Source organism: Micromonospora sp. NPDC005215, from assembly GCF_040607915.1.
In the GTDB taxonomy this organism is placed as follows: Bacteria; Actinomycetota; Actinomycetes; order Mycobacteriales; family Micromonosporaceae; genus Micromonospora.
The window spans coordinates 54333-108802 of record NZ_JBEXHQ010000026.1 but is presented as its reverse complement, the minus strand read 5'-3'; the positions used below and the strand labels follow the sequence as shown (position 1 = coordinate 108802).

Below are 54470 nucleotides of genomic sequence, written 5' to 3'. Positions count from 1 at the left end.
CACTCGTGAGGGTGTGGGAGAGTAGGACGCCGCCGGACAATCTTTCCAGAAAGGGTCACCCGATGAGGGTGGCCCTTTCTGCGTTTCCGCACCGCATCCCGCGTCCGCGTCCGTCCCGGACCGGGGTCATCTTGCGGGTGCCGGATCGGATCAGTCGCGGGTCTGCATGTCCGCGCGAAGGTTCCGCAGCAGGCCGCCGGCGTCGGTGACCGACCGGCCCGGGAACATGGCCATCACCACGCTGCCGTGGTCGGCCCACCCGCACACCGCGAAGTCGCCACCCTCGCCGCTGGTGCTACCGCACTTCAGCACACCGCCCAGGTCGCCAGCGGGCATCTCGCGTAGGCCGGTCACCGCACCGGTCTCGTCGGACATGAGGCGGAACAGGCTCTCCAGGTCCCGCTCGGGCTGCCAGAGCAGGGTGGTGCCGCCGAAGATGAGCACCGAGCGCTTGTCGTCGGCCGGGTCGCGGTAGACCGTGCCGAAGCTGCGGTCCAGTTCGATGTCCGCCGCCAGGCCGCTGCGCAGGTAGTCGGCTGTGCTCTTCGCTCGTTCGCTGTCGTCCCGGGTCAGGCCGGCCACCTGCGGGGGCGAGGTGAGTTCGGTGTCCTTCTGCTGGGCCACCCGCCACCCGGCGGCACCCAGCACCCCGGCGCCCGCCAGGCCGACCACCAGCGCGACCGTCCAACCGATCTTGCGTCGTCTCGACCAGCCGCCCGAGTGTTCGTCGGGGTCGCCCCCGGAGTCCCGGGTGCTCAGCTGGATCGGCTCTTCGGTCAGCTCGACCGGCTCGCGACCGCCGTCGAGCGACCGCTCGGTGAGATGTGCGTCGGACATAGCCGACACCGTACGCGAACCACAGGTGGCGCACGTCAGGTCCGCGGAAGCCCTCCGTAGACTTGTCAGGTGACCGAGAGACTGGATGCCCGACGCCCCGACGCCCCGACCCTTGCCGGCCAGTACCAGCCCGGCGAGGTAGAGCAGCGACGGTACGAGCAGTGGGTAGCCGCCGGGCACTTCCGGGCCTCCGCCGACAGCGAGAAGCCCCCGTTCGCCATCGTCATCCCACCGCCGAACGTGACCGGCTCACTGCACATGGGCCACGCGTTCGAGCACACGCTGATGGACGCGTTGACCCGGCGCAAGCGGATGCAGGGCTTCGAGGCGCTGTGGCTGCCGGGCATGGACCACGCCGGCATCGCCACCCAGAACCTGGTGGAGCGTCAGCTCGCCGCCGAGGGCCTGTCCCGGCACGACCTCGGCCGGGAGAAGTTCGTCGAGCGGGTCTGGCAGTGGAAGGCCGAGTCCGGCGGGACGATCCTGGGGCAGATGCGGCGCCTCGGCGACTCCGTCGACTGGGACCGTGAGCGTTTCACAATGGACGAGGGGCTGACCCGCGCCGTCCAGACGATCTTCAAGAAGCTCTTCGACGAGGGCCTCATCTACCGGGCCAACCGGATCATCAACTGGTGCCCGCGTTGCCTGACCGCGCTCTCCGACATCGAGGTCGAGCACACCGACGACGACGGTGAGCTGATCTCCATCCGATACAGCGACGAGGTCGTGGTGGCCACCACCCGGGCCGAGACGATGCTCGGCGACACCGCGGTGGCGGTGCACCCGGACGACGAGCGCTACCAGCACCTGATCGGCACCGAGGTCGAGCTGCCGCTGACCGGCCGCCGCATTCCGATCGTCGCCGACGCGCACGTCGACCCGTCGTTCGGCACCGGCATGGTCAAGGTGACCCCGGCGCACGACCCGAACGACTTCGAGATCGGCCAGCGGCACGACCTGCCCGCGATCACCGTCATGGACGAGCGTGGCGTGATCACCGTGCCCGGTCCGTTCGAAGGGCTGGACCGGTTCGAGGCGCGGCCCGCGATCGTGGCGGCGTTGCGCGAGCAGGGTCGGATCGTCGCGGAGAAGCGGCCGTACGTGCACGCTGTCGGGCACTGCTCGCGGTGCAAGACGACAGTCGAGCCGCGGCTGTCGTTGCAGTGGTTCGTCAACACCGGACCGCTGGCCCAGGCCGCCGGCGACGCGGTGCGCGACGGTCGGGTCCGCATCGAACCGGCCGAGCTGGCCAAGCGCTACTTCGCCTGGGTCGACAACATGCACGACTGGTGCATCTCCCGACAGCTGTGGTGGGGGCACCGGATCCCGGTCTGGTACGGCCCGCAGGGCGAGATCGTCTGCGTCGGCCCGGACGAGCAGCCGCCGACCGGCGACGGCTGGCGGCAGGACGAGGACGTGCTCGACACCTGGTTCTCCAGCGCGCTCTGGCCGTTCTCCACGCTCGGCTGGCCGGAGCAGACCCCTGACCTGGCCAAGTTCTATCCGACAAGCGTCCTGGTCACCGGCTACGACATCCTGTTCTTCTGGGTCGCCCGGATGATGATGTTCGGCCTGTACGCGATGGACGGCAAGCAGCCGTTCGACGTCGTGGCCCTGCACGGCATGGTCCGCGACGAGCACGGCAAGAAGATGTCGAAGTCGTTCGGAAACGTCGTCGACCCGTTGGACTGGATCGAGCGGTTCGGTGCCGACGCCACCCGGTTCACCCTGGCCCGGGGCGCCAACCCCGGGCAGGACGTGCCGGTCAGCGAGGAGTGGTGCCAGGGCTCCCGCAACTTCTGCAACAAGCTGTGGAACGCCACCCGGTTCGCCCTGATGAACGGTGCGCACACCACTGGCGACCTGCCGCCCGCCGAGCGGCTCTCCACCGTTGACCGGTGGATCCTGTCCCGGCTGGCGCACGTCACCGCCGAGGTCGACGAGCAGTTCGAGGCGTACGAGTTCGCCAAGGTGTGTGACCTGCTCTACCACTTCGCCTGGGACGACGTCTGCGACTGGTACGTGGAGCTGAGCAAGCCGGTGCTCGCCGAGGGCGGTGAGCGGGCCGAGACCAGCCGCCGGGTGCTCGGGCACGTGCTGGACCAGTTGCTGCGGCTGCTGCACCCGGTCATCCCGTTCGTCACCGAGGAGCTGTGGCTCGCGCTGACCGGCGGCGAGACGGTGCAGACCGTCGCCTGGCCGGTGGCCGACCGGTCGCTTGTCGACGACGCCGCCGAGGCCGAGCTGGCCAGTGTGCAGCGCGTGGTCACCGAGATCCGGCGGTTCCGCTCGGATCAGGGGCTGCGCCCGACCCAGCGGGTGGCCGCCCGGTTGGACGGGCTGGCGGGGGCGGGCATCGACGCCCACGAGCCGCTGATCCGCTCCCTGGTCCGGCTCGACCCGGCCGGTGACGATTTCCAGGCCAGCGCCACGCTGGCCATGCCCGGCGCGGTCGGTGTCGCGTTGGACACCCGGGGGTCGATCGACGTGGCCGCCGAGCGGGCCCGGCTGACGAAGGACCGCGCGGCGGCCGAGAAGGAGGTCGCGCAGGCTCGGGCGAAGCTCGACAACCCGGCCTTCATCGGCAAGGCCCCCGAGCCGGTGGTCGCGAAGATTCGCGACCGGCTCGCCACCGCCGAGGCCGACCTGGTCCGGATCGACGCTGCTCTGGAGACGCTTCCCTCGTGACCGACCGTACCGAATTCGCCGCCGTCGAGGCCGAGCTGAACGCCCGTGGTTTCACCCGCATGGTCTTCGAGCTGGACCGGATCGAGTCGCTGCTCGACCTGCTCGGCAGTCCGCAGCGGGCGTACCCGGCCATCCACCTGACCGGCACCAACGGCAAGACCTCCACCGCGCGGATGATCGACTCGCTGCTGCGGGCGTTCGGGCTGCACACCGGCCGGTACACCAGCCCGCACCTGGAGACCGTCCGGGAGCGAATCAGCCTGGACGGGGAACCGGTAAGCGAGGAGCGGTTCGCGGCGGTGTACCGGGAGATCAAACCGCTGGCCGAGCTGGTCGACGCGCGGTCGGACGAGCCGCTGACGTACTTCGACATGACGACCGCGTTGGCGTTCGCCACGTTCGCCGACGCGCCTGTCGACATCGCGGTGGTCGAGGTGGGCCTCGGCGGCGCCGAGGACGCCACAAACGTCATCCAGGCCGGGGTCTGTGTGATCACCCCGATCGGGCTGGACCACACCGAGTGGCTGGGTGACACGCTCCAGGACATCGCGCTGGCCAAGGCCGGCATCATCCACCCGGGCGCCACGGTGATCGCCGCGGCGCAGGAGGAGGAGGCAGCCCGTCCCCTCCTCGATCGCAGCGCCGAGGTCGGGGCCACCATCGCCCGGGAGGGCGCCCAGTTCGGCGTACTGGGTCGGGCGGTCGCGGTCGGCGGTCAGGTGCTCAGCCTCCAGGGCCTGGGTGGCGTCTACGACGAGGTGTTCATTCCCCTGCACGGCGCCCACCAGGCGCAGAACGCCGCGCTGGCGCTCGCCGCCGTGGAAGCGTTCCTCGGCGCCGGGGCTCGACGCCAGCTGGACGTCGAGACGGTCCGGGAGGGCTTCTCCTCGGCCAGTTCCCCGGGTCGGCTGGAGCGGGTCCGCAACGCGCCGACGGTCCTGCTCGACGGCGCGCACAACCCGCACGGCATGAAGGCCACCGTCACGGCGCTCCAGGAGGAGTTCGCGTTCAGCAAGCTGGTGGCGGTGGTCGGCGTGCTCGCCGACAAGGACGCGGAGGCCATGTTGGAGCTGCTGGAGCCGGTGGTCGACCAGGTGGTGGTCACCCGCAACAGCTCGCCACGGGCGATGCCGACCGAGGAACTCGCCGCGCTCGCCGCCGAGATCTTCGGCGAGGAGCGGGTGGACTCGGCCGAGGAGATGCCGGACGCCATCGAGCTGGCGGTGGCGCTGGCCGAGGAGGACGTCCCCGGTGAGCTCAGCGGAGTCGGGGTGCTTGTCACCGGCTCGGTGGTGACGGTCGCCGACGCTCGCCGGCTGCTGAAGCGATGACCGACCCGGAGCGCGACCCGCGCGCCACCGGTGACCCGGCTGATCGGCCCGTGCCGGAGGAGCCCGTCGCCGGGCAGCCGCGACGCTCCGGGTTGCGCAACCCGGAGCGGGCGGTCCGCGGTCTGGGCGCTGGCACGCTCAGCCTGGAGGCGCTGGTGCTGCTGCTGGCGATCCAGCCGATCCGAGTGGTGGGCGGTGACCTGAGCGGTGCCGCCATCGGTGCCGTGGTGGCCCTGGCGGTGGCCGCCGTCGTGGTGGCCGGCATGATGCGCCGCCCCTGGGCGTGGCACGCCGGCACGGTGCTCCAGGGCCTGCTGATGCTGGGCGGCCTGCTGCACTGGTCCCTGCTCGGCCTGGGCATCATCTTCGCCCTGGTCTGGGCGTACGCGCTGCACGTACGTCGGGTCATCCTCGGCTGACGCCGGACCGGCCGGCGGCCCGGCGATGCGGGCCGGGGTCAGGCGTCGGCGCGTTCGCGCCACTGGGTGAGCGCGATGCCGTGGCCGTCCGGGTCGCGGAACGCCGCCGCCCAGACCTCCAGCTTCGAGCCCCGGTTGACCACCCGGGGCGCGTACGTGAATCGGACGCCCGACCCGCGCAACCGTTCGTACGCCGCTTCGATGTCGTTGACCTCGAGGTTGACGTGCACCAGCCGACGGCTGATGGGCTTGGCCCCGGTCACCTCGCGCAGGACGAGCCGGGTCGTGCCGGAGGCGAGGACGGCGTTGCCGGCGCCCTGGTCGACCTCGCTGAAGCCGAGCACGTCGCGGTAGAAGTCGAGCGACCGGGACAGGTCGGTCACCAGCAGGGTGAGACCCACCCCGCTGATCGGCTCGGCCAAATCCGCAGCCGCATCGCCGGCCAACCCGAAGATCGCCTCGTCCAGTTCCTCGTCGGTGACGGTCTCGCGCGCCGCCCCGACCGGTGCGGGGTCGTCCAACGGAAGATCCAGTGGGTCCAGCGGGTCGGTCGCGCCCGGACCGGACCGCTGCGCGGGTGGCGGGTCGGCGATCCGGTCGGCCGCCGGCACGTCGGCCCGGTCGGCCGCCGGCACGTCGGTCCGGTCGGCGGCGGGCTCGTCGGTCCGGTCGGCGGCGGGCTCGTCGAACCGCTCCTCGGCGGGCGGGCGCGGCGCAGGGGTGGCCCGCCGGGGCAGGCCGCCGGTGGCCTGCTGCTCGACGACGACGCCCTCCAACACCACGGGGCCGCCCGGACTCTGGTGCATCACCACGGGCTCGCGTTCCTCGGACCTGACGCCCGGGTCGCCCCGCACGGGATCGGGGCGGGCCGCGTCGGGACCGAGCGGGTCATGGAACCGGTCACCGAGCGGGTCCCCGAAGTCGTCCCGGAAGTCGTCGTCCGAGGTGCGATCGGCCCACGGCGGGGCATCCTGCTGGAGCAGCACCTCGTCCATGGCGTCGGCGTCGGCGAACTCCGGTGGGAGGTCGGCGACGGCCGCCGCGGTCTCGGCGTGGGTGGGCACCTCGTCCCAGAGAACCTTGACGTGCCGCTGGTCGTCCAACGCGACCCGGATCGGCAGGGTCTGGCCCAGCGACGGCCACTTGGAGACCGGCACCCTCGGCTCGATGATCTTCTTGGACCGGGGCGGCAGACCGGGCGCGTCGATCACCAGTTGCAGTTCGCAGCGGCCGAACGCGTACTGGGTGGGTGGTTCGGAGGCGCTGTGCACATGCCCGACACCGACCACCCAGGTACGCCCGCCACCGCGTACGGTCGCCAGCGCGATCGCCAGCACCAGCAGGGCGACCCCGAGAGCCACGATGGCCCAACTGGTCATGCCCAGCCCGAAGAGGACGACGAAGGTGGCCACGGTGCCCAGCACCGCGCCGACCAGCTTGCGTACCGGCGCGATGGGTCGGTTCCCGCCATTCGCCACAGTGGACCTCCCGGGGTCAGGGCCAGGCTAGGCCGGATCGGCCACCGGGCGGAAGACCGGCCGCCGCGCCGGCGCCGGGACCCGGTCGCTACGCTGACCGTACCGATCCCGAGCGTTCAGCGTGCACAGGAGGAACCCAGCGTGTCCAGCAACAGTCCGGATGAGCGCAGCCTCGTTCTGATCAAGCCCGACGCGGTCCGCCGTGGCCTGGTCGGCGAGGTCCTCTCCCGCTTCGAGCGCAAGGGGCTGCGGATCGACGCGATGGTGCACCGGACGATGGACGCCGCGCTCGCCGACGAGCACTACGCCGAGCACGTCGACAAGGCGTTCTACCCGCCGCTGAAGGACTTCATGACCAGCGGTCCACTTGTCGCGCTGGTGCTCTCCGGAGACCAGGTCATCGACGTGGTCCGTGGGCTGGTCGGGGCCACCGACGGGCGCCGGGCCGCCGCCGGCACCATCCGGGGCGACCTGTCGCTGTCCAACCGGGAGAACCTGGTGCACGCCTCCGACTCGACGGACAGCGCCAAGCGCGAGATCGCGCTCTGGTTCCCCGAGTTGGGCTGAGCTTTCCCGGGCTGGTCTGGGCCTTCCCCCGGCTGGTCTGGGCCGCACCGCCGGCGCTCAGCCGGTGGGCGGCAGCTTCTCCGGGTTGCCGACCACGTAGACACCGGTGATCCGGCCGTCGGCCGCGCTGACGGTCAGGGTGTACCGGTTGCCGTCGCCACTTGTCAGCAGGGCCGCCGGTTCCCCGTTCAGCTCCATGCGGCGCATCGTCCACTGGCGGTTCGGGCCGTAGATCCCGGCGTAGAACCGGGCGATGCGGTCCGCGCCGGTGACCGGGTTGCGGCCGGCCCGGACCCGACCACCGCCGTCGTTCCAGGCCGTGGCGTCCGCCGCGACAAGGCCGGTGAGCGTCGCCAGGTCACCCTCGCGGGCGGCGGCGAGGAACGCGTCGAGCAACCGTTCCCGTTCGGCCCGGGTGGCGGTGAAGCGACGCTGCTCCTGATGGATCCGGGTGGTCGCCCGGTGGTGAAGCTGGCGGCAGTCCTCCGGGGTCCGGTCCAGGATCTCGGCGATCTCGGTGTACGGCAGGTCGAAGGCGGTGTGCAGGACGTACACGGCCCGCTCCGGCGGGGTGAGCCGCTCCAGGACGTGCAACAACGCGGTGGACAGCGAGTCGCGCAACTCCGCGCGGTCCAACGGTCCGAACGGCGAGGGCGCGGTCGGGACCGGCTCGGGTAGCCAGGTGCCGACGTACGTCTCGCGGGCCGCCTGCCGGGACCGCAGCCGGTCCAGGGCCAGCCGGGTGACCACCCGGGACAGGTACCGGCGCGGTTCCTCCACCGCCGACCGGTCCACGCCGAGCCAGCGCAGGTACGCCTCCTGGAGCACGTCCTCCGCGTCGTGCCAGCTGCCGAGCAGGCGGTACGCGAGCCCGAGCAGCATCGGCCGGTGCGCCTGGAGCGCACCGGCCGCGTCTGCTGCCTCAGTGGTCATGCGTGGGCCGGAGGCTCCAACCGCATTGTCACTCCGATCCGATTCCACACGTTGATTGTGGCAATCGCGATGACGAGGTCGGCCAGTTCCTTCTCCGACCAGACCTTCGCGGCGGTGTCCCACACCTCATCGGGCACGCCGTGCTCGCCGAGCCGGGTGACCGCGTCGGTGAGGTCCAGCGCGGCCCGCTCCCGTTCGTCGAAGAACGTCGACTCCCGCCAGGTGGCCACCGCGAACAGCCGTCGGCTCGACTCACCAGTGGCGAGCGCGTCCTGGCTGTGCATGTCCACGCAGTACGCGCACCCGTTGATCATCGAAGCTCGTAGCTTCACCAGCTCAAGCACCGTGTGGTCGACGTTCGACTGGACGTACTTCTCCAGCCCCATGACCGCCTGGTAAGCCTTCGGCGCCACCGCGCCGGGATTCATTCGCTGCACGACTACCTCCCCTGATCGGTTGGACACCGACACGACGCTTGGGCCGGGGCGTGCCGTGACAGTCGGGGCTGTGACTCCGGTCATGCCGTCCGGACAACCCCTGTTCCGGCCCGCGTCACCCGCATCGCCGATCGCTGTCATCTCCGGCCGGTAGACCGACGGGGTCAACAAATGATCCGGAGGAAGCATGACCGAGCTTGATCGACGTACCCTGCTGCGGGCCGGCCTGGTGGTCGGTGCCGGAGTTGCCGGCGGCACCCTGCTGGGCGGTGCTGGCGCGAACGCCGCCCCGGCCTGGCGCCCGGCCGCCCGCCCGGTGCTCACCCACGGCGTGCAGAGCGGTGACGTGACAGCGGACTCCGCGCTGGTCTGGACCCGGGCCGACCGGCCGGGCCGGATGCTTGTCGAGGTGAGTCGCCGGCCGGACTTCCGGGGGGCGCGGAAGCTGCGCGGCCCGGTGCTCACCCCGAACGGCGACTTCACCGGCAAGGTCCGGCTGCGGGGGCTGCCGGACGCCGAGCGGCTGCACTACCGGGTCCGGGTGGAGAGCCTGGAGCGGCACGGGGTGGTCAGCGAGCCGCTGACCGGGACGTTGACCACCGCACCGGGCCGGCACCGGCGCAGCGACGTGACGTTCGTCTGGACCGGCGACATCGTCGGGCAGGGCTGGGGGATCGACCCGAACTTCGGTGGGATGTCGATCTTCCGGGCGATGCGGGAGGCCCGGCCCGACTTCTATCTGTGCAGCGGTGACACGGTGTACGCCGACGGCCCGCTTGTCGAGTCGGTGACCCTGCCCGACGGGCGGATCTGGCGCAACGTGGTGACGCCGGAGAAGAGCAAGGTCGCCGAGACGCTCACCGAGTACCGGGGGCAGTACGCGTACAACCTGATCGACGAGCACCTGCGGGCGTTCAACGCGGCGGTCCCGCAGATCAACCAGTGGGACGACCACGAGGTCCTCAACAACTGGTACCCGGGGGAGGTCCTGGACGACCCGCGCTACACCGAGCGGCGGGTGGACGTGCTCGCCGCCCGGGCCCGCCAGGCGTTCGGCGAGTGGCTGCCGGTGCCGGACGACGGGCCGCTGTACCGGCGGATCTCGCACGGGCCGCTGCTTGACGTGTTCGTGCTGGACATGCGGACCCACAAGGACCCGAACGACGGCAACACGTACGCCGACCCGAAGCGCGGTCTGCTCGGCCGTGAGCAGCGCGAGTGGCTGATCCGGGAGTTGAAGCGGTCCACGGCGACCTGGAAGGTGATCGCCAACGACCTGCCGATCGGGGTGGTGGTGCCGGACGGTCCGACCGCGCAGGAGGGTGTCGCGCAGGGTGACCCGGGCGCACCGGCCGGGCGTGAGCTGGAGTTCGCCGAGGTGCTGCGGGCCACCCACCGCGCCGGGGTGACCGGCATGGTCTTCCTCACCGCCGACGTGCACTACTCGGCCGCGCACCACTACGACCCGTCCCGGGCGGCGGTCGGCGACTTCACCCCGTTCTGGGAGTTCGTCTCCGGCCCGGCGCACGCCGGGGCGTTCGGCCCGAACGCGCTGGACGGCACGTTCGGGCCGCGGGCGGCCTTCGTGCACGCCCCGCCACGGGCGAACACGGGACCGGCGGAAGGCTTCCAGCACTTCGGCGAGGTCCAGATCGACGGCGAGTCCGAGGCCCTAACGGTCCACCTCCGCGACCGCGAAGGCGCCTCCCTCTGGACCACCACCCTCCCAGCCCCCTAACCCCCACCCCGCACCCCTCCCGCTCGTGTTGATCAAGAGGTTTGCGTCAGAAAATGCGCTCTCGATGACGCAAACCTCTTGATCACGGGGTCAAGGTGGGGATGGGGCCGGGGTGGTGGGCGGGTCGAGTATCGTTGGGCACCGTAAGGCGATGACCCGGCCATCACCGGTGAGCCTCCGGAAGAACAGCCGGGCAACCGGCCCAGTAGAACCGGACGGGTGCGGCCCGTCACAGCCGGTCAATGAGCGGGCGGTCGATTCTGACCGCCAAGCGGGGTGGTACCGCGGATCACCCGGGAGCGCCGTCGAGGCGTACCCCCGGAAGGTTCGTCCTCGCAGACCCACGTTGAGTGAGCTGCATGAGGAGAGCGACCCCCGATGGCCTATCCGTTGCACGACCCGACCGCCGCCGGAGTCCCGGCGAGCCCGGACCTGCCCGCGGTCGAGCGCCGGGTACTGGAGCACTGGACGGCCGACCGGACCTTCGAGGCGTCGGTCGAGGCCCGGCCCGCCGGCGACGACGGCAAGAACGAGTACGTCTTCTACGACGGCCCGCCGTTCGCCAACGGTCTGCCGCACTACGGTCACCTGTTCACCGGGTACGTCAAGGACGTGGTGCCGCGCTACCAGACAATGCGCGGGCGGCACGTCGAGCGGCGCTTCGGCTGGGACTGCCACGGCCTGCCCGCCGAGGTGGTGGCCGAGAAGCAGCTCGGCATCACCAGCAAGGCCGAGATCATCGATCTGGGCGTGGCCCGGTTCAACGAGGCCTGCCGCACCTCTGTGCTGGAGTTCACCCAGGACTGGGAGCGGTACATCAACAGGCAGGCCCGCTGGGTCGACTTCACAAACGACTACAAGACCCTCGACCTGGACTACATGGAAAGCGTCATGTGGGCCTTCAAGACCCTGCACGACAAGGGCCTGATCTACGAGGGCTTCCGGGTGCTGGCGTACTGCTGGCGCTGCGAGACGCCGCTGTCGAACACCGAGACCCGGATGGACGACGTCTACCGGGACCGGCACGACCCGACGTTGTCGGTGTGGTTCGGGCTGACCGCCGACGAGTCCGCGCCGGAACTGGTGCGCGGGCCCGTCAAGCTGGGCGTCTGGACCACCACGCCGTGGACCCTGCCGTCGAACCTGGCGCTCGCCGTCGGCCCCGACATCGAGTACGCGGTGCTGGAGCACCGGGGTTCCCCCGACAGTGAGCGCAGTGGGGACCGTTACGTCGTCGGCGCGGCGCGGCTGGCCGCGTACGGCAAGGAGCTGGACTCCTTCGAGCAGGTCGGCACGGTGTACGGCCGGGACCTGGTCGGACGCCGCTACACCCCGCTGTACGACTTCCTCGTCGAGCAGGCCGGCGACAACGCGTACCAGGTGCTCGGCGCGGAGTTCGTCACCACCGAGGACGGCACCGGGATCGTGCACCTCGCCCCGGCCTTCGGTGAGGACGACCAGAACGTCTGCAACGCCGCCGGCATCCCCACCATCGTCACTGTCGACGACCACACCCGCTTCACCGCGCTGGTCCCGCCGTACCAGGGTGAGCAGGTCTTCGACGTCAACAAGCCGGTGATCCGGGAGCTGAAGGAGCGGGGGGTGGTGCTCAGGCAGGACACCTACACCCACTCGTACCCGCACTGCTGGCGCTGCGACACCCCGCTTGTCTACAAGGCGGTGTCGTCGTGGTTCGTCGCGGTGACGCAGTTCCGGGACCGGATGGTCGAGCTGAACCAGGAGATCAACTGGACGCCCGGTCACATCAAGGACGGCTCGTTCGGCAAGTGGCTGGCCAACGCCCGGGACTGGTCGATCAGCCGGAACCGGTTCTGGGGCTCGCCGATCCCGGCGTGGAAGTCGGACGACCCGAACTACCCGCGCCTGGACGTCTACGGCTCGCTGGCCGACATCGAGCGGGACTTCGGCGTACGCCTGACCGACCTGCACCGGCCGGCGGTGGACGACCTGGTCCGCCCCAACCCGGACGACCCGACCGGTCAGTCGATGATGCGCCGGGTGCCGGAGGTGCTGGACTGCTGGTTCGAGTCCGGCTCGATGCCGTTCGCCCAGGTGCACTACCCGTTCGAGAACGCGGACTGGTTCGAGCACCACTACCCGGGTGACTTCATCGTCGAGTACATCGGGCAGACCCGCGGCTGGTTCTACACGATGCACGTGCTGGCCACCGCGCTGTTCGACCGCCCGGCGTTCCGCAACTGCCTGAGCCACGGCATCCTGCTCGGCTCGGACGGGCGCAAGATGTCCAAGAGCCTGCGCAACTACCCGGACGTCTACCACGTCTTCGACGCGTACGGCTCGGACGCGATGCGGTGGATGCTGATGTCCTCGCCGGTGCTGCGCGGCGGCGACATGGCGGTCACCGAGGCGGGTATCCGCGACGCCGTCCGGCAGGTGCTGCTGCCGTTGTGGAACGTCTGGTATTTCTTCACGCTCTACGCCAACGCCGACGGGCACCAGGCGCGCCGGCGCACCGACTCGGCGCACCTGCTCGACCGGTACGTGCTGGCGAAGACCAACGAGCTGGTGGCCACTGTCGGCGCGCAGATGGACGCGTACGACATCTCCGGCGCCTGCGCCACCGTCCGGTCCTTCCTGGACGCGCTGACCAACTGGTACGTGCGCCGTTCCCGGGACCGGTTCTGGTCCGGTGACGTCAACGCGTTCGACACGCTCTGGACGGTGTTGGAGACGCTCTGCCGGGTGGTGGCGCCGCTGGCGCCGTTGACCGCGGAGGAGATCTGGCGGGGCCTGACCGGTGCGCGGTCGGTGCACCTGACCGACTGGCCGGAGGCGACCGAGTTCCCTGCCGACCACGACCTGGTCGCCGCGATGGACGCCACCCGGGCGGTTGCCTCGGCGGCGCTGTCGCTGCGCAAGGCCAAGGGTCTGCGGGTGCGGCTGCCGCTGTCCAAGCTGACAGTGGCCTCGCCGGCGGCGGAGCAGTTGCGCCCGTTCGCCGACCTGGTCACCGACGAGGTCAACGTGAAGGCCGTCGAGTTCAGCGCGGAGCTGTCCGCGTACTGCGAGCAGGTGTTGACGGTGGTGCCCCGGGCGCTCGGTCCGCGGGTCGGCAAGCAGGTGCAGCAGGTGATCAAGGCGGTGAAGGCGGGCGACTGGGAGCTGGTCGACGGCGCCCCGGTGGCCGCCGGCGTGACCCTCGCCGAGGGTGAGTACGAGCTGCGGCTGGTCGCCGCCGACGCCGAGAACTCCGCGCCGCTGCCGGGCGGTGAGGGTGTGGTGGTGCTGGACACGGAGGTCACCCCCGAGCTGGCCGCCGAGGGGCTGGCCCGCGACGTGGTGCGGGTGGTGCAGCAGGCTCGCCGGGACGCCGACCTGGACGTGTCGGACCGGATCGTGGTGTCGGTGTCGGCCTCCGAGGAGGTACGCGCGGCGGTGGCCGGGTACCTCGACTTCGTGTCCGGGGAGGTGCTTGCCGACTCCGTGGACTTCGCCGAGGGCGTCGACGGCTTCGCCGGCGAGGTCGGCGACGGCGACCGGGTGACGGTCTCCGTCCGCCGGGTGTAGGGACCATCGTCGGGTAGCGGGCGTCGCGCCACCTCCGTCCGGAGGGTGTGCGGGCGTCCGCTACCGTGACACCGCCTGTTCGCACCTGATCTGCCGGAGGACCAGTGCCCCTGCTCTACACCATCGGCAAGCTCGCTGTGGGGCCCACGCTGCGGTTGGCGTTCCGCCCGACCGTCGAGGGGCTGGAAAACGTGCCGAAGAGCGGCGGGGCGATCTTCGCCGGCAATCACCTGTCGGTGGCCGACGAGCTGTTCCTCGGCACGGTCGTGCCCCGGCATCTGGCGTTCTGGGCGAAGTCGGAGTATTTCAAGGGCGCCGGTGTGAAGGGTGCGATCTCCAAGTTCGTGCTCACCGGCCTGGGCGCCATCCCGGTGGAGCGGGGTGGCGGTCGGGCCGCGCTGTCCGCGTTCGACGCGGCGATCCCGGTGCTGAAGAACGGTGACCTGGTGGTGGTCTACCCGGAAGGCACCCGTTCGCCGGACGGCCGGCTCTACCGGGGGCGGACCGGCACGGTTCGGCTGGCGACCACGACCGGAGTGCCGGTCATTCCGGTCGGCATGATCGGCACGGACAAGGCGCAGCCGATCGGCGCCCGGGTGCCCCGTCCCGGCGCTGCCAAGATCACCATTCGGTTCGGCAAGCCGATGGACCTGACCGGCCGGCCGACCGACCGCACCTCGTTGCGGCAGATGACCGACGAGATGATGAGCGAGATCCAGAAGCTCACCGGCCAGGAGTACGTCCCCCGCTACGCCCCGCCGCGCGCCCACCCGGACCAGATCCGCGAGGCCTGATCCCACCCGGTCGATCAGGAGGTCCACCGCCCTCGCGGGCGGGAGACCTCCTGATCAACGCTGGGTGGGTCGGCGTTCAGGACTTGGGTTGGATGATCTGAGCGCGCAGGGTGTTCAACAGGGCGGCACTGTCGGTGACGGAGAGCCGGGTGAACACCCCGGTGGCGATGCTGCCGTAATCGACAGAGGTGCAGACCACCACGTCACCGCCGTCCGACCGGCCGACCGCGCATCGCTCGTGCCGGCCCCGCACACCGGTGTCCACGCTTTCGGCGGCGTCCAGCGCGTACCGCTCGGTGAGCCGGCTGATCTCGGCCTCCGCGTCCGACTCCGGGCTGAACCGAAAACCCGTGTCCCCGAAGACCGTCACCTGTTTGCCACCCGAGGTGGAGTAGACGCCGGCGAAGGTGCTCTCGGCCAGCCAGTGCTCCCTCCGTACCTCGTTTTCGAACTGCCGGGCGGTCTCCGTGCTGCGGCTGTCCTGACGCAGCTTCAGATCGTCCACCTGGGCGGGGAGCGCGGCCTGCACCGGGTACTGGGTTGAGATCGGGAACCCGTAGTAGGCGGGGCAGCCGCAGCAGCAGGCCAGGGTGAGCAGCAGCAGCCAGGGCCAGCGGCGACGACGGCGGACCGGCACCGGCACGTACCCCTTGGGGGCCTGCCAGCCCGGTGGCGCCGCGGGTGGCGTGGCGGATCGCCCGCCCCGGCGCTGCTTCGGCGCCGTGGGCTGCGGCGCGGGCGGCGACGTCGGCCGGGTCGGCATCCTGGGCCCGGTGACCTGTGGTGGCCTCGGCACGGCCGCCGGAGACACCGGGTGCGACCCGACCGGGGGAGCGGGCGGACCGGACCACTGGCGGGTCGCCGGCGGCGTCGGGTGCGGCATCGTCGGCGGTAGTGGGGGCAGCGGCGGCAGTTCGGCGGAGGGCAGGTCCCAACCGCCGGTGTCCACGCCGGCCCACGGGTCGACCGGCGTCTGGTGCTCCGGCGGCCCCACGGGCAGGGGTGGCGGCGGGGTCGGCTCGGCCGACTCGCCCCAGACGGGTCGGCGCGGCAGCGGGGGCGGCACCGGCGCCGAGCCGCTCCACCTGGGCGCGGGGACCTCCGCGGTGGTGGCCGGCTCGGGCCGATCCGAGGGTGCCGGTTGATCCGGAGTCTCGGGCTGCGCCGGAGAGTCCGGTTGGTCCGACGGTTCCGGTTGGTCCGACGGTTCCGGTTGGTCTGACGGTGCAGGCTGGTCCGACGGTACGGGTGGGGAGGCCGGCTGATCGGCGGCCGCCGGATCCCGGTCCGGCTCCGCGCCCGGGGTGCTCCCGTCGGCCGGCCGTGCTCCCGGCTGGGGCTCGGGCATCGCGGCAATCTCCTCTCGCGCCGGTCCGAGGTTAGTACCGCGTCGCCACCGCCAGGCGGGCGCGTACCCTTGGGCATCATGAGTGCCCCGTCCACGACGCCGCGCGCGGCCGCGACCAACTCTCGCGACGACTCCAGCTCGGCGCCTCCGACGCCGAACCGTGACCTGGAGCCGTCCGTCTGGTCCCAGCTCGAGCCGCTGCTGCCCCAGGTTTCCAAGCCCATCCAGTACGTCGGGGGCGAGCTGGGCGCGGTGACCAAGGACTGGGCTGCCGCGACAGTGCGCTGGGCGCTGATGTATCCCGACGCGTACGAGGTGGGCCTGCCCAACCAGGGCGTGCAGATCCTCTACGAGGTGCTCAACGAGCTGCCCGACACCCTCGCCGAGCGGACGTACGCGGTCTGGCCGGACCTGGAGACGCTGATGCGCACGCACGGCGTGCCGCAGTTCACCGTCGACGCGCACCGGGCGGTGCGCGACTTCGACGTGTTCGGCATCTCCTTCTCCACCGAGCTGGGCTACACCAACATGCTCACAGCGATCGACCTGGCCGGCATTCCGATGCTGGCCGCCGACCGCACCGACGCCGACCCGGTGATCGTGGCCGGCGGGCACGCCGCGTTCAACCCGGAGCCGATCGCCGACTTCATCGACGCCGCCGTGCTCGGCGACGGCGAGGAAGCGGTCCTGGAGATCACCGCGATCGTCCGGGAGTGGAAGGCCGAGGGCTCCCCGGGGGGCCGCGACGAGCTGCTGCTGCGGCTGGCGCGCACCGAGAGCGTCTACGTGCCGCGCTTCTACGACGTCGACTACCTCCCCGACGGGCGCATCCAGCGGGTCGTTCCGAACCGGGCGGATGTGCCGTTCCGGGTGCACAAGCGCACGACGATGGACCTGGACGCCTGGCCGTACCCGAAGAAGCCCCTCGTCCCGCTGGCCGAGACGGTGCACGAGCGGTACGCGGTGGAGATCTTCCGGGGCTGCACCCGGGGCTGCCGGTTCTGCCAGGCCGGCATGATCACCCGTCCGGTGCGGGAGCGGTCGATCACGACGGTCGGGCAGATGGTCCGCGACGGCCTGGAGTTCTCCGGCTTCTCCGAGGTTGGTCTGCTGTCGCTCTCCTCGGCGGACCACTCCGAGATCGGCGACATGTGCTCGGGCCTCGCCCAGCAGTACGAGGGCACCAACGTCTCGCTGTCGCTGCCGTCGACCCGGGTCGACGCCTTCAACATCGACCTCGCGCAGGAGCTGTCCCGCAACGGGCGGCGGACCGGCCTGACCTTCGCCCCGGAGGGCGGTTCGGAGCGGATCCGCAAGGTCATCAACAAGATGGTGACGAAGGAAGACCTGATCCGCACCGTCGTCACCGCGTACACCAACGGCTGGCGGCAGGTGAAGCTCTACTTCATGTGTGGCCTGCCCACCGAGACCGACGAGGACGTCCTCGAGATCGCGGACATGGCGCACGAGGTGATCAGGGCCGGTCGGGCCGCCACCGGCTCCAAGGACATCCGCTGCACGGTCTCCATCGGTGGGTTCGTGCCGAAGCCGCACACCCCGTTCCAGTGGGCCGCGATGGAGCGTCCGGAGGTCATCGACCACCGCCTCAAGATCCTCAAGCAGGCGATCAACTCCGACCGCTCGCTGGGTCGGGCCATCGGCTACCGCTACCACGACGGCGAGCCGTCGCTTATCGAAGGGCTGCTCTCCCGGGGTGACCGCCGGGTCGGTTCGGTGATCCGCAAGGTCTGGGAGAACGGCGGCCGGTTCGACGGGTGGAGCGAGCACTTCTCCTACCAGCGCTGGGTGGACGCGGCGGCCGAGGCGCTGCCCGCGTTCGGGGTCGACCTCGACTGGTACACCACGCGGCAGCGCGAGGAGCTTGAGGTCCTGCCCTGGGACCACCTCGACTCGGGCCTGGACAAGGACTGGCTCTGGCAGGACTGGCAGGACTCGGTCAGCGAGTTCGAGCAGGACGACTGCCGGTGGACGCCCTGCTTCGACTGCGGCGTCTGCCCATCGATGGACACCGAGATCCAGATCGGCCCGACCGGCAAGAAGCTGCTGCCGCTCACCCCGCTGGGCGGCAACGGCATGAAGGTCCCGGCCGGCGACCACCCGGCCTGACCACCCGGCGCGGGGCAGCGCCCGGCGGCGGTGCCCACTACTCTCCACACTCGACACGTCACCCCGACGGGCCCGCGTTCTCGCGGGCCCGTCGGCGCTTGTCGGGTTCCACAGCGCGCCACCGCCAGGACCGCCCCGCCATCGACGAAGGCCGGCGCGACAGGGCGGCGACCGGGGCTGCCCCGACTTGGTCAGACTCGATACGCTGCGTCTGACATGGACCGACCCGGCGGGTCGGGAACGGGGGAGAAAGCTCATGGGGACCATCCCGCCGCCGAACACCGGCGATCTACACGTCAGCGTCGAGGACCTGGACGCCGCGGCGGCGTACGTCGATCGACTGAAGCAGTACGTCGACGACACCATCAGTTATGAGATGGAGCGCATCAAGGAGCGGATGAAGGGCGACAGCAACACCGCCCAGACCGTCCCGGGCGGCACTCCCTTCGGCGCGTACGAGGACGCCCGGATGCAGTGGCAGGCGCTGACCAAGTCCACCGGCAACATGGAGACGCACCTCCAGACGCTCTCCCAGAAACTCGCCGCGCTGAAGCAGGGCACCGAGGAGATCGCCAAGGCGTTCCGGGACACCGAGGCACGCAACGGCGCCAATGGCAAGGAGATCGAGCGGCTGCTCGAATCGGCGGCTCCGCCGCCCGCGGCCGGCGGCACGCCCACCTACCCGTACACGGCCTGAGGGGGACGTCATGGCTGGAGGAACCTGGGAGAGGTGCGTCCGCGAGGTGACGCTCTCCGCCGACCCGGAGACGGTCGGTTCGGTCGGAGCGGGCTGGAGCAACCTCTCCAGCGGCCTGCAACAGCTGCGGGACGCGCTCGTCGGCCGCTCGTTCGTCGGTCCGGTCGCGACCGGGCAGGAACGCCCGCACGTCGGCGGCCTGCCCGGGATGCTCGCCGGGTGGAAGGGCAGCGGTGGCGACGCCTACCGCGAGCACCTCGGCGAGATCGGCAAGCAGGTCGAGGAGCTGATCACCGACGCGACGAACGTCAGCGGCGCGTTGACGCGGATCGAGAAGGACATCCGCACGGCGGTCGCCTCGATCCCGGTCCCGCTGATGGACGACTTCGGCATCAACGAGTGGAGCCTGCCCAACGGCACCGAACTCGACGACGCCCGCGACGGTGAGAGCGCGTCGGGCTTCCTCGCCGCCCTGCGCAAGGACTACCAGAGCAACCCCGGGTCGTACGCCGATGGCGCGTTCCGCGACAAGGCCGACGACCTGGAGGCGACAATGAAGGTCGACGGCCAGGCGGGTGACCAGAAGCGGGGCGGGTGGTGGGACACCAAGTCCCACCTCGACAACTGGTACCGGGACAACCAGCAGGCGGCCACCACCGCGATGTCGCCGCTGCCCCAGGCGGTCTACACGGAGCGTCCCAAGCTCACCGTCGCCGGGCCGGATGAGCAGGACCTCCGGGACGACATTCGTCGCGACCCCCGGGTTCCGCCCAGCGGGCGGCCCGACATCGGTGGTGGCGAGCTCGGCGGGGGGCCCGGCATCGGCGGTGGCGGCCCCTCGATCGGCAGTAGGCCACCGAGTATCGGCGGCGGAGGCGGCCCCACGTCCACTGTCGACCCGTTCTCCCCGACCGGTTCCGGCGGTGGCCCGTCCTCCGGCGGCACCGGCGGGTTCACGCCCGGACCAACCGGGTCCGGTTACCCGGGCTACCCGGCCGGCGACGACAGCTACAGCAGTGGTCTGGCCGGTGCCAGCCCGAGCGGCGTCGGCGGCCTCGGTGGCGGCGGGGTCGGCAGCGCCGGTCTCGGCGGCGCCGGCGGTGGTTTCGGGGGTGGGGCCGGCGTCGGCTCGGCCGGCGGGATCGGCTCCGGCGGTGGCCTGGGTGCGGGCGGCGGCATCGGCGTGGGCGGCCTCCCCGGCATGGTGGGTGGCGGCAACGGAAAGGTGCCGCCGATGACGAGCGCGGCCAACGCGCTGCGGACCGCCGCGGGTGCTGGCGCGGGCGGCGCCGGGATGGCCGGTGGCGCGCGTGGTGGCGCGGGCATGGGCGGCGCCGGGATGGCGGGCGGCATGATGGGCGGCGCGGGCGGCGCCGGGCACGGTGCTGGCGGCGGCACCGGCTCCGAGCACTCGTCTTGGTTGACTGAGGATGACGATCCGTGGGGCCCTGGTGACGGGGCGTTGCCGGGTGTCCTGCGGTGAGGATGGGCGAATGAACGTGAATGTCGGAAGCCTCCGGCCGGTGATCGCCTGTCTGCTGGCGGGGTTCCTGGTCGTGGGGGCCGCCCAGCCGGCGGTCGCCGCGCCTCGGCGGGCCGAGCAGTGGTATTTGGACGAGCTCCGGATCGACCAGGTGCACAAGATCTCGACTGGGCGGGGCGTGGTCGTGGCCGTGCTCGACAGTGGTGTCGAGGCCAGCCACCCAGACCTGCGCGGTCAGGTGCTTCCCGGCGCTCGCAGCTACGGCGTCTCCGGAGACGGTCGGGCCGACGAGAACGGCCACGGCACGCACATGGCCGGCATCATCGCGGCGAGGAGCGGTGGCCGCGACGGAGTGGACGGCATCGCCCCCGGCGCGAAGATCCTGCCGATCAAGATGCGCAAGGGCACCGGGACCTACAGCGACGCGGCGATCGCCCTCGGCATCCGGATGGCCGTCGACGGTGGCGCCAAGGTGATCAACTTGTCCGTCGGTGGGCCGGGCGCTACCAGCTCGGAGGAGGAGAGCGCGATCACGTACGCGTTGGACCACGACGTCGTCGTGGTTGCCTCCGCTGGCAACACCGCCAAGGGCGATGTCGGCGTCGTGAATCCGGCCAACACCCCCGGGGTGATCGCGGTGACCGGGACGACCAAGGGCGGCTCGTTCTGGTCCGGCTCGGTCCAGGGGCCGGAGGCGGTGATCGCCGCTCCGGGCGATGGCATCTACAACGCCACCAACGAGGGGGGCTACGGCTGGGGCGACGGGACCTCCGACTCCACTGCGATCGTCTCCGCTCTGGCCGCGCTGATCTTGGAGAAATATCCGGACCTCAGCGGCCCGAACGTGATCAACCGGATCATCCGGACCGCGCGGGACGCCGGCCCGGCCGGCCGGGACCCGCAGTACGGCTTCGGGGTGATCGACCCGATGAAGGCGCTGACCGCGGACGTACCGCCGGTCACCGCCAGCCCGCTGCTCGGCCCGGCGGCGGCAACCGACCCGGCCCCGGTCCGCACCGAGGCCGCTGAGGAGTTCGACGTCACCCAGCACGGCGATCGTGGTGGTCCCACCGACCAACAGGTCATGGTCGTGGTCATCGGCATCGCCGTGGTGCTGGTGCTGCTGCTGGCGCTGGCGGTGTTCCTCATCTGGAACCGCCGACGGTACCGGCGAGAGGCGGCGCGGGCCGCCGACATCCCGGACGAGGCGCTGGACCAGGTGCTGCCCAGCGCCTACCCGGCACCGGGCGCGGGTTACGCCCCGCCGCCCGGCTACCCGCCGCCACCCGGGTACGCCCCGCCGTCCGGGTACGCCGCGCCTCCCGGTCAGGCCCCGCCGTCCGGGTATGCCCCGTCTCCCGGTTACGGCCCGCCTCCCGGGTACGGCCCGCCGGGTGGGGCGCCGCCCGTCCCGCCGCAGCAGCGGTAAGCGGTCTCGATCGTGGTGGCCGGCTGGTGACCTTCCGGGGTCACCGGCCGGCCATCAGGCTTCGCGGGCGGGTGGTCACGACCCATCCGGTCGGTTCGCACCCGTCTGTCGGGGCGATCCGGCCGCCCCGGCTGCGTACCGCCGCGGGCGCTGAGCCAGGATGGTCGGACACGCAGGTACACCCGAGGAGCCCACGATCGCCAAGAAGCCTCAACCCGAGGGCGGCCAGGCACCGGTCGTCCAGCGCGTCCGGATCAGGTATGCCAAGCGCGGACCGCTGCGGTTCACCTCGCACCGGGACTTCGCCCGGGCGTTCGAGCGCGCGCTGCGCCGGGCCGCTGTGCCGATCGCCTTCTCCCAGGGTTTCCACCCGCACCCGAAGATCTCCTACGCCAGCGCCGCGCCCACCGGGGTGGCGAGCGAGGCGGAGTACCTGGAGATCGCTCTCCAGGCAGCGGTCGACCCGGAGCAGCTGCGGGCCGCGTTGGACGCCGCGCTCTCGCCGGGGCTGGACGTCCTGGACGCCGTGATCGCCGAGGGGGGCAACCTCCCGGACCGGATCGAGGCGTCGTACTGGCACATCGAGTTGCCCGAGGTCGAGACCGCGGTGCTCCGCACGGCGGTGGACGCCTTCCTCGCGGCGGACGAGGTGCTGGTGGAGCGGATGACCAAGCAGGGTCGACGCACCTTCGACGCCCGCGCCGCAGTGATATCGGTCGATGTCCTCGCGCCAACGCCGACGCCTTCCGGGGCGCCGGCCGTACCGTGTGCGATACTCGAACTGGTCGTGCGGCAGGTCACCCCGTCCGTACGGCCCGATGACGTCCTTTCCGGCCTCCGCGTGGTGGCCGACCTGGAGCCGCCGGTTTCGCCGAGGGTGACCCGGCTGGCTCAGGGCACGTTGACCGCGCAGGGTGCGATCGTGGATCCGTTGGATGCGGACCGCGACGGGGCAGCCATCGTTGGGCACTGACCGACGGTTTGTGCTCTGGCAGGCAGACTTCGGCGGTCGCGCACCACGCGCGCCCGGCGGAAACACTTTTGCGGCGACCCTGCGTGGCAGCGCTCACCCGCGCCCGGGCTAGCCAGAACTGGAGAACGTCCATGCTCGAGAACGAGCCCGAGGGCGGCGAACGGACCGGTTCACAGCCGGCCGGGGAAACCGCCGACCAGAGCACCACGGCCGACGGCGCCACCGTCGCGTCCCCCACCACGGCAGTCGGTTCGGCTTCCATGGACCCCGGCGACGCGGAGAGCGCCGAGCCCACCGCGCCGGTACGGCGCACCCGGGCGACCCGGCGTCGCGCCGCCCCGCTCAGCCAGCCGGAGCAGACCGACGCGCCGGCCGAGGCGTCCACCAGCGAGGCCGCCAGTGCCGAGTCGCCGCAGGCGGAGGTCTTCGCCCCGATCTCCGGCGACCAGGACGTCGCGCCCAAAACCCCCCGACGCCGTCGCAAGGCCACCCCCGTCGAGACGACCGCCGAGGAGCCGCTCGTCGCGTCCGGCGCGGAGGCGGCCCCGGCCGACGTGGTCCCGCCGGTCAAGGTGACCCGTACCCGGCGCAAGAAGGCCACCCCGGCGGCCGTCGAGGAGCCGCCCGCGGTCGAGGAGCCGCCCGCCGACGAGCCGGTCGCCGTCGAGGAACCAGCGGCGTCCGACCTGCGCGAGGCCGAGGCCGAGCTGAACGACACCCCGAGCGCGACCGCCGCCGAGTTGCCCTGGGCCAGCGGCAGGCAGGAGCGCTCCGGCGAGGTGTCGCCCGGTGTCGCCGTTCCCGGTGTGACCGCTGAGCCGGCCGAGGTCGAGCCGGAGCAGCCGCGTACCCGTCGTCGGCGGGCCGCGCTCTCCGCGCCCACAGTGCTGTTCATGGCTCCCCAGCCGGACGCCGTGCCGGTGACCCGGCCGGTCGAGCCCGCTCCCGCCGCCGAGGAACCGGCGGTGGAGGAGGCCGCAGAGCCGTCCCGCCGTCGTCGGCGTGGTCGCCGCGAGGTCGAGCCGGTCGAGGCGATCGAGGCCGAGGAGGAGGAGCCGACCGACGAGGCCGACGAGGCCGCCGAGGCGGATGAGGACGACGAGGACAGCGCCGCCGCGCGCCGTCGCCGCCGGCGTGGTCGTCGGGGTCGGGGCCGGGGCAAGGGCGGGGCCGACGACGCCGAGGACGAGGACTCCGAGGAGACGGCGCAGGCCGACGAGGAAGAGGCCGTCGAGGTCGAGGCCGAGGGTGACGAGGACGAGGAGGCCGAGGGCGGGGATGGCTTGACCCGTCGCCGCCGGCGTCGTCGTCGCCGGGGCGCAGGCGACACGGAGGGTGCCGCCGACGACGGCGTACCGACCGTGGTCAAGATCCGCGAGCCGCGCCGGACCGTCGACGAGGTGCAGGGCGTGTCCGGTTCGACCCGGCTGGAGGCCAAGCGCCAGCGCCGCCGGGACGGCCGGGAGCAGCGGCGTACGCGACCGCCGATTCTCAGCGAGTCGGAGTTCCTGGCGCGCCGGGAGGCGGTCGATCGCGTGATGGCGGTCCGCCAGCGCGGTGACCGTACCCAGATCGCCGTCCTGGAGGACGGGGTGCTGGTCGAGCACTACGTCACCCGCAACTCCTCCGGCACCATGGCCGGCAACGTGTACCTGGGCAAGGTGCAGAACGTGCTGCCGAGCATGGAGGCGGCGTTCGTCGACGTCGGCCGGGGTCGCAACGCGGTGCTGTACGCCGGCGAGGTCAACTGGGACACCTCCGGCCTGGAAGGGCGGGCCCGCTCGATCGAGCAGGCGCTGCGCTCCGGCGACTCGGTTCTGGTCCAGGTCACCAAGGACCCGATCGGGCACAAGGGCGCTCGGCTGACCAGCCATATCGCGCTCTCCGGCCGGCACCTGGTCTACGTGCCCAACGGCAACGCCTCCGGGATCAGCCGCAAGCTGCCGGACAACGAGCGCAAGCGTCTGCGCGACGTGCTCAAGAAGCTGGTCCCGGACGGCGCGGGCGTGATCGTCCGGACGGCTGCCGAGGGCGCCACCGAGGACGAGCTGGCCCGCGACGTCAAGCGGCTCCAGGCGCAGTGGGAGGACATCCAGGCCAAGGCCGCCGAGGGTGGCGCTCCGGCGCTGCTCTACGGGGAGCCCGACCTGGTCATCCGGGTGGTCCGGGACCTGTTCAACGAGGACTTCCGCGAGCTGGTGATCGAGGGCGAGCAGTCGTACGACGTGGTCGAGTCGTACCTGTCGCACGTCTCCCCGGATCTGGTCGACCGGGTACGCCGGCACGTGGGCACGAGCGACGTCTTCGCCGAGTACCGGATCGACGAGCAGATCATCAAGGGCCTGGACCGCAAGGTCTTCCTGCCCTCCGGCGGCTCGCTGGTGATCGACCGCACCGAGGCGATGACGGTGGTGGACGTCAACACCGGCAAGTACACGGGCTCCGGGGGCAACCTGGAGGAGACCGTCACCCGTAACAACCTGGAGGCGGCGGAGGAGATCGTCCGCCAGCTCCGGCTGCGGGACATCGGCGGCATCGTGGTGATCGACTTCATCGACATGGTGCTCGAGTCGAACCGTGAGCTGGTGCTGCGCCGACTCACCGAGTGCCTGGGCCGGGATCGCACCAAGCACCAGGTCACCGAGATCACCTCGCTCGGCCTGGTGCAGATGACCCGTAAGCGGATCGGCGCGGGCCTGCTGGAGGCGTTCACCGAGACCTGCGAGTGCTGCAAGGGTCGGGGCGTCATCATGCACACCGAGCCGGTGCCGGAGAAGGCGCGCGCTGCTGGTGCCGGGGAGAAGGTCAAGGCGGTCGCCTCGTCGGTGGCCGCCGCTCCGGCCGCCGAGCAGGGCACCGCGTCGGCCCGTCGCCGGGCGCGCAAGAACGCCCCGGCCGAGCGGGCCGTGGTCGAGGTCGTCGACATCGACACCAGCGCCGAGCCGGACGTCGACTACCAGGACACCATGGGCTACGACCTGTCTCGCTACGAGTCGGAAACCGCCGCCGCGCCGGCGGTCTCCGACAGTCAGCAGGGGGAGTCGGCTCGGCTGGCCGCGGCGGACGACCCGGACGCGCTCGCCGACGGTGAGGGCGACGAGGACAGCGCCGAGGGTGGTGCCGGCCGCCGCCGTTCACGCCGGGGTGGCGCCCGCCGGCGGACGCGCCCCTGACCGCCTGACCGGCCAAGTGTTTGGCGAGGTCCCTTCCCCGGCAAAGTGACGGGGGAGGGACCTCGCCGTTGCGGCTGCTCCGGCCCAGGATCGGCCGTCCCTGGTCAGGAGAAGAAGATGCGTCGTCTGCTCGCCGTCACCGCGCTGGTCACCGTGCTCCTCGACGTGGCTGGCTGCTCCGCCGACCGGCCGGGGGGCGTGGAGTCCGGCCCGGTCGGCGTGACCACCGGTGTCCCGGCCTCCGGGCCGAGCGGTCCTCCGGCCAGTGGTGCTGCGGCGGGGGACGCCACGCAGGTCTGTGCCGCCGCCCAGCAGGCCAGCACCACCGCCGTCCGGACGTACGTGGCGGAGCTGGGCCGGATGGTCGCGGCGGTGGGCGCCGGGGACAGCAGCACGGCCGAGGCCGCCCGGGGGCGGGCCGAGGCGGCGCTGGACGGCTGGCGCACCGAGCTGCGGGAGCAGTCGGAGCGGGCTACCGATCCGCAGCTCAAGACTCTGCTCACCGACCTCGGCACCGAGGTGGCAGCGCTCGGCGCCGACGTCGAGTCCATCGACGAGACCGAACTCGACAGGCTCCAGCAGCGCCTCGACCAGCTCTGCGCGCGCTGACCAGGGCGGGCCGGTTTGGGGTCCGGGCCGGCAATGGCGTACTCTTGCCTGCGGCCCACCTTTGGTGTGCCGAGTTCCCGTGTGCCCGCGCCGCCGTGCACTGCTACCCGGCGAGCCGCCGCGGGGACGACCGCCAGCAGCCTCAACGACAGGGAGTCCGCCTCCGATGTACGCGATCGTCAAGACCGGCGGCAAGCAGTACAAGGTCGCCGAGGGCGACGTGATCGAGGTCGAGAAGCTCACCGGTGCCCCCGGTGACGCGGTGAAGCTCACCGCGGTGCTCCTCGTCGACGGTGACGACCTGGTGACCGACGCGGCGAAGCTTGCCGAGGTCGCGGTGTCCGGCGAAATCGCCGCGCACACCAAGGGCCCGAAGATCCGGATCCACAAGTTCAAGAACAAGACCGGCTACCACAAGCGCCAGGGTCACCGCCAGCCGTTGACCCAGGTCAAGGTGACCGGCATCTCCAGCGGGAAGTAGGTCGTCCTCCAATGGCTCATAAAAAGGGTGCGTCCAGCTCGCGTAACGGTCGTGACTCCGCGGCCCAGCGACTCGGCGTGAAGCGCTTCGGTGGTCAGGTCGTCAGCGCCGGTGAGATCATCATCCGGCAGCGTGGCACCAAGTTCCACCCCGGTGACCTGGTCGGCCGTGGCGGCGACGACACGCTGTTCGCGCTGTCCGCCGGTGCGGTCCTGTTCGGCACCAAGCGCGGTCGTAAGACCGTCAGCATCGTTCCGCAGCAGTAGTTCTCCGGCTAAGCGGGCCGCGGACCTCCGGGTCCCGGCCCGTTTGGCTTTTTTCGAAGTGCGGGGTCGGACCTCGCTGGAAGGATTGACGCCGTGGCAACGTTCGTTGACCGGGTCGTTCTGCATCTGCAGGCCGGCGATGGCGGGCACGGCTGTGCCTCGATCCACCGCGAGAAGTTCAAGCCCTTCGGCGGGCCGGACGGCGGTAACGGCGGGCACGGCGGCAGCGTGTCCCTGGTCGTCGACCCGCAGGTCACCACCCTGCTTGACTTCCACTTCCACCCGCACGTCAAGGCCGACAACGGCAAGGGCGGCGCCGGGTCGAACCGGGACGGGGCCAACGGCCGCACCCTGGTGCTGAAGGTGCCAAACGGCACCGTGGTGCAGACCACCGACGGCACCGTGCTGGCCGACATGGTCGGCACCGGCACCACCTTCGAGGTGGCTCGGGGCGGGCGCGGCGGGCGGGGCAACGCGTCGCTGGCCAACGCCAAGCGCAAGGCGCCGGGCTTCGCCGAGCTGGGGGAGCCCGGTGACCAGCTGGACATCGTGCTGGAGCTGAAGAGCGTCGCCGACGTGGGCCTGGTGGGCTTCCCGTCGGCCGGCAAGTCGTCGCTGATCTCGGTGATCTCCGCCGCGAAGCCGAAGATCGCCGACTACCCGTTCACCACCCTCGTGCCCAACCTCGGCGTGGTCCGGATGGACAACCACACCTTCACCGTCGCCGACGTGCCGGGCCTGATCCCCGGCGCGGCCACCGGCAAGGGGCTGGGCCTGGAGTTCCTGCGGCACATCGAGCGCTGCGCCGTGCTGGTGCACGTCATCGACTCGGCGACGCTGGAGCCCGGCCGTGACCCGGTCGCCGACATCGACGCCATCGAGGCCGAGCTGAGCCAGTACGGCGGGCTTACCGACCGCCCACGGTTGGTCGCCGTGAACAAGGTCGACGTGCCGGACGGCCGGGACCTCGCCGAGATCGTGCGCCCCGACCTGGAGGAGCGCGGCTACCGGGTGTTCGAGGTCTCGGCGGCCACCCGGGAGGGGCTCAAGGAGCTCACCTACGCGATGGCCGAGCTGGTCGAGGCGGAGCGCAAGGCCGCGCCGCCCGCCGAGCCGACCCGGATCGTGATCCGCCCGATCGCTGTGGACGACGACGGCTTCACCATCACCGCCGAGGCGGACGACTCGTTCACCGTTCGCGGTGTCCGACCGGAGCGCTGGGTCAAGCAGACCAACTTCGACAACGACGAGGCGGTCGGCTACCTCGCTGACCGGCTCGCCCGGCTCGGGGTGGAGGACAAGCTGGCCAAGGCCGGCGCGGAGCCCGGTGACCTGGTCCGGATCGGTGAGCGCGAGTTCGACTGGAAACCGACGCTCTACGCGGGCGTGGACTTCGTACCCGGCAACCGGGGCACCGACGTCCGCCTGGAGGAGAAGTCGAACCGGCTCTCCGCGGCCGACCGGCTCGCTGCCCGCAAGGCCCGCCGGGTGCGATCGGCGGACGAGGTGGGCGCGGACTCGTCCGACGATCTCGACGACGACACCGATGAGGACGACGCCGAGTAGTCCGTTGCGCTCCGTGATTGGGTTGATTTCCGGAAACCTTCGCGAAATCCACCCGTCCTAGCGTGGGGTGATGCTGATCGAGTCTCGGCCCGTCATCGATCCGGAGATCGCCGCCCTGGTCATCGCGCAGCAGCGTGAGCTGAGTGCGGCTGATGGTGGGTTGGATGAGCAGGTCTTCGTCCCCCACGACGACGTCCGCTACCTGGCGGCGGTGGTGCACGGGCGGGCGGTGGCCTGTGGCGGGCTCCAGTCGATCGACGCCGAAACCGGCGAGATCAAGCGGATGTACGTCCGGCCCGCCTACCGGGGGCGGGGCATCGCCCGTCAACTGCTTGCCGCACTGGAGGAGTGTGCGTTCCGGCAGGGACAGTCGGTGGTCTGCCTGGAGACGGGCACCTACCTGCCGGCCGCGATCGCGCTGTACACCTCGTGTGGTTATCACCAGATCCCGGTCTACGGCGAGTACGTGGGCAACCCGTACAGCGTCTGTTTCGCCAAGCGACTGCCGGTCGCGGCCTGACGGCCGCGCCGCCGCTCGCGCGCCGGTGCTGGCGTGCGCGACGGCCAGGGCGTTGTCGCGCAGCCAACGAGGCATGTCGTACCTCCTTCGCCTGTCGGTTACCCCGGTGGGCGCGACCGGGAAATCGCAAAGCTCCAGGTCAGTGCCGTTCGGCCGGGTTGTCCAGGCGCCCGCCGGTGCCCGCCTTGTTCGACAGCAGCAGCCCGAGCGCGAGCATCCCGAAGCCGAGTGCGAGGTGCAGCCAGTTGTCGGCGTCGTTCACCGGCAGGATGTTCGCCCCGCTCTCGGCGTCGACCGCCTCGATGCCCAGGCCGTACAGCCAGAGCGCGAGATAGGTCGCCCCGCCGGCGGCGAGGAACACGCGGGCGCCGGCGACGCTGCGGGCCAGCACCAGACCTGCCAGCCCGAAGAGCAGGTGCACCGCGTTGTGCAGGATCGACACCTGGAACAGCCCGAGCAGTCGCGCGTCCGAGTGGTGTCCGGCGAACCTCAGCTCGCCGTAGTCGGTGGTGATGCCGGGGACGAAGCCGAGAACGCCGATCAGCAGGAAGACCCCGGCCACGACCAGCGCGGCCACCTGGACCCGGGGTCGGGGGCCCGCCCGTCGGCCACCTCGCACGTCTCGTGCCATCGCTGCCCCCTCCGTGGCTCTGCCAGCCCTCGCGAACCGCACTGTCCGCAGCGGCGACATGACGCAGCCCGACGATCCTCCATTTTGAAGTCGATCCAGCCAGCTGCGCAGAGAAATGCACGAAGAAGTATGGAAGCCGAAACCGAGGGTAGGTGAATGGTCAGCGGTCGCGGCAACGCACCGCGTCCCCCCAGTACAACCGCTACGACTTTCTGAGCGGAAGGGAAATCATGTCTTACGATCTTTCACCTACGTCTTCCACGTACGGGCAGGAGTCGACGAACGGCGGTGGCGTTCGCGACCAGGTGCGCCAGGTCGGTTCCGAGGCCGCGCAGGCTGGCGGCGCGGTCGCCCAGACCGCCAAGGAGCAGGGCACCGAGGTCGGCCGCGAGGCGGCCCGGCAGGCCCGCAACCTGTACGGCGAGACCCGCACCCAACTCGCCAGCCAGGCCGGTGAGCAGCAGCGCCGGGCCGCCGGTGGACTGCGTTCGCTGGCCGACGAGATGCACTCGATGGCCGAGCAGGGTGGTCAGGCCGGCCCGGTGACCGAGCTGGCCCGTCAGGCCGCCGACCGGGTGCACGGCGTCGCCGGCTGGCTTGAGCAGCGCGAGCCCGGCGACCTGATCACCGAGGTACGCGACTACGCGCGGCGCCACCCCGGCACCTTCCTGGTCGGCGCGGCGGTCCTCGGTGTGTTGGCCGGCCGGCTGACCCGCGGCGTCTCCGCCGCTGGCCACGACTCCGGCAACGGGTCCTCGACCTACCGGGGCGCGGGGGCGTACGACCCGGAGCAGACCGCCGTGATCCCGACGCCGCCACCGGCGCCCCGCACGACGCCGGACGCTGTCCCGCCGGGCGGCTACCTCGACCCGACCCCCGGCACGTACACCGAGCCGGCCTCCGGCGGGTACACCGAGCCGACCGGCACCGGGCAGCCGCTGCCGCCGGTGAACCAGACCGACCCGCTGCCGGGCGTTCCGTCCAGCGGCACCCCCCGCCCGTGAGCCGCCGAGTCATCCGAAGGGAGACGACGGCATGACCATGCCGACGCAGGGGCCCGGACTGGGCTCCGGCTACCACCCCGACGCGGGTGCCCCGCACAGCGCCGACGAGGTGAAGAGCAGTTCGTTGGGTGACCTGATGCGCCAGGTCACCACCGACCTGTCGACGCTGATGCGTCAGGAGGTCGAGCTGGCCAAGGCCGAGATCCGCCAGGAGGGCAGGAAGGCCGGCAAGGCCGCCGGGCTCTTCGGCGGCGCCGGCTTCGGCGGCTACATGGTGGCGCTCTTCGTGTCCATCGCCGTGTGGCAGTTCCTGGACAACGTCATGGACTCCGGCCTGGCCGCACTGATCGTGGCCGTCATCTGGGCCGCGGTCGCCGCTGTCCTCTACTCCATGGCCAAGAAGAACGCCCAGCACGTACGCGGGCTCAAGCAGACAAACGACAGCGTGCAGCGGATCCCCGACGCGCTCAAGCCGCACCCGGAGGGAGTCACCCGATGAGCACCGATCCCGATCAGATCCGCCGCGAGATCGAAGCCACCCGTAACAGCCTCAGCTCCGATGTGGACGCGCTGGCGTACAAGGTCAGCCCCAGCCGCATCGTCGACGACCGCAAGCAGCGGGCCCGTTCCGCTCTGCAGAATGTGAGGGACAAGGTCATGGGAACCGCGTCTGACCTCGGCCACGGCACCGGCGAGGCGGCCCACTCGGTGGGCGACCGTGCCTCGTCGGCGGCCTCCAGCGTCGGCGACGCCGCGCACTCGGCGGCGACCACCGTCAGCGACGCCGCGCACAGCGCGCCACGGGTGATCCGGCAGAAGTCCCAGGGCAACCCGCTCGCCGCCGGTCTGATCGCGTTCGGGGTCGGCTGGCTGGCGTCGTCGCTGATCCCGGCCTCCCGCCGCGAGCAGCAGGCCGCGACCCAGCTCAAGGAGCGGGTCGGCGAGCACAGCGGCGCGGTGAAGGAGAAGCTGGGACAGGTGGCCAGCGAGCTCAAGGAGGAGCTGCGCGAGCCCGCCCAGCAGGCCGCCGAGTCGGTGAAGTCCACCGCCCAGGACGCCGTGCACGCGGTCAAGGACGACAGCCGGTCGGCCGCGCACGACGTCAAGGACCAGGCCCAGCAGGCTCGGCACCAGGTCAGCCCCTGACCTCACCGCCGCCCCACCACCGACAGCTCACGGGCACTCCGGTGCCCGTGAGCTGTCGCGTATACCGCTCGTCAGCGCACTGCGCTCGGCGCTCGGAGGGCCCGGGTGGGGCGGGAGGCGTGGCGGATGCGGGTGTCGCCGTATCGGACACCGCCGAGCAGGAGGCGTCGGGCGACCGCCAGCCAGCTGCACACGCCACGTTCCAGCAGCCAGAGTGGGGCTGCCAGCGCGGTGCTCGGCGGAAAGACCCTACCGCCGCCGGCGCGACGACGACCCGCCTCGGCCAGGGCGACCACCCCGGCCGCCGCGCCGAGCAGCAGCCGGGGCCGGCGTGACGCGACCGCCGCCGCCAGCCCCGGCAGGACCGCCAGCGCGGTCAGCAGGCGAGCCGGCTGGGCCAGATCGTCGTACGCCTGCCGGACCCGTTGGCCCCGGAAGTGCGCGGCGTCCGGCGGCAGCCGGCGGACGTACAGCCAGGCCGGCTTGGCCTCGACACCGCCGAACCCGCGCACGGTACGGATCAGCTCCAGGTTCTCGAAGAGCACATTCGGGTCGTACCCGCCCATGGCGAGGAAGGTGCTGCGCCGCACCGCGAGGGTGCCCGGGTAGTCGTCCCCGAGCGACCGGTTGAGCAGCGTCCGGCCGGTGTCCCACCAGGCGTGCCAGGGCAGCGGGTCGAAGTAGTTCTGCGGTCGCACCAGATCGACCCGGCCCAGCAGCCGGTGCACGGCGGTCAGCCCGGTCTCGTCGTACCGGACGTCGTCGTCGGCGATCACCACGTGCTCGTGGCCCGCCACGCGTACACCGGTGCGTACGCCGAGCACCTTGCCGTTGAGCCCGGGAGCGGTGACGTCGGGCGGGAGGTGCCGGACCAGCCCTCGCCAGGCGTCGGCGTGCCGCGCGAACACATCCGGTGCGGATCCGTCGACCACTATCACCTCGACCCGGTCGGCCAGCCACCGCAGGTAACCGGTCAACTCGGCCAGGCCCGTGTCGTCGTGCCAGCGCAGCGGCAGCACGTACGTCATCGGCAGGTGGACCGGCGACGCGCCGGCGCGGTCGTGGTCGACGCCCCACCGGCGCGCGGCGCGCCGGGCGTCACCAGGTGGGCTGAACAAGGACATCGACGTGCCTCCTCGCCAGGACGGCGGTGAACCGGTGGTTGAGCAGCACCTGCCCGCATTCCCGCCGATCAAACGGACATGTTGTTTCGACCGCCTGACGCCGGGTAGCGCTGCCGGAGAGAGCTGTCCATCCCCGGATGTCCGGATGGAGGAGACGAGATGACAAGCAACGGAACGAGATGGGCGGTGCTCGGCGTCACCGCGGTGACGGCGGTCGGTGTGGGGCGGGCGGTTGCTCGCCGCCGGCACCGACATCAGCCGGAGCGGCAGGACGGCTGGTACGTGGTACGTCGCGGGGTGACCGTGGACCGGTCCCGGGACGGGGTGATCGGCTTCTGGACCGACCGGGAACGGCTGGACCGCGCGCTGGCCGGGTGGGCCACCCTGGAGCAGCTCGACGACCGGCGCTGGCGGTGCGTGGCCCGCGACCGGGCCGGCGGCGACACGGAGTGGCGCGCGGAGATCACCGTCGACGGGCCGGGCACGCTGCGGTGGCGGGTCGAGGACGGGCCGGTGCCGCAGGAGGGGCGGATCGAGCTGGCCGACGCCCCCCAGGGGCGGGGCACCGAGATCCGGGCCGAGCTGCGGTACCGCTCGGGTCCGGTGCGCCGGGTGTTCGGCCTGATCGGTGGGAACGACCCCGATCTGGCGCTGCGGGACACCCTGCGGCGGGTGAAGTCGCTGATCGAGTGCGGCCAGGTGATCGACACCCGGGACGACCCGTCCGGCCGTAGCCCCAGGCAGGAGAAGGCGACCGACAAGGTCCGGGAGAAGTTGATGACGGGAGGACGGGCGTGAGGGCACTCTGCTGGGAAGGCGTCGGAAAGCTGGCGGTCCGGGACGTGCCGGAGCCCCGGATCCGCGCCGAGGGGGACCTCATCGTCCGGGTCCGGGCCAGCAGTGTCTGTGGCTCCGACCTGCACCTGATCAACGGGTACCTGCCGGCGATGCGGGAGGGCGACATCCTCGGCCACGAGTTCATGGGCGAGGTGGTGGAGACCGGGCCCGGCGTACGCCGGCACAAGGTCGGTGACCGGGTGGTGGTCGGCTCGGTGGTCGCCTGCGGTGGTTGCTGGTACTGCCGGACCGAGCAGTACTCGCTCTGCGACAACTCCAACCCCCAGCCGGTGTTAACCGAGAAGCTGTGGGGGCACTCACCGGCCGGCATCCTCGGCTACTCGCACGCCGCCGGCGGCTACTCCGGATCGCACGCCGAGTACATCCGGGTGCCGTTCGGCGACGTCGGCGCGTTCGGGGTGCCCGACGGGGTGCCGGACGACACGGTGGTGTTCGCCTCCGACGCGATGCCCACCGGGTGGATGGCGGCGGACTTCTGCGGGCTCACCGGTGGCGAGGTGGTCGCCGTCTGGGGCGCCGGCGGCGTCGGTCAGATGGCGGCCCGGTCGGCGCAACTCCTCGGCGCCGAGCGGGTCATCATGATCGACCGGTTCCCGGACCGGCTCGCCACCGCCGCCGAGCGGGTCGGCGTCGAGACGATCAACTACGCCGAGAACGACGTGCTGGAGGCGCTGCGGGAGTTGACCGCCGGGCGCGGGCCGGACGCCTGCATCGAGGCCGTCGGCATGGAGTCGCACGACGTCGGGCCGACCTACGCGTACGACCGGGTGAAGCAGGCGGCGCGGTTGCAGACCGACCGCCCGACCTCGGTCCGCCAAGCGATCATGGCCTGCCGCAAGGGTGGCACGGTGAGCATCGTCGGCGTGTACGCCGGCCTGGTCGACAAGTTCCCGCTCGGCGCGGCCATGAACAAGGCCCTGGTGCTGCGGATGGGGCAGATGCACGCGCAGCGCTACATCCCGATGCTGCTCGACCGGCTCGCCGCCGGCGAGATGGACCCCGGCTACCTGGCCACCCACCCGATCTCCCTGGAGCAGGGCGCCCACGGCTACGAGCTGTTCGAGAAGAAGCAGGACGGCTGTCTCCGCAGCGTCCTGCACCCCTGACCCGCCGAGCGCGCCGCCTCGCCGGTCAGCGGGTTGATCGGCGAGGCGGAGGTCAGGCGGTGCGGCGGATGTTGCCGAGGGTCAGGCCGAGGGGCGGCAGTGCCGGCATTCGGTGCAGGTCCAGGGCCAGGTTCTGGACGGGAACGTCGTAGCGCATGGTGGTGGTCAGGTTGGCGACCGCCCGTTTCATCAGGTCGATGGTGATCCACTCGCCCGCGCACCGGTGTCCGGCCCAGTGGTCACCGCCGCCCTGCGGGATCAGCTCGAACGGGTCCACGCGTCGGCCGGCGAATCGTTCCGGGCGGAACAGCTCCGGTTCCGGCCAGAGGGTCGGGTGGTGGTTGGTGCCGTACAGGTCGAGCAGCACCCGTCGGCCCCGGGGAAAGTGGTGGCCCTGCCAGTCGAAGGAGTGCCGGACCCGGGCCGCCGCGATCGGGAAGAACGGGTAGTAGCGGCGTACCTCCTGGACGAAGTTCCCGGTGGCCTCGCCGTCGCCGCGAACCCGCTCCCGCCAGCCCGGATGGTCGTGCAGGGCGAGCGCGGCGAACGCGATGTACTGGTCCACGGCGACCACCGGCCGCAGCACGTTGAGCAACTCCACCGCCGCGACCCGCCGGGGGAGGAGCCGGTCCTCCCGGTCCCGGTGCTCGGCGATCACGGCCAGGGCGCTCCCGGACGGCGCCCGTTGGAGACCGACCCGGGTCCGTTCGATGAGGTCGGCGAGCCAGCGTTCGGCGCGGCGCCGGGCGAGCCGGCCCCGCCAGTGCCGGAGGCCGACCACCGCCGGCGCTTCGATCATCGCGTGCAGTTCGACGGCGCGCCGCTCGACCTGCGACGTGGGCAGCGGTACCCCGGCCCAGGCGCAGACCACCTGGGTCAGCACGCGGCCCAGCTCTTCGTAGAGCGACAGCGGCCCGGCGGCCTCCCAGGCGGGGACCCGGGCCCGCCACTCGTCGTCGAAGAGCTGGCCGAGATGCTGGATGGCGGTCGGCGTCATGATCGACATGAACATGGCCTTGCGATCGGCGTGTTCGGGCCCGTCCAACCCCTGCACGCCCCGCCGACCGGTGAGGGTCCGCTGCGCCCGCAGCGGCATGGCGGTCGCGCGTTGGAAGCGTTCGTTGTCGTAGAACAACACCGCCGCCGGCCGACCGCGCAGGCAGATGGTCGGTGCGAGCAGGATCCGGGTCTGGAAGACGTCGCTGCCGTACCGCTCGCAGCGTGCCCCGATGAACCGGTAGCCGGTGCGGAGCAACGCGAGGGTGCTGTCCGGGCTGCGGTCGGCCGGCATTGTCGCCATCGGGTCTCCTCACGCGCGGGTGCGGCCGGTCACCACCGGGCCGGTTGCGGGTACCCCCGTCGCCGCCGCTGAATCCCCGCGCCGACCGCACGCCGGCTGGCCCCTCCCAGGAGCGGCGGAACCTGGTTTGCTGCTGGTGGGGCAATTATGGGGAGGGCGGATGCGCGACAACACATCGCCGCAGTGGCGGCAGCGGCGAACGGTCGGGGCACTGGGCGGAGGCCGTGACGCGCGGTCACTGATCGGCCCGCCTCGACGGCCCGTCCGGCCGCACCGGTTCTTCACAGTGCACCTGGGCTTCACCGCGCCCACCGTGGTCGAGGCCCGCGAGCTGGCCGTGGCGTACGCGGAGGCGTTGAACCTGCTCCGCCCGGAGGTGGCGCTCGGCGCGGCGGCCCTGTCGCCGGCCGACGCCTGGCAGCGGGCCGAGCGGCTGTTCTGCGGTGCGGTCGGCCCGGACGGCGAACGCTGCGTCGACGTGGCCGATCATCCGGGCTTCCACCACGCCCCGGGCCCCGGCGGTCTGGGTTGGGGTGACGGCGACGGCCCGGCCCGTGGCTGACCGCCAACCCGGGGTCGCCGATCCCGGGTTGGCGGCCACCGCACACCGGCGGGCGCGATCAGTCCAGGTCAAACTCGCCGTCCTGCGCGCCGGCCACGAACGCGTCCCACTCGGCCTGCGTGAAGACCAGCACCGGCCCCTCGGGCTCGGCCGAGTTGCGCATCCCGATCAGGTCGTCGACGAAGGCGACCTCGACGGCGCTGTCGGAGGTGTCCCCTTCGGCCCGCTGCCAGACCGCCCGAGAGAGGTCGAAGTCGCCCTTGGGGTGCTGCGCCATTGTTCTTTCCTCCAGTGCCGAGGGTCGTGTGGTGACCGAGTGTCGATCCCCATCGGGCAGGATAAGCGGATGCCGAGCCTGACCCGTGTAGAGGCGACCGCGCGTGGCGCGGCGATTACTGTCGAGTCCTATCAGGTGGACCTCGACCTGACCGCTGGCGCGGAGCTGTTCGGCTCCCGCGTCGAGATCCGGTTCCGGGCCACCCCCGGCACCGCGACCTTCGCCGAGGTCAAGCCCGCCAAACTGCTCGCGGTACGCCTCAACGACCGCGACCTCGACACCGACCTGTTGACCGACAACCGGCTGCCGCTCACCGACCTGGCCGCGGAGAACACGCTTGTTGTCGAGGCCGAGATGACGTACTCCAACGCGGGCGAGGGGATGCACCGTTTCGTCGACCCGGCCGACGGCGAGACGTACCTCTACGCGGTGAGCTTCCTCGACAACGTGCAACGCATCTTCGCCGCGTTCGACCAGCCCGACCTCAAGGCACCCGTCGTCCTCTCGGTGACCGCTCCGCCGGAGTGGACGGTCTCCAGCAACGCCGAGGTGGCCGCCAGACCGGCACCCGGTCGCTGGGAGTTCGCCCCCAGCGCGCCGCTGGCCACGTACTTCTTCTCGCTGATCGCCGGGCCGTACCACGTGCGGCGGGCCGAGCACGACGGCGTGCCGCTGGGCATCTACTGCCGCGGGTCGCTGGCCGAGCACCTGGATGCCGACGCCGAGGAGATCTTCACCATCACCGGGCAGTGCCTGGACCGGTTCCACCAGCTCTTCACCGAGCGCTACCCGTTCGGCAAGTACGACCAGGCGTTCGTGCCGGAGTTCAACGCCGGCGCCATGGAAAACCCGGGCATCGTCACCTTCCGGGACGACTACGTGTTCCGCTCGGCGGTCACCGACACGCAGCGCGAGCAGCGGGCCACCACCATCGCCCACGAGATGGCGCACATGTGGTTCGGTGACCTGGTCACCATGCGCTGGTGGGACGACCTGTGGTTGAACGAGTCCTTCGCGGAGTACCTGGGCACCCGGGTCACCGCCGAGGCGACCCGCTTCGAGCAGGCATGGACGACCTTCGCCCTGCGTCGCAAGGCCTGGGGGTACGCGGCCGACCAACGGCCCTCCACCCACCCGGTCGCGCCGGATGAGGTGGCCGACGCCGACGAGGGTCTGCTCAACTTCGACGGCATCTCGTACGCCAAGGGCGCCAGCGTGCTGCGGCAACTGGTCGCGTGGCTCGGCGACGAGGCGTTCCTCGCCGGCCTGAACGCTCACTTCGCCGAGCACCGCTTCGGCAACGCCACGCTCGCCGACCTGCTGGCCAGCCTCTCCACCGCCAGCGGCCGGGACCTGTCCGGTTGGGCCGAGGTGTGGTTGCGCCGGCCGCAGGTCAACACCCTGCGCGCCGAGGTCGCCGTCGACGCCGACGGCCGCTACACCGACGTGGCAGTGGTGCAGACCGCACCGGATTCCCACCCGGTGCTGCGCCCGCACCGGATCGGCGTGGGCCGCTACTCGGTGGACGGCGCCGTGCAGCGCGACGACATCGACATCGACCCCGCTGTCGACGGCGGCCGGACCGTGTTGGGGGCGCTGGTCGGCACGCCGGCGGCCCGGCTCCTGCTGCCCAACGACGGCGACCTCACCTTCGCCAAGGTGCGCCTCGACCCGGCGTCGGCGGACGCGGTTGCGCTGCTGCTGCCCAGCATGGGTGACCCGCTGACCCGGGCGATCCTCTGGGCCGAGGCGTTGGACGCGGCGACCGACGGGGAGCGACCGGTCCTCGGCCTGGTCGACCTGATGGCCGCCGCGCTGCCCACCGAGACCGAGGTGATCATCGCGGAGGACGTGCTCACGCTCAGCCGGTCGCTTGTGGACCGCTACCTCGACCCGCTGACCCGGTCCGCGGCGCTGGCCCGGGTCGCCGGGGCCTGCCAGCGGCTGCTCGACGGCGCGCCGGCGGGGGAGTCGTTGCAGCTGGCCGCGGCGCGGGGGTGGATCGCCGCGACCACCGACGCGGACCTGCTCGTCGGCTGGCTCGCCGGCCGGGACGTGCCGGCCGGTCTGCGGGTCGACGCGGAGCTGCGCTGGGCGGTGCTTCGCCGGTTGGTGGTGCTGGGTGCCGCCGGAGAGGCGGAGATCGCCGTCGAGGCGGCCGCCGACAACAGCTCCACTGGCGCGGAACGTGCCGCCCGCTGCCGGGCCGCCCTGCCCGACCCGGTCGCGAAGAAGGCGGCCTGGGACATCATCGTGCGGGACACCGAGCTGTCCAACCGACTGCTGGAGGCGACCGCCGAGGGGTTCTGGCAACCCGAGCAGGCCGAGCTGACCGCCGCGTACGTCGAGCGGTACTTCACGGACATGCCGTCGGCCGCGCGTCGGCGTACCCCGTGGACGGCCGACCAGGTGGCGAAGCTGGCGTTTCCCCGCTACGCCGTGGCGCAGCCGACCCGGGAGGCGGCCGCGGCGCTGCTGGCCCGCGACGACCTGACCCCCGGCCTGCGCCGGGTGGTCGCCGACGCCGACGACGACCTGCGCCGCGCGCTGGTCGCCCGCACGGCGGTGGCCGCCGCGGCGGCCTGACAGCGGCCCGGCGCGGGGGTGGCCAGCCGGCCGCCCCCGCGCCCAGCGCTCAACGCAGCGCGAGCTCCGTCGTGATCGGGGCGTCCCAGTCGATGACGTAGCGCTGCTCGTGGGCGATGGTCTTCTCCGGGTCCAGCACCGTGCGCACCATCAGCGGCATCAGCAGCGGCATCAGCGTCCGGGCGACCGGCCCCGGCGCCTTGGCATGATTGATCCGGGCCGCGCGGGCGGCGATCTTCTCCACCCTGGCCCGGCGCAGCCGCACGTACGCGGCGAACGCCGCCTCCACGTCCGGCAGGTCACGAAGGCAGCGGGCGAGCTGCACCGCACTCTCGATGGCCAGCGACGCACCCTGCCCGGAGCTGTTCGACGGCGCGTGCACCGCGTCGCCGACAAGCACCATCCGGCCCCGGTGCCAGTGCGGCACGGGCGGCATGATCTGCAACGAGCCGGCCACCTGGAGTGCGTCGGCGTCGCTGGTCGCCATCAGCTCGCGGCCCGGGTCGTCGTCGCCGTAGCTGGTCAGCAACGTTTCCAACCACTGTCGCGCCGGCACCGCACGGGCCTCGACGAGGCTCATCGGCCGCTGCTGCGGCAGGTTGGCGCCCCACCGGGTGCCGCCGCCGGGCTCCGGCCAGTACAGGTAGTAGCCCCGTTGCCCGAACGCGAACGTCATAGTGCCCGGCTCGACGCCCACCTCATGCCGGGCGACCGCCTCGAAACTGAGCAGGCCGGTGAACCGGGGACCGGGCGCGGCCGGGTCGATGAGCCCGCGGACCGTGGACCGGATGCCGTCCGCGCCGACGAGGATGTCGGCGGTGGCGCTGCTGCCGTCCTCGAACCGGGCCGTCACGCCGCTGTCGGTCTGCTCGGCGTCGACGAGCCGTTTGCCGTACGCGAACGGGAGGCCCTCGGCGACCGCCCGGTCGTGCAGCACCCGGTGCAGCTCGGCCCGGTGCACCACCCGCAGCGGCGGCACTCCGGCCAGCGTGGGCAGGTCGATGCGGCGACGGCCCACGGCCATCGCGCTGCGCTCGATCGGGGTGGCGACCGCCGTCACCGCCTCGTCCGCGCCGACCATGCGCAGGGCCGCCACGCCGTTGGGCGCGAGGGCGAGGGTGCCGCCGATGCCGTCGACCCCGCTGGCGGTGGCGGGGTACGCCTCGTAGACGGTGGCGGTGATGCCGGCTCGGCGCAGCGCGAGCGCCGTCACCGGTCCGGCGATGCCGCCGCCGATGACGATCGCGGTTCGTACCGTGGTCATTGGTCTCTCCCTGGGTGCTGTCGGTTCGTGCGCGTGCGAACCGACCTGGGAGGGCGCCCGGCTATCCTCTGGTTGCCGCTTCGGGCCGGGTGCCTTTCCAGGTGTCGGTTCGAGGTAAGGGCTCCGGCGGGGTGTTGGCGCACCCCGCCGGAGCCGTTTGTCAGTCGGTGGTCTCCGCGGTCGGGGTGCTGGTCCTCTCGGCCAGCCCGGTCAGCTCGGCCGGTATCTCGCCGGTCTCGTGGAAGGCCCGCCAGGTGTCCAGCCCCGGATAGCTGCCCGAGGTCAGCTCGGCGAGCAGGGCACGCAGCCAGGTTGCCTCCGCGGCCCGTAGGGCCAGGTCGTACTCCGACTCGACCAGGAACAGCCGCGGGATCTCCCGCAGGTGGGCGTCGAGCGTCTCGCGGTCCCGTCGGAGCGCGTCGTCCAGCAGGTCGAGCCGCTGACGGAGCAGGTCGGTGGCCTCGTCGGGGTGCAGCGCGGCGAGGACGGACAACCCGGCCCGGAAGCGGGGATGCTCCGGCATCGGGGTGGACACCAGCTCACGGGCCCAGTCGACAAGCTCGGCGCGCCCCGCGTCGGTGATCCGGTAGACGGTGCGTTCCGGGCGTCGGCCCTCCCGAACGCTCTCCACCGCGTCGATCAGGTGGTGTTTGTCCAGGTTGCGGATGACCGTGTAGAAGGAGCCCCACTTGAACTGCATGTCCTGGTCCTTGCCCCAGGCGCGCAGTGCGGTGGCGATCTCGTACGGGTGCATCGGCCGCTGGACCAGGGCGGACAGCACGGCCAACGCAAGCAGGTTGCTGACCTTCCGCCGCTTCGGCACAACGCCCTCCAAGCTCGCTCGCGAACAACTACTCGTCTACGAGTATATGCCCGCGAGCGCTCCCACCGCGACCCCCGCGCGCCGCGACCCGGCGCGGTGATCGACCCCGGTGTCCCGGCGGGACGTGGCGCGGCCCGCACCCGGGCCGGGGTCGTCGGTCCCGACGGTCGGCCTACGATCATCGGGTGGAGGAAGATATCCGGCGGATCGGGATCATGGGTGGCACCTTCGACCCGATCCACCACGGCCACCTCGTCGCGGCCAGTGAGGTGGCGGACCGTTTCGGCCTGGACGAGGTCGTCTTCGTCCCGACCGGGCAGCCGTGGCAGAAGGCCGACGAACCGGTCAGCCCGGCCGAGGACCGGTACCTGATGACGGTCATCGCCACCGCCTCCAACCCCCGCTTTCAGGTCAGTCGGGTCGACATCGACCGCAGTGGGCCGACCTACACTGTCGACACGCTGCGCGACCTTCAGGCCGAGTACGGCCCCAAGGTGCAGCTGTTCTTCATCACCGGCGCGGACGCCCTGCAGCGCATCCTGTCCTGGAAGGATCTGGACGAGATCTTCGAGTTGGCCCACTTCGTCGGGGTGACGCGGCCCGGCTTCCCGCTGACCGACAAGCACCTGCCGGCGGACACCGTCAGCCTGATCCAGGTGCCCGCGATGTCCATCTCGTCGACCGACTGCCGCGCCCGGGTGGCCCGAGGCGAGCCGGTCTGGTATCTGGTGCCCGACGGTGTGGTGCAGTACATCGCCAAGCGGAGCCTCTATCAACGCTGACCACGCCGGATTCCGACCAGTTTGTGCAGTTAACCGACCAGAACTGCACGGTCGCGGCGTCGCCGGGTATGAGACGCTTGGAGGATCGCACGCTTGATCGAAGGAGAACGGTGACAGTTTCCGAACGCGCCTACGAGCTGGCAATGGCGGCCGCCCAGGCCGCCGCCGACAAGAAGGCGCAGGACATCGCGATCATCGACGTCGGCGACCAGCTCGCCATCACCGACGCGTTCGTGCTCGCCGCTGCCCCCAACGAGCGTCAGGTGCTGGCCATCGTGGACGCCATCGAGGAGAGCCTGCTGGAGCTGCCGGACAAGGCCAAGCCGGTGCGGCGCGAGGGCGAGCGTGGTGGCCGTTGGGTGCTGCTCGACTACGTCGACATCGTGGTGCACGTCCAGCACACGGAGGAGCGCGAGTTCTACGGGCTCGACCGCCTCTGGAAGGACTGCCCCACCATCCCGTTCGTCGATCGCGACCTGGTCGAGGCCGACGCCAGCGGGTCCGCCGCCGCCGAATGACCCGACTGATCATCTGGCGGCACGGCAACACCGACTGGAACGCCGCCAACCGCGTCCAGGGGCAGACCGACGTACCCCTCAACGAGCTGGGTCGCGACCAGGCCCGCGCCGCCGCGCCGCTGCTCGCGGCGCTGCGGCCCGACGCCATCGTGGCCAGCGACCTGAGCCGCGCCGTGGAGACCGCCGCCGCGCTCGCCGCGTTGACGGGGCTTCCGGTTCGCACCGACGCCCGGCTACGCGAGCGGCACTTCGGCCAGTGGCAGGGCCTGCACCTCACCGAGGTCGCCGAACGCTTCGGAGAGGAGTACACCCGCTGGCGGGCCGGCGACCCCGATCCGGGCGCGGATCTGGAGCCCCTGCACGACCTCGGCGAGCGGGTCGGCACCGCGTTGCGGGAAGCAGCCGACGCCACACCGGGCGGCACTGTGGTGATCGCCACCCACGGTGGCGGCTCCCGGCAGGGCATCGGTCACCTGCTCGGCTGGGACACCGGCGTGCTGCGCACCATCGGCTCCCTGGCCAACTGCCACTGGAGCGAGCTACGGCACGACGACCGCGCGCCGACGATCGGGCGTGCGCAGGACGTCAGTGGCTGGCAGTTGCGGGCGCACAACGTCGGCCTGGTCACCGCTCCGGTCGCCGTCGACGCGATCTGAGCGCTCGCGCCTCGGCGTTGGGGGCTTCGATCGGCTAGCGTGCCGGGCATGCCCGTCGCGGTCGTCATCGACTCCACCGCCTATCTTCCGCCCGAGCTGTTGCAGGCGCACCGGCTGACAGTGGTCCCGTTGACCGTCGTGCTCAACGGCGCGGAGGGGCTGGAGGGGGTGGAAACCCAGCCGGCCGATGCCACAGTGGCGCTGAGCGCCCGGCGGGTACGGGCCACCACCTCCCGCCCGGCGCCGGACCAGTTCGCCCGGACGTACCGTCAACTGCTCGACGCCGGCGCGGACGGGATCGTCTCGGTGCACCTCTCCGCCGCGCTGTCCGGCACGGTGGAGGCCGCCCGCCTGGCCGCGGCCGACCTGGACGGCCGGGTCGAGGTCGTGGACAGCCGCTCCGCCGGCATGGGGCTGGGCTTCCCGGCCATCGCGGCCGCCACCGCCGCCGAGGTCGGCGTCGACCTCGCCGGGGTACGCGACGCGGCGCTCGCCGCAGTCGCCCGCACCACCGTCTTCTTCTACGTCGACACGCTGGAGTTTCTCCGCCGAGGCGGCCGGATCAACGCGGCCGAGGCGCTGTTCGGCACCGCCCTGTCCGTCAAGCCGATCATGCACATGCCGGACGGTGCGATCGTGCTGCGCGAGAAGGTCCGCACCGCCAGCCGGGGGGTGGCCCGGCTCGTGGACCTGGCCGTCGAGGTGGCCGGGGACGACGACGTGGACCTCGGGGTGCATCACCTGGCCGCGCCGCAACGGGCCGAGGCGCTGCGGACCGCGCTGACCGAACGCCTCGGTGACCGGCTGCACGACACGTACGTCTCCGAGGCGGGCGCGGTCGTCGGCGCGCATGCCGGCCCCGGGCTGGCCTGCGTGGTCGTCCACCGCCGACCGGAGCGCTGAGCGGTGCCCACGTCGTGTGTCGTGACCGGCGGTGGTCGCGGTGTCGGCCGGGCCGTCGTGGAACGCCTGGTGGCGACCGGCGCCACAGTCGTCGTGTTGGAGCGCGACGCCGACGCGGCCGACTGGCTGACCGGGCACCCGGCCGCCGACCGACTCGTCGCGGTGTTCGGGGACGCCGCCGACGAGCGGGTGGCCGAGCACGCCGCCGACCTGGCCGAACGCGCGGCGCCCCTGACCGGCTGGGTGAACAACGCGGCGGTGTTCCGCGACGCCGCGCTGCACTCCGCGTCGGCCGACACGGTCCTGGACCTGATCGGGCTGAACCTGCGCCCGGCCGTGGTGGGCGCGGCGGTGGCCGTCCGCCGGTTCCTGGCCCGCGCCGCCGGCGGCGCGATCGTCAACGTCTCGTCGCACCAGGCCCGCCGGCCCGTGTCAGGTGCCCTGCCGTACGCGACGGCGAAGGCCGCCGTGGAGGGGCTGACCCGGGCGCTGGCCGTCGAGTACGGCAAGCACGGCATCCGCGCCAACGCGGTAGCGCTCGGCTCGATCGCCACCGAGCGGCACACCGAATTCCTGGCCGCGCAGGAGCCCACCCAGGCCCAGTGGATCGACGCCGAGCTGAATCGGCTGCACCCGGTGGGCCGCATCGGGCGGGTCGACGAGGTGGCCGAGGCCGTCGCGTACCTGCTGTCACCTGCGGCGAGCTTCGTCAACGGGGTGATCCTGCCGGTGGACGGGGGACGAGCCGTGCTCGGCCTCGACCCGGAGGCCCGCTGACGGCGGACCGTTCGGATTTTTACCTGTCGGCGACGAAGACGCCCTGCCCCTGCTGACCGTAGACCAGGTTCCGCTCGTGCAACTCCTTGACGGCTCGGTAGGCCGTGGAGCGTGCCACGTTGTAGAGCTCACCGATCTCGGACACCGATGGCAGTTGTTGGCCCGGCGAGTATCCGCCCGAGCGGATCTTCTGCTCGACGTCGTCCGCCACGCGGCGGTAGTGCGGTGGTCTCGTTGGCATGATCGATTCTCCTGGACTTCAGCGGAGATCGGTGAATGATCCGGCCCACGCCGTTCGTGTTAGCCTCCGTGCGCGCCCCAGATGGGCCTACCCCCCGGAGGTTCTGGCTACTTCAGCCACCACGCCGAGATCGACGCGATGTGCGCGTCTCTCGTGCGGGGTCCGGGGGCGTCGGTGCCCTCGGGGCTTCGTCATCGCTGTGGCTGCGGAGGGCTCTGGGCCTCCGGTCGGGTCTTCGGATCGACCGAGAGACGGTACGCATGACAGTCACGTTCAACCACACCATCATCGCCACCAAGGACAAGAACGCCTCGGCGGCGTTCTACCGGGAGCTGTTCGAGTTGCCGGATACGCCGTCGTGGGGGCCGTTCGTCAACGTCCAGCTGGACGAGGGTGTGTTGCTCCAGTTCGCCGAGCCGCCGGTGGACATCCAGATGCAGCACTACGCGTTTCTGGTCGACGACGAGCTGTTCGCCCGATGCCTGGCGTTTGTCGAGGGGCGCGGCATCACCTACTGGGCCGACCCGCAGCTGAAGCGGGAGGGCGAGACCAACACCGAGCACGGTGGACGGGGTTTCTACTTCATGGACCCGGCGGGTCACGCGATCGAGATCATCACTCGGCCGTACCTGTAGTGAGCGGGGAGGGCGGCGGCACCACCCGTCCCGACGGCCGGAACCCTGGTTGAGTAAGTCCCAACTCAGGACGGGCTGCGGACGCAGGGAGGGTGCTCGCCATCCGTTGTGGCTGCCCGCCATCTCGATGTGCTGATGAGCGGTATACCTCAGAGGTATGAATATGACTCTGAGGTATACCGCCCACTACTGCAACCGCCCCCGCCGAGGTGACCGCCAGGCCGCCGGCCACAGCCCGAGCCAGGGTGAGGAATTACTCGTCTAGAACGCTTCGTCGGCCACCCCGCTGTAGCCGCGTAGTCCGTGCTGCCGAGCCAGCTCGTAAATGCCATCGAGATGGCCGAGCATCCCTACCGGAAGGGTGAGCAGCACGTACTTCGCTTGACCAGCCAGTCACGCGGGCCAGCCGGGACATCTCACTCGGGGACGCGTTCGACCCGGACACCGACCGGCGACGGCTCCTGAGCCTGGCGGCGAGCCACGCAGCGGCAATGCCCGACTGAGACGGCGTAGCCCGCGCGTCGGCGCCCTCGAGGCTTTGTGTCGCAGCCCGCCGGCCGTCAGCCTCGCTGCTGAGCCTCGTAGGCGCGGGTCACCTGCGCCGTGGGGTCCGCGCTCTCGGCCGTGCGCACGGGGTCAGCCAGCAGGAAACCCGGCAGCGAGAACCGGGCACCATGTTCGCGCTCGGACAGCACGAACGTTCCGCCTCGCCGCTCTGGCTGCCAACCGTTCTCCAGCGCATAGCTGATGACTGCCCGCACGTCGACGGCCGTGGGATAGCTGTCGTCTGTCGCACACGCCTCCCACCGCGATGGCCCGGTGATCGACAGCAGATCCACCTCGAGTTTCTGGCTGGTCTTGCCGGCGCCCCAGGCGCGAACGCGGATGCCCCGGTGGCAGTCGCCGCCGCCCGGCACGCAGTGAATCACCGCGCGCCACACGAAGGTGCACCCGTCGATCCGTATCCGCCGTAGTCGAGTCCGCACGAGGCCCCCCTTCGCCGTCGGATCTTTGCCGACCCACCGGCCCTACGCCAGCGTTTTCTGTGCCTGGTGTGGTGGCGGCGCAGCGCCGCCGGGGCACCACCTCCGGTCTTGTTACCCATGCCCCGGGTGCCGCTGAGACCGTTAGCAGATCTGTGCTTGATCAGGGCGTTGTCCACAGTGGCATCGGTTATCCACAGGGCGCCGCCGCCACACCCCACCGCCTCCGCCGTCGCCATAGCGTCGCCCTGTGTCGCACGACGAGGAGACCGAGGTACGCCAGCGCCTGCGCCGGCTGACGGACGCGCCGCTGGACGTGTCATCACCGCCGGCAGGGGTGCCGCTCGTGGGCGTACCTCTGGCCGGGGTGCTGCCATCCCGGGCCGGGGCGCCGTTGGCGGAGCCGGACGCGGGCGTACCCCTTGCCGTGGAAGGCTCGGCGGCCCCGCGGCTGTCCGGCCCTGGCGCGTTCGACCCAGGGCGACGCGGTGTGCGGGCGCTGGCTGTCGTCGCGGCGGTGGTGGTGCTGGCCGCCGCCGGATGGGCCTGGTGGTCCCGGCCGCACGCCGAGCCGGTCGCACCACTGGGCAGCGAGGCCACCGCGACCACTCCGGCAAGCGACCGCAGCGCGTCCGGCTCCGGGGAGCTGGTGGTGGCGGTCGCGGGCAAGGTCCGCAAGCCCGGGTTGGTGCGGTTGCCGGCCGGGTCCCGGCTCGCCGACGCGGTGCAGGCGGCCGGCGGCCCACTTCCCGGGGTCGACGTGGCGCTGCTCAACCCCGCTCGCAAGGTCACCGACGGCGAGTTGATCGTGGTCGGGGTGACGCCGCCGCCGGTGCCGGGCGGGCCGGCGGCGGGCGGGACGGCACCGGCCACCGGGCCGCTGAACCTCAACACCGCCACCCTGGCGCAGCTCGACGCGCTGCCCGGGGTCGGGCCGGTGCTCGCCCAGCGCATCCTCGACCACCGGGACCAGCACGGCGGGTTCAAGGCCGTCGGCGACCTGCGCCAGGTCGACGGGATCGGCGACACCCGGTACGAGCAGCTCAAGGACCTGGTGACGGTATGAACCGCAGCCCTGTCACCGGCAACCCGTCGCCGCCCGACGACGGCTTGAGCGGTGCCCAGCACCAGACCCCGCCACCGGATCTGCGGCTCGCCGGGCTGGCCGTGGCCGCCTGGCTCACCGCGCTCGCCGGCCTGCATCTCGGCACCCGCTCGCTCCTGCTGGTGGCCGCATTGATGACCATCCTGACCGCGTGCAACGCCCTGCACCTGCTCGGGCGCCTCGGTCGTCCTCGGGCCGCTGCGCGCCGCTACGGTTGGATCGCCGTCGCGGTCGGCCTCGGCGTGGTCTGCGCGGGGGCGGCCACCGCAGCTCAGCTCGCCATCCGGGACACACCGCCGATCCGTGCCCTGGCCGAGCAGCGCGCTCTGGTCACCGCCGAGGTGGTGGTCCGGGACGATCCGCGCCCGATCCGTTCCGCCGGGCGAACGGGGATGCTGCTGGTGCCGAGCGAACTGGTCCGGCTCACCGACCCCGATGGCCGCCGAATCCACGCGTCGGTGCGGCTGCTCGTCCTGGCCACCGACCCGGCCTGGCGTGGGCTGCTACCCGGGCAACGCCTCACCGCCGACGGTCGGCTCGACGTTCCACGCGGTGGTGACCTCACCGCAGCCGTGCTCAGCACCAACGGCCCGCCGCAGCGGCACGGTGAGTCGTCCTGGGCGCAGCGTGCCGCCGGCACCCTGCGTGCCGGTCTGCAACGGGCCTGCGCGCCGCTGCCCGACGATCCGGGTGGGCTGCTGCCGGGGCTGGTCGTGGGAGACACCAGCCGACTGCCGCCCGCCGTCGAGGAGGACTTCCAGGCCACCGGGATGACACATCTCAATGCCGTGTCGGGGAGCAATGTGGCGATCGTGGTTGGCGCGGTGTTGTTGCTGGCTCGCTGGTCGCGAGCCGGTCCGTGGCTCGCCGTCGGGCTCTGCGCAGGGGCGCTGGTGGGCTTCGTCATCCTGGTTCGCCCGTCGCCGAGTGTCGTACGGGCCGCGACGATGGGGGCGATCGGGCTCGCCGCGCTTGCCGCCGGTCGTCCCCGCGCCGCGCTGCCCGCGTTGGCCGCCGCCGTCACCGTGCTGATTCTGGTCGACCCCGAGTTGGCCGGGGATCCCGGGTTCGCGCTCTCCGTCCTGGCCACTGGTGGTCTGTTGCTGCTCGCGCCGCGCTGGCGGGACGGGCTGCGGAGGCGCGGCGTGCCGCCCGGCCTGGCGGAGGCGCTGGCCGTCCCGGCGGCCGCGCAACTGGCGTGCGGGCCGGTCGTCGCCGGCATCTCCGGCACTGTCAGCCTGGTGGCGGTGCCCGCCAACCTGCTGGCCGTGCCTGCCATCGCGCCAGCGACAGTGCTGGGCGTGCTGGCGGCCGTGGTGTCGCCGATCTGGCCGGGCGGTGCCGAGTTCCTTGCCTGGCTGGCGAGCTGGCCGGCGTGGTGGCTCGTGGTCATCGCCCGACAGGGCACCCGACTGCCGGGCGGCACCCTGCCGTGGCCCGGCGGGGTGCCGGGGGCACTACTGCTGGCCGTGTTGACGGTCGCCCTGCTGGTCGCGGTGCGCCGGCCCGTCGTGCGCCGGCTGGTGGCAGTGGTCGGCGTCGCCGCAGTCCTGGGCGCCCTTCCGGTGCGGTTGGCGTCGTCAGGCTGGCCGCCGAGGGGTTGGGTGGTGGTGGCCTGCGCGGTGGGTCAGGGCGATGCCCTGGTGCTGCCGGTCGGCGCCGGCCGGGCGGTGGTGGTGGACGCCGGGCCGGAGCCGAGCGCGGTGGACGGTTGCCTGCGTCGGCTCGGCGTACGCGAGGTGCCGCTGCTGGTGATCAGCCACTTCCACGCCGACCACGTGGCTGGAGTGGCCGGGGTGTTCCGGGGACGACGGGTGGGTGCCGTGCTGGTGCCGTCCTCGACAGATCCGGAGAGTGGCCGGGACCTGGTCCGGGCGGCGGCGACCGCCGGACGGGCTGCGCTGCTCACCACCGTGGCCGGCGCGCGCCACCCGATCGGAGGCGTCGACCTGCTGGTGCTCGGTCCGCCGTACCCGCTGGCCGGCACCAGGTCCGACCCGAACAACAACTCACTGGTGTTGCGGGCCACGGTGGGCGGAGTGCGGATCCTGCTGCCCGGGGACGCCGAGACCGAGGAGCAGCACGCGTTGCTGACGCGGACGACGCCCGACCAGTTACGGGCGGATGTGTTGAAGCTCGCGCATCACGGTTCGGCGTACCAGGACCCGAGCTTCCTCGACGCGGTGCGCCCGGCGGTCGCGCTCGTGCCGGTGGGCAGCGGCAACACCTACGGCCATCCGAACCCGGGGCTGCTCGCCCGGCTGAGCAGGGGCGGCACCCGGGTGCTGCGCACCGACACCGACGGCGACCTGGCGGCGATCCGGACCGGTGGTGGCCTGGCCGTGGTCCGACGAGGCATCCCACCGGGCCGACAATCCTGAGCTGACGGCGTGGATCAGGGGCGGGGCTTCGTGGAGACGGCCGGCAGGGTGCCGGTCAGCGCGCGTCCGACCGAACCTGGCGAAACAAATTGTAGATTAAGCGGCAATTGAGATAGATGTCTGGATTTGCGCTGAGTGCGGGCTGCGCCGACCAAGCAGCGAATGAGCAGGCACGATCCCGACGTGGGCCGTGCGAATATGGGCGGCGTGACCGCCGCCAACCTCGCCCCCATTCTGCTCGTCCTCGGTGACGAGGAGTTGCTCGCCACGCGCGCGGTCACCGAAGCTGTCGCGAAGGTTCGCAGTGTCGACCCCGAGGTGGACGTCCGCGAATACCAGGCCAGTGTGCTCACCGTCGGCGAGATCGCCGAGATGCTCAGCCCTTCGCTGTTCGGCGGGAGGCGGCTGCTGATCCTGCGCTCGGGCCAGGACGCCCGCAAGGACCTGGTCGCGGCGCTGCTGGCGTACGCGAAGAATCCCGACCCGGACGTCCAGCTGCTCGTGCTGCACCTGGGTGCCGCCAAGGGCAAGGCGTTCGCCGACGGGCTGCGGGCGGCCGGCGCGACGGTCGTCCCGGCGGCCAAGCTCAAGGGGCACCGCGACCGGGTGGCCTTCGTCCGTGACGAGATCCGCCGGGCCGGCGGAAAGTGCACCGACGACGCCGCCGAAGCGCTCATCGCGGCGGTCGGCAACGACATGCGCGAGCTGGCTGCCGCCTGTTCCCAACTGATCGCCGACACCGACGGGCGGATCAGCGCCGACACGGTGAGCCGCTACTACCGGGGTCGGGTCGAGGTGACCGGCTTCACGGTGGCGGACGCCACCATGGTCGGTGATGTGCCGGCAGCGCTGGAGGCGCTGCGTTGGGCCCTGCACGTCGGGGTCGACCCGGTGCCCATCGCCGACGCCCTCGCCGACGGGGTACGCACGGTGGCCCGGGTGGCGTCGGCCGGGCGGGGCAACCCGTACCAGCTCGCCAGCAGCCTCGGCATGCCCGCCTGGAAGATCGAGCGGGCGCAGCGGCAGGGGCGCGGCTGGACGCCGGAGGGCCTGGTCCGGGCCATGCAGGTCGCCGCCGAGTGCAACGCCGCCGTCAAGGGCGGCTCCGACGACCGGGCGTACGCCCTGGAGCGCGCGGTCTTCTCGGTTGCGGCAGCCCGGCACGGCGGCACCAGGTGACGGGGACGAACCGCCCGGCGTGGGCCACTGTCGCCGTCGACGAGGAGCGCTATCGGCCGCTCTACGCGCGACTCCTCGGCCTGCGGTTCGTCAACCCCGGCGGCGTGCTGTGCTTCCTCTTCTTCGAGGGCACCATCGCGCTGGCCGTGCTGCTCGCCCTCGCCGAGTTGGTCACCTGGTGGGCGGTACTGGTGCTGCCCGCCGTGGTGGCGGCGATGGTCAAGCTCAACGACATGGTGGCCGCGATCGTGGTCCGTTCCGCCGCGCTCGTGCCCGAGCAGGAACGGGATCGGTTTCGCCGGCAGATGGAGCCGGTGGTCGGCCGAGCCCAAGTGGAGTGGATCTCGCACAGCGTCAGCGGCGTGGTGATCACCGCCGATCCGGCGCCGCCCACCCGTCGCGCCGACCCGTCACGCTGAGCCCGACCCGTCAGATCGATCCGACCCGTCGGAATTGAGCGGCTGGTCTGCGGACACAATGCCGGTCTGCGGACACACGGAAGCCCCGGACCGAGGCCCGGGGCTTTCCGAATCAGTCTGACGGTGAAGTCGTCAGACGGAGAGAGCAACCACGCGCTTCGCGATCGCGGACTTGCGGTTCGCGGCCTGGTTGGAGTGGATCACGCCCTTGCTGACGGCCTTGTCCAGCTTGCGAGAGGCGTCCAGCATGAGCGCGGTGGCCTTATCGACGTCACCGGCCTCGGCAGCCTCGTGGAACTTCCGGACGGCGGTCTTCAGCGACGACTTGACCGACTTGTTGCGCAGCCGGGCCTTCTCGTTCTGCCGGTTGCGCTTGATCTGGGACTTGATGTTCGCCACGCGACAGCCTCGTCTTGATAGCTCGGGTTGGTCAGCTTCTGCGCGCGAGATGACGAACATGCGTCATCGCTGCGCGAAGAGCCAGGTTACCAGGTCGCCCGGGACGAGCCAAAACGGCTCGGCCAAACGGGGTGCGCCACGGGTCGCGGCCCGCTGCCTGATCCACTCGGCTTCACCGAAAACGGGGCATCCCCAGCGAGGTGACACCCCAGTATCAGCGAACCCGAGTTGATCACGAGAAGGGCCGCAGCGCCGCCGGGCCAGGGCCGCCGGGCCAGGGCCGCCGGGCCAGGGCCGCCGTTACCGCCAGCCCTGGCGGTGAGCCAGCCAGTCGAGCGACTGCTCACCGCTCCACCGCTGGTGGGCGGGCAGGTGCGGCGAGGCGGTCGGGGGAGCCGCCGCGGCGCCGGTGAGGTAGTAGCCGGCCAGTGCGGCCAGGGTCGCGTCCAGCGCGTCCGGGGGCGCGCCCGCCGTCGCCGGGTGCACGGCGAAGAGCCGGTCCGCGTCCAGGCCGCTGGCGTACGCGGTGAGCAGCAGACCGGCCAGGTCGAACCAGGCCGGCCCGGAGCACACCCAGGTCCAGTCGCAGAACCAGGCTCGGCCGTCCGCGTCGATCAACACGTTGTCGACCCGCAGGTCGCCGTGGATCAGGCCGGTCGCCCCGGCGGCGTACCGGGGGAGGTGGGACTCCAGCGCCACCAGCTCGGCCAGGCGGCCCCGCGCCGGAGCGGGCAGTGGTGGGGCCGGCTCGCGCCCGGCGGCGACCTCCTCCCACCAGAGGATGTCCGAGCGGGCCAGGTCGGCCAGCTGCGGCAGGCCGAGCGCGGCCAACTCGGCCGGCGGGTCGGCCAGGGCGGTGGCGACCTCCGCGTACCCGGCGAGGGTCGCGTCCAACTCGGCGGGCACCCAGGGCAGGCGCGGGGTGTGGCCGTCGACGGCGTCGGTGCAGAGCGCGAACCAGCCAGCTTCGTACAGGGTCCACCGGGGGCGGGGCGCCGGCAGGCCGGCCGGCAGCCGGTCGAGGATCGCGGCCTCCCGGGCGTACCAGTCGACCAGATGCGGTTGCTCGGCGGCGGGCGCCGCCTTCACGAAGGCCCGGCCACCGTCGGCGGTGTCCAGCACTGCGGCGAAGCCGCGGGTGAAGCCCGCGCCCGCGACCCGGGCGGTGACCACCGGCGCGCCGAGCCGGTCGGTGACCGCGGCCCGCAGCGCCGCCGGCAGCGTCGGCCACGACGGGCGCAGGGCGCTCGCGTGGTAGGGCACCGGCGGCAGCGGGGGAGGGGACACCACACCATGCTGCCCCGGGGTACGTGCGCGCCGCACTGCGACACTGCCAGACTGCCAAGCCATGAGGACCGAGGACTTCTG

General features: G+C 71.9%; 51 protein-coding genes (1 of these 51 only partly in view). 36 read left to right on the top strand and 15 right to left on the bottom strand.

Annotated features, from left to right (window positions below):
* Positions 1-150: 150 nt before the first annotated feature.
* Positions 151-837: a hypothetical protein gene (locus ABZU25_RS20375; protein ID WP_355030916.1), complete on the bottom strand. Its 687-nt coding sequence runs from the start codon at positions 835-837 to the stop codon at positions 151-153.
* Positions 838-906: 69 nt separating this feature from the next.
* On the opposite strand from ABZU25_RS20375, the gene ABZU25_RS20370 reads away from it, so the two are divergent.
* From ABZU25_RS20370 to ABZU25_RS20360, 3 genes are read left to right on the top strand one after another with little or no spacing between them, the layout of a single operon-like run.
* The gene (locus ABZU25_RS20370; RefSeq protein WP_355030915.1) at positions 907-3525 is read left to right on the top strand and encodes a valine--tRNA ligase; all 2619 of its coding nucleotides are present in this window, start codon (positions 907-909) and stop codon (positions 3523-3525) included.
* Positions 3522-4856 carry a folylpolyglutamate synthase/dihydrofolate synthase family protein gene (locus ABZU25_RS20365; protein ID WP_355030914.1) on the top strand — a complete coding sequence of 445 codons (1335 nt, stop codon included), beginning with the start codon at positions 3522-3524 and terminating at the stop codon, positions 4854-4856. Before ABZU25_RS20370 ends, ABZU25_RS20365 begins: the two co-directional genes overlap by 4 nt.
* A complete protein-coding gene (locus tag ABZU25_RS20360) occupies positions 4853-5275 on the top strand; it encodes a DUF4233 domain-containing protein (RefSeq protein ID WP_355030913.1) in 423 nt (140 codons plus the stop codon). Before ABZU25_RS20365 ends, ABZU25_RS20360 begins: the two co-directional genes overlap by 4 nt.
* A gap of 38 nt (positions 5276-5313) precedes the next feature.
* Here ABZU25_RS20360 and ABZU25_RS20355 read toward each other — a convergent pair whose 3' ends face one another.
* Positions 5314-6753: a VOC family protein gene (locus ABZU25_RS20355; protein ID WP_355030912.1), complete on the bottom strand. Its 1440-nt coding sequence runs from the start codon at positions 6751-6753 to the stop codon at positions 5314-5316.
* A gap of 141 nt (positions 6754-6894) precedes the next feature.
* Here ABZU25_RS20355 and ndk point away from each other — a divergent pair, with 141 nt between their 5' ends.
* Entirely contained in the window at positions 6895-7320 is a 426-nt protein-coding gene (gene ndk / locus ABZU25_RS20350; protein ID WP_355030911.1) for a nucleoside-diphosphate kinase, read from the top strand.
* Positions 7321-7377: 57 nt separating this feature from the next.
* On the opposite strand, the gene sigJ is transcribed toward ndk, so the two are convergent.
* Positions 7378-8253: an RNA polymerase sigma factor SigJ gene (sigJ, locus tag ABZU25_RS20345; protein WP_355030910.1), complete on the bottom strand. Its 876-nt coding sequence runs from the start codon at positions 8251-8253 to the stop codon at positions 7378-7380.
* Positions 8250-8690, bottom strand: a complete 441-nt coding sequence (locus ABZU25_RS20340; RefSeq protein ID WP_355030909.1) for a carboxymuconolactone decarboxylase family protein — start codon at positions 8688-8690, stop codon at positions 8250-8252. Before ABZU25_RS20340 ends, sigJ begins: the two co-directional genes overlap by 4 nt.
* 187 nt (positions 8691-8877) lie before the next feature.
* On the opposite strand from ABZU25_RS20340, the gene ABZU25_RS20335 reads away from it, so the two are divergent.
* The 3 genes from ABZU25_RS20335 (at position 8878) to ABZU25_RS20325 (ending at position 14771) form a co-directional block, all read left to right on the top strand.
* Positions 8878-10428: an alkaline phosphatase D family protein gene (locus ABZU25_RS20335; RefSeq protein ID WP_355030908.1), complete on the top strand. Its 1551-nt coding sequence runs from the start codon at positions 8878-8880 to the stop codon at positions 10426-10428.
* Between the two features lie 378 nt (positions 10429-10806).
* A complete protein-coding gene (ileS, locus tag ABZU25_RS20330; protein ID WP_355030907.1) occupies positions 10807-13977 on the top strand; it encodes an isoleucine--tRNA ligase in 3171 nt (1056 codons plus the stop codon).
* Between the two features lie 104 nt (positions 13978-14081).
* Positions 14082-14771 carry a lysophospholipid acyltransferase family protein gene (locus tag ABZU25_RS20325; RefSeq protein ID WP_355030906.1) on the top strand — a complete coding sequence of 230 codons (690 nt, stop codon included), beginning with the start codon at positions 14082-14084 and terminating at the stop codon, positions 14769-14771.
* A gap of 76 nt (positions 14772-14847) precedes the next feature.
* Here ABZU25_RS20325 and ABZU25_RS20320 read toward each other — a convergent pair whose 3' ends face one another.
* Positions 14848-15837: a hypothetical protein gene (locus ABZU25_RS20320; RefSeq protein WP_355030905.1), complete on the bottom strand. Its 990-nt coding sequence runs from the start codon at positions 15835-15837 to the stop codon at positions 14848-14850.
* Positions 15838-16197: 360 nt separating this feature from the next.
* Here ABZU25_RS20320 and ABZU25_RS20315 point away from each other — a divergent pair, with 360 nt between their 5' ends.
* The 11 genes from ABZU25_RS20315 (at position 16198) to ABZU25_RS20265 (ending at position 29443) form a co-directional block, all read left to right on the top strand.
* Positions 16198-18246 (top strand): TIGR03960 family B12-binding radical SAM protein, encoded by a 2049-nt coding sequence (locus ABZU25_RS20315; RefSeq protein ID WP_355030904.1) that lies wholly within the window; start codon positions 16198-16200, stop codon positions 18244-18246.
* A gap of 256 nt (positions 18247-18502) precedes the next feature.
* Positions 18503-18943, top strand: a complete 441-nt coding sequence (locus ABZU25_RS20310) for a hypothetical protein (protein WP_355030903.1) — start codon at positions 18503-18505, stop codon at positions 18941-18943.
* Between the two features lie 10 nt (positions 18944-18953).
* A complete protein-coding gene (locus ABZU25_RS20305) occupies positions 18954-20426 on the top strand; it encodes a hypothetical protein (protein ID WP_355030902.1) in 1473 nt (490 codons plus the stop codon).
* A 10-nt stretch (positions 20427-20436) separates the two neighbouring features.
* Positions 20437-21855 carry a type VII secretion-associated serine protease mycosin gene (mycP, locus tag ABZU25_RS20300; protein WP_355030901.1) on the top strand — a complete coding sequence of 473 codons (1419 nt, stop codon included), beginning with the start codon at positions 20437-20439 and terminating at the stop codon, positions 21853-21855.
* A 160-nt stretch (positions 21856-22015) separates the two neighbouring features.
* Positions 22016-22828, top strand: a complete 813-nt coding sequence (locus ABZU25_RS20295; RefSeq protein ID WP_355030900.1) for a TIGR03936 family radical SAM-associated protein — start codon at positions 22016-22018, stop codon at positions 22826-22828.
* A gap of 131 nt (positions 22829-22959) precedes the next feature.
* Positions 22960-26001 carry an Rne/Rng family ribonuclease gene (locus tag ABZU25_RS20290; protein ID WP_355030899.1) on the top strand — a complete coding sequence of 1014 codons (3042 nt, stop codon included), beginning with the start codon at positions 22960-22962 and terminating at the stop codon, positions 25999-26001.
* Positions 26002-26118: 117 nt separating this feature from the next.
* The gene (locus tag ABZU25_RS20285; protein WP_355030898.1) at positions 26119-26610 is read left to right on the top strand and encodes a hypothetical protein; all 492 of its coding nucleotides are present in this window, start codon (positions 26119-26121) and stop codon (positions 26608-26610) included.
* A gap of 166 nt (positions 26611-26776) precedes the next feature.
* Positions 26777-27091, top strand: a complete 315-nt coding sequence (gene rplU / locus ABZU25_RS20280) for a 50S ribosomal protein L21 (RefSeq protein WP_007464063.1) — start codon at positions 26777-26779, stop codon at positions 27089-27091.
* 11 nt (positions 27092-27102) lie between these two features.
* Positions 27103-27357 (top strand): 50S ribosomal protein L27, encoded by a 255-nt coding sequence (gene rpmA, locus ABZU25_RS20275; protein WP_007464062.1) that lies wholly within the window; start codon positions 27103-27105, stop codon positions 27355-27357.
* A 93-nt stretch (positions 27358-27450) separates the two neighbouring features.
* Complete coding sequence (obgE, locus tag ABZU25_RS20270) at positions 27451-28923, top strand: GTPase ObgE (protein WP_355030897.1); 1473 nt, start codon at positions 27451-27453, stop codon at positions 28921-28923.
* A gap of 70 nt (positions 28924-28993) precedes the next feature.
* A complete protein-coding gene (locus ABZU25_RS20265) occupies positions 28994-29443 on the top strand; it encodes a GNAT family N-acetyltransferase (RefSeq protein ID WP_355030896.1) in 450 nt (149 codons plus the stop codon).
* Between the two features lie 139 nt (positions 29444-29582).
* On the opposite strand, the gene ABZU25_RS20260 is transcribed toward ABZU25_RS20265, so the two are convergent.
* A complete protein-coding gene (locus ABZU25_RS20260; protein ID WP_355030895.1) occupies positions 29583-30074 on the bottom strand; it encodes a DUF4383 domain-containing protein in 492 nt (163 codons plus the stop codon).
* Positions 30075-30304: 230 nt separating this feature from the next.
* Between ABZU25_RS20260 and ABZU25_RS20255 the strand changes: the two genes are divergently transcribed.
* From ABZU25_RS20255 to ABZU25_RS20245, 3 genes are read left to right on the top strand one after another with little or no spacing between them, the layout of a single operon-like run.
* Positions 30305-31078 (top strand): hypothetical protein, encoded by a 774-nt coding sequence (locus tag ABZU25_RS20255; RefSeq protein WP_355030894.1) that lies wholly within the window; start codon positions 30305-30307, stop codon positions 31076-31078.
* Between the two features lie 31 nt (positions 31079-31109).
* A complete protein-coding gene (locus tag ABZU25_RS20250; RefSeq protein WP_355030893.1) occupies positions 31110-31577 on the top strand; it encodes a phage holin family protein in 468 nt (155 codons plus the stop codon).
* The gene (locus ABZU25_RS20245; protein WP_355030892.1) at positions 31574-32224 is read left to right on the top strand and encodes a DUF3618 domain-containing protein; all 651 of its coding nucleotides are present in this window, start codon (positions 31574-31576) and stop codon (positions 32222-32224) included. The genes ABZU25_RS20250 and ABZU25_RS20245 overlap by 4 nt, the downstream gene beginning before the upstream one ends.
* A 71-nt stretch (positions 32225-32295) precedes the next feature.
* On the opposite strand, the gene ABZU25_RS20240 is transcribed toward ABZU25_RS20245, so the two are convergent.
* A complete protein-coding gene (locus ABZU25_RS20240; protein WP_355030891.1) occupies positions 32296-33348 on the bottom strand; it encodes a glycosyltransferase family 2 protein in 1053 nt (350 codons plus the stop codon).
* Between the two features lie 159 nt (positions 33349-33507).
* Here ABZU25_RS20240 and ABZU25_RS20235 point away from each other — a divergent pair, with 159 nt between their 5' ends.
* Both ABZU25_RS20235 and ABZU25_RS20230 read left to right on the top strand, forming a co-directional pair.
* Positions 33508-34146: a cyclase gene (locus tag ABZU25_RS20235; RefSeq protein WP_355030890.1), complete on the top strand. Its 639-nt coding sequence runs from the start codon at positions 33508-33510 to the stop codon at positions 34144-34146.
* Entirely contained in the window at positions 34143-35312 is a 1170-nt protein-coding gene (locus tag ABZU25_RS20230) for a zinc-dependent alcohol dehydrogenase (RefSeq protein WP_355030889.1), read from the top strand. The genes ABZU25_RS20235 and ABZU25_RS20230 overlap by 4 nt, the downstream gene beginning before the upstream one ends.
* A 52-nt stretch (positions 35313-35364) precedes the next feature.
* Here the strand turns inward: ABZU25_RS20230 and ABZU25_RS20225 are convergent, their stop codons facing one another.
* Positions 35365-36612: a cytochrome P450 gene (locus tag ABZU25_RS20225; protein WP_355030888.1), complete on the bottom strand. Its 1248-nt coding sequence runs from the start codon at positions 36610-36612 to the stop codon at positions 35365-35367.
* 160 nt (positions 36613-36772) lie between these two features.
* On the opposite strand from ABZU25_RS20225, the gene ABZU25_RS20220 reads away from it, so the two are divergent.
* Positions 36773-37174, top strand: coding sequence for a hypothetical protein (locus ABZU25_RS20220; RefSeq protein ID WP_355030887.1), 402 nt, complete (start codon positions 36773-36775; stop codon positions 37172-37174).
* A 58-nt stretch (positions 37175-37232) separates the two neighbouring features.
* On the opposite strand, the gene ABZU25_RS20215 is transcribed toward ABZU25_RS20220, so the two are convergent.
* Positions 37233-37451: a DUF397 domain-containing protein gene (locus tag ABZU25_RS20215; protein ID WP_030491749.1), complete on the bottom strand. Its 219-nt coding sequence runs from the start codon at positions 37449-37451 to the stop codon at positions 37233-37235.
* A gap of 69 nt (positions 37452-37520) precedes the next feature.
* Here ABZU25_RS20215 and pepN point away from each other — a divergent pair, with 69 nt between their 5' ends.
* Entirely contained in the window at positions 37521-40037 is a 2517-nt protein-coding gene (gene pepN, locus ABZU25_RS20210) for an aminopeptidase N (RefSeq protein WP_355030886.1), read from the top strand.
* A gap of 49 nt (positions 40038-40086) precedes the next feature.
* Here the strand turns inward: pepN and ABZU25_RS20205 are convergent, their stop codons facing one another.
* Positions 40087-41301 carry an FAD-dependent monooxygenase gene (locus ABZU25_RS20205; RefSeq protein ID WP_355030885.1) on the bottom strand — a complete coding sequence of 405 codons (1215 nt, stop codon included), beginning with the start codon at positions 41299-41301 and terminating at the stop codon, positions 40087-40089.
* Positions 41302-41461: 160 nt separating this feature from the next.
* Complete coding sequence (locus ABZU25_RS20200) at positions 41462-42124, bottom strand: PadR family transcriptional regulator (RefSeq protein WP_355030884.1); 663 nt, start codon at positions 42122-42124, stop codon at positions 41462-41464.
* A 185-nt stretch (positions 42125-42309) separates the two neighbouring features.
* Here ABZU25_RS20200 and nadD point away from each other — a divergent pair, with 185 nt between their 5' ends.
* The 5 genes from nadD (at position 42310) to ABZU25_RS20175 (ending at position 45760) form a co-directional block, all read left to right on the top strand.
* Complete coding sequence (nadD, locus tag ABZU25_RS20195) at positions 42310-42906, top strand: nicotinate-nucleotide adenylyltransferase (RefSeq protein ID WP_124817466.1); 597 nt, start codon at positions 42310-42312, stop codon at positions 42904-42906.
* A gap of 110 nt (positions 42907-43016) precedes the next feature.
* Positions 43017-43424, top strand: a complete 408-nt coding sequence (rsfS, locus tag ABZU25_RS20190; protein WP_355030883.1) for a ribosome silencing factor — start codon at positions 43017-43019, stop codon at positions 43422-43424.
* Positions 43421-44080, top strand: coding sequence for a histidine phosphatase family protein (locus tag ABZU25_RS20185; RefSeq protein ID WP_355030882.1), 660 nt, complete (start codon positions 43421-43423; stop codon positions 44078-44080). Before rsfS ends, ABZU25_RS20185 begins: the two co-directional genes overlap by 4 nt.
* Positions 44081-44128: 48 nt before the next feature.
* The gene (locus tag ABZU25_RS20180) at positions 44129-44983 is read left to right on the top strand and encodes a DegV family protein (protein ID WP_355030881.1); all 855 of its coding nucleotides are present in this window, start codon (positions 44129-44131) and stop codon (positions 44981-44983) included.
* A 21-nt stretch (positions 44984-45004) separates the two neighbouring features.
* Positions 45005-45760, top strand: a complete 756-nt coding sequence (locus ABZU25_RS20175) for an SDR family oxidoreductase (RefSeq protein ID WP_355030880.1) — start codon at positions 45005-45007, stop codon at positions 45758-45760.
* A gap of 19 nt (positions 45761-45779) precedes the next feature.
* On the opposite strand, the gene ABZU25_RS20170 is transcribed toward ABZU25_RS20175, so the two are convergent.
* Positions 45780-46001 (bottom strand): GntR family transcriptional regulator, encoded by a 222-nt coding sequence (locus ABZU25_RS20170; protein WP_355030879.1) that lies wholly within the window; start codon positions 45999-46001, stop codon positions 45780-45782.
* Between the two features lie 260 nt (positions 46002-46261).
* On the opposite strand from ABZU25_RS20170, the gene ABZU25_RS20165 reads away from it, so the two are divergent.
* The gene (locus tag ABZU25_RS20165; protein WP_355030878.1) at positions 46262-46636 is read left to right on the top strand and encodes a VOC family protein; all 375 of its coding nucleotides are present in this window, start codon (positions 46262-46264) and stop codon (positions 46634-46636) included.
* Between the two features lie 560 nt (positions 46637-47196).
* On the opposite strand, the gene ABZU25_RS20160 is transcribed toward ABZU25_RS20165, so the two are convergent.
* The gene (locus ABZU25_RS20160) at positions 47197-47577 is read right to left on the bottom strand and encodes an integrase (protein ID WP_355030877.1); all 381 of its coding nucleotides are present in this window, start codon (positions 47575-47577) and stop codon (positions 47197-47199) included.
* Between the two features lie 292 nt (positions 47578-47869).
* Between ABZU25_RS20160 and ABZU25_RS20155 the strand changes: the two genes are divergently transcribed.
* From ABZU25_RS20155 to ABZU25_RS20140, 4 genes are all read left to right on the top strand, one after another.
* Complete coding sequence (locus tag ABZU25_RS20155) at positions 47870-48685, top strand: ComEA family DNA-binding protein (RefSeq protein WP_355030876.1); 816 nt, start codon at positions 47870-47872, stop codon at positions 48683-48685.
* Positions 48682-51105 carry a ComEC/Rec2 family competence protein gene (locus tag ABZU25_RS20150; protein WP_355030875.1) on the top strand — a complete coding sequence of 808 codons (2424 nt, stop codon included), beginning with the start codon at positions 48682-48684 and terminating at the stop codon, positions 51103-51105. Before ABZU25_RS20155 ends, ABZU25_RS20150 begins: the two co-directional genes overlap by 4 nt.
* Positions 51106-51303: 198 nt before the next feature.
* Positions 51304-52284: a DNA polymerase III subunit delta gene (holA, locus tag ABZU25_RS20145; RefSeq protein WP_355030922.1), complete on the top strand. Its 981-nt coding sequence runs from the start codon at positions 51304-51306 to the stop codon at positions 52282-52284.
* On the top strand, positions 52281-52703 hold the full coding sequence (locus tag ABZU25_RS20140; RefSeq protein WP_355030874.1) for a hypothetical protein: 423 nt from the start codon (positions 52281-52283) through the stop codon (positions 52701-52703). The genes holA and ABZU25_RS20140 overlap by 4 nt, the downstream gene beginning before the upstream one ends.
* 132 nt (positions 52704-52835) lie before the next feature.
* Here the strand turns inward: ABZU25_RS20140 and rpsT are convergent, their stop codons facing one another.
* Together rpsT and ABZU25_RS20130 are read right to left on the bottom strand one after the other, a co-directional pair.
* Positions 52836-53102: a 30S ribosomal protein S20 gene (gene rpsT / locus ABZU25_RS20135; protein WP_355030873.1), complete on the bottom strand. Its 267-nt coding sequence runs from the start codon at positions 53100-53102 to the stop codon at positions 52836-52838.
* Between the two features lie 300 nt (positions 53103-53402).
* Positions 53403-54389, bottom strand: coding sequence for a phosphotransferase (locus ABZU25_RS20130; protein WP_355030872.1), 987 nt, complete (start codon positions 54387-54389; stop codon positions 53403-53405).
* A gap of 61 nt (positions 54390-54450) precedes the next feature.
* On the opposite strand from ABZU25_RS20130, the gene ABZU25_RS20125 reads away from it, so the two are divergent.
* Positions 54451-54470 carry the start of a DUF4240 domain-containing protein gene (locus ABZU25_RS20125; RefSeq protein WP_355030871.1) on the top strand. It continues 517 nt past the right edge of the window, so only the first 20 of its 537 coding nucleotides appear in the window; it begins with the start codon at positions 54451-54453; its stop codon lies off the right edge, out of view.

Excerpts from the sequence above, each read along its gene's own strand:
- ABZU25_RS20375 (WP_355030916.1), bottom strand. The coding sequence starts at position 837 with ATGTCCGACGCACATCTCACCGAGCGGTCGCTCGACGGCGGTCGCGAG.
- ABZU25_RS20360 (WP_355030913.1), top strand. The coding sequence starts at position 4,853 with ATGACCGACCCGGAGCGCGACCCGCGCGCCACCGGTGACCCGGCTGAT.
- sigJ (WP_355030910.1), bottom strand. The coding sequence starts at position 8,253 with ATGACCACTGAGGCAGCAGACGCGGCCGGTGCGCTCCAGGCGCACCGG.
- ABZU25_RS20335 (WP_355030908.1), top strand. The coding sequence starts at position 8,878 with ATGACCGAGCTTGATCGACGTACCCTGCTGCGGGCCGGCCTGGTGGTC.
- ileS (WP_355030907.1), top strand. The coding sequence starts at position 10,807 with ATGGCCTATCCGTTGCACGACCCGACCGCCGCCGGAGTCCCGGCGAGC.
- ABZU25_RS20315 (WP_355030904.1), top strand. The coding sequence starts at position 16,198 with ATGAGTGCCCCGTCCACGACGCCGCGCGCGGCCGCGACCAACTCTCGC.
- ABZU25_RS20310 (WP_355030903.1), top strand. The coding sequence starts at position 18,503 with ATGGGGACCATCCCGCCGCCGAACACCGGCGATCTACACGTCAGCGTC.
- ABZU25_RS20305 (WP_355030902.1), top strand. The coding sequence starts at position 18,954 with ATGGCTGGAGGAACCTGGGAGAGGTGCGTCCGCGAGGTGACGCTCTCC.
- mycP (WP_355030901.1), top strand. The coding sequence starts at position 20,437 with ATGAACGTGAATGTCGGAAGCCTCCGGCCGGTGATCGCCTGTCTGCTG.
- ABZU25_RS20295 (WP_355030900.1), top strand. The coding sequence starts at position 22,016 with ATGGTCGGACACGCAGGTACACCCGAGGAGCCCACGATCGCCAAGAAG.
- ABZU25_RS20290 (WP_355030899.1), top strand. The coding sequence starts at position 22,960 with ATGCTCGAGAACGAGCCCGAGGGCGGCGAACGGACCGGTTCACAGCCG.
- ABZU25_RS20285 (WP_355030898.1), top strand. The coding sequence starts at position 26,119 with ATGCGTCGTCTGCTCGCCGTCACCGCGCTGGTCACCGTGCTCCTCGAC.
- rplU (WP_007464063.1), top strand. The coding sequence starts at position 26,777 with ATGTACGCGATCGTCAAGACCGGCGGCAAGCAGTACAAGGTCGCCGAG.
- rpmA (WP_007464062.1), top strand. The coding sequence starts at position 27,103 with ATGGCTCATAAAAAGGGTGCGTCCAGCTCGCGTAACGGTCGTGACTCC.
- ABZU25_RS20265 (WP_355030896.1), top strand. The coding sequence starts at position 28,994 with ATGCTGATCGAGTCTCGGCCCGTCATCGATCCGGAGATCGCCGCCCTG.
- ABZU25_RS20260 (WP_355030895.1), bottom strand. The coding sequence starts at position 30,074 with ATGGCACGAGACGTGCGAGGTGGCCGACGGGCGGGCCCCCGACCCCGG.
- ABZU25_RS20255 (WP_355030894.1), top strand. The coding sequence starts at position 30,305 with ATGTCTTACGATCTTTCACCTACGTCTTCCACGTACGGGCAGGAGTCG.
- ABZU25_RS20250 (WP_355030893.1), top strand. The coding sequence starts at position 31,110 with ATGACCATGCCGACGCAGGGGCCCGGACTGGGCTCCGGCTACCACCCC.
- ABZU25_RS20245 (WP_355030892.1), top strand. The coding sequence starts at position 31,574 with ATGAGCACCGATCCCGATCAGATCCGCCGCGAGATCGAAGCCACCCGT.
- ABZU25_RS20240 (WP_355030891.1), bottom strand. The coding sequence starts at position 33,348 with ATGTCCTTGTTCAGCCCACCTGGTGACGCCCGGCGCGCCGCGCGCCGG.
- ABZU25_RS20235 (WP_355030890.1), top strand. The coding sequence starts at position 33,508 with ATGACAAGCAACGGAACGAGATGGGCGGTGCTCGGCGTCACCGCGGTG.
- ABZU25_RS20225 (WP_355030888.1), bottom strand. The coding sequence starts at position 36,612 with ATGGCGACAATGCCGGCCGACCGCAGCCCGGACAGCACCCTCGCGTTG.
- ABZU25_RS20220 (WP_355030887.1), top strand. The coding sequence starts at position 36,773 with ATGCGCGACAACACATCGCCGCAGTGGCGGCAGCGGCGAACGGTCGGG.
- ABZU25_RS20215 (WP_030491749.1), bottom strand. The coding sequence starts at position 37,451 with ATGGCGCAGCACCCCAAGGGCGACTTCGACCTCTCTCGGGCGGTCTGG.
- pepN (WP_355030886.1), top strand. The coding sequence starts at position 37,521 with ATGCCGAGCCTGACCCGTGTAGAGGCGACCGCGCGTGGCGCGGCGATT.
- ABZU25_RS20205 (WP_355030885.1), bottom strand. The coding sequence starts at position 41,301 with ATGACCACGGTACGAACCGCGATCGTCATCGGCGGCGGCATCGCCGGA.
- ABZU25_RS20185 (WP_355030882.1), top strand. The coding sequence starts at position 43,421 with ATGACCCGACTGATCATCTGGCGGCACGGCAACACCGACTGGAACGCC.
- ABZU25_RS20180 (WP_355030881.1), top strand. The coding sequence starts at position 44,129 with ATGCCCGTCGCGGTCGTCATCGACTCCACCGCCTATCTTCCGCCCGAG.
- ABZU25_RS20170 (WP_355030879.1), bottom strand. The coding sequence starts at position 46,001 with ATGCCAACGAGACCACCGCACTACCGCCGCGTGGCGGACGACGTCGAG.
- ABZU25_RS20165 (WP_355030878.1), top strand. The coding sequence starts at position 46,262 with ATGACAGTCACGTTCAACCACACCATCATCGCCACCAAGGACAAGAAC.
- ABZU25_RS20150 (WP_355030875.1), top strand. The coding sequence starts at position 48,682 with ATGAACCGCAGCCCTGTCACCGGCAACCCGTCGCCGCCCGACGACGGC.
- holA (WP_355030922.1), top strand. The coding sequence starts at position 51,304 with ATGGGCGGCGTGACCGCCGCCAACCTCGCCCCCATTCTGCTCGTCCTC.